Below are 46488 nucleotides of genomic sequence, written 5' to 3'. Positions count from 1 at the left end.
CCTTTCAGCACCACCCGAACTGGCTAACTCATTGAATCTCAAGGAGTTTCGCGTTCCGATGTCGCTGGAAGTGGGGCGCATTATAAGGGGATTCGAAACCGCGTCAACCTTTGATTTCATATATTTGAAATATTCAGGCCGTGGGTGGGAAAGACGCCGTACATGAATGAACCATGACGCTATATAGAAGAAGGAGGCCCCGTGGCCTCCTTCGTCGTTTACAGCATGCTTACAAACTAGGGAACGCGAACTGCGATGCTTCATGGCTGGCACGTTGCGGCCAGCGTTGAGTAATGGCCTTGCGCCGGGTGTAGAACCTCACGCCGTCCGGCCCGTAGGCATGCAGGTCACCAAACAGCGAACGCTTCCAACCGCCGAAGCTGTGGTAGGCCACAGGGACCGGCAGCGGAACGTTCACCCCCACCATGCCTACTTCGATCTCATCGCAGAACAACCGCGCCGCTTCACCGTCACGGGTAAAGATGCAGGTACCGTTGCCATACTCGTGATCATTGATCAGTTGCATGGCCTGTTCAAGGCTGTCGACCCGTACTACACACAACACCGGCCCGAAAATCTCTTCCTTGTAGATGCGCATTTGCGGGGTCACCTTGTCGAACAAGGTGCCGCCGACGAAATAGCCTTCTTCATTACCCGATACGCGCAAGCCGCGACCGTCGACAACGAGCCTGGCCCCCGCCGCTACGCCTTCCTCGATGTAGCCAACCACTTTGTCGCGAGCAGCCGCCGTGACCAGCGGCCCCATGTCCAGGCCGCACGATGTGCCCGCACCGATCTTCAGTGCCTTGATTTGCGGCTCAAGCTTGGCAATAAGCGCATCGGCCACCTGGTCACCCACGCATACCGCGACCGAAATGGCCATGCAACGCTCACCGCACGAACCATAGGCAGCCCCCATCAGCGCACTGACGGCGTTGTCCAGATCGGCATCGGGCATCAGAACTGCGTGGTTTTTCGCGCCGCCCAGTGCCTGGACGCGCTTGCCACGTTTGGTACCCTCAGCGTAGATGTACTCGGCGATCGGCGTGGAACCCACGAAACTCAGCGCCTTGACCTCCGGTGCCTCGATCAGGGCATCCACCGCTTCCTTGTCACCGTGCACCACATTGAGGATGCCCTTGGGCAGGCCCGCTTCCAGCAACAGCTGGGCGATGAACAGCGTCGAGCTGGGGTCGCGCTCCGACGGCTTGAGAATGAATGCGTTGCCGCATGCGATTGCCAGTGGATACATCCACAGCGGCACCATCGCCGGGAAGTTGAAGGGCGTGATACCCGCCACTATGCCCAGCGGTTGGAAGTCGGACCAGGCGTCGATATTGGGTCCTACGTTTCGGCTGTACTCGCCCTTGAGCAATTCAGGTGCAGCACAGGCGAACTCGACGTTCTCGATACCGCGCTTCAACTCACCGGCGGCATCTTCCAGGGTCTTGCCGTGCTCCTCGCTGATCATCTGTGCGATTCGCGCTTCGTTCTGCTCGAGCAGCTGCTTGAAACGGAACATGACTTGCGCGCGCTTGGCCGGCGGGGTGTTGCGCCAGGCCGGGAACGCGGCTTTGGCGGCATCGATGGCTTGCTGCACGGTCGCACGACTGGCCAGTTCGACCTTGCGAATGGCCTGGCCAGTGGAAGGGTTGAACACATCGGCGGTGCGCTCGCCCTTGGTAACCAGGTCACCGTTGATCAGGTGCTGAACAATGCTCATGTAACACTCCAGAAAAAAAGAGGCGTGACAGGCGTGCCTGCGGCAAACGCCTGCCTTGAACGCAGGAAATCAGTCGATCAGGTTCAGGGTCTCGCCCACGGCATCGAACAGACGGTCCAGCTCTTCGGGCTTGGTATTGAAGGTTGGGCCGAACTGCAAGGTGTCGCCACCGAACCGCACATAGAAGCCCGCTTTCCACAGTTTCATGGCCGCTTCATAAGGGCGAACGATGGCATCTCCGTCCCGGGCGGCGATCTGGATGGCGCCTGCCAGGCCATAGTTGCGGATATCGACGATATTCTTGGTGCCTTTGACGCCGTGCAGCAGCTTCTCGAAATGCGGTGCCAGGTCGGCAGCAGACTGCACGAGGTTTTCTTTTTGCAGCAGATCCAGTGCGGCAAGACCTGCCGCGCAGGCGACCGGGTGTGCGGAGTAGGTATAGCCATGGGGGAATTCCACGGCATAGTCCGGCGTCGGCTGGTTCATGAAGGTGTGATAGATCTCGCTGCTGGCGACCACGGCCCCCATGGGGATCGCCCCGTTGGTCACCTGCTTGGCGATGCACATCAGGTCAGGCGTAACGCCGAAGGCCTCGGCGCCGGTCATCGCGCCCATGCGGCCAAAGCCGGTGATCACTTCGTCGAAGATCAGCAGGATATTGTGCTGGGTGCAGATTTCACGCAAACGCTTGAGGTAACCCTTGGGCGGCGGCAGCACGCCGGCCGAACCCGCCAGCGGCTCGACGATCACCGCTGCAATATTGGACGCGTCGTGCAGCTCGATCAGCTTGAGCATCTCGTCAGCCAGCGCGATACCGCCTTCTTCCGGCAGACCCTTGGTGAACGCGTTGGCCGGCAATACGGTGTGGGGCAGATGATCGACGTCCAGCAACTGCCCGAACATCTTGCGGTTGCCGTTGACACCGCCCAGGCTGGTACCCGCGATGTTCACCCCGTGGTAGCCACGGGCGCGGCCAATGATCTTGGTCTTGGTGGCCTGGCCTTTCAAGCGCCAATAGGCGCGCACCATCTTCAGCGCCGTATCGGCACATTCGGAGCCTGAGTTGGTGTAGAACACATGATTCAGGTCACCCGGGGTCAGTTCGGCAATCTTTTCAGCCAGCTGGAAGGACAGCGGGTGCCCGAACTGAAACCCCGGCGAATAGTCCAGGGTGCCGATCTGACGCGACACCGCCTCGGTGATTTCCTTGCGGGTATGGCCCGCGCCACATGTCCACAAACCTGACAGGGCATCGAAAATCCTGCGCCCCTTGTCGTCCACCAAATGGTTGCCATCGGCCGCCACGATCAGCCGAGGATCGCGCTGGAAATTGCGGTTGGCGGTATAGGGCATCCAGTGCGCATCCAGCTTGAGCTGGCTGGCGATACCGGCAGGCGCGGTTTGGAGCATGTTCATCGGCGGTTCCTCGAGAGACGATTAGGCAACGATGGATGTTGTTGCAGCTAACTTGGCACGGCGATAAAGTCTGAAAAAGCCTGCATTTCTAACCTTTACACAGGCCACGACTAAACTGATGAGCCGACGCCCCGATCCGCTTGCCCAAGTCAGCGACTTCGATATTCGCCTGCTGAAAATCTACCGCAGCGTGGTGGAATGTGGCGGGTTTTCCGCCGCGGAAAACGTGCTGGGTATCGGGCGATCGGCTATCAGTCAGCAGATGAACGATCTTGAGCAGCGTCTGGGTTTGCGCCTGTGCCAGCGCGGGCGTGCAGGGTTCTCGTTGACCGAGGAAGGCCGAGAGGTCTATCACTCGGCGCTGCAACTGCTGAGCGCACTGGAGACCTTCCGTACCGAAGTCAACGGCCTGCACCAGCATTTGCGCGGCGAGTTGAACATCGGCCTGACCGATAACCTCGTCACCCTGCCGCACATGCGCATCACCCATGCGCTGGCTGAACTCAAGGACCGAGGTCCGGACGTGCGTATCCAGATCCGCATGATTGCACCCAGCCAGGTGGAGCACGGCGTTCTAGATGGTAGCCTGCATGTGGGCGTCGTCCCCCAGACCAGCCCGTTGTCGGGGCTGGAATATCAACCGCTGTATAGCGAACGCTCGCTGCTGTACTGCGCCGTCGGTCATCCGCTGTTCTACGCCGATGACCATCTGCTCTACGATGAGCGCCTCAATCGCCAGGAAGCCATTACCCCAACCTTCCGCTTGCCTGCCGAAGTCCAGGCCCACTACCAGGTGCTCAACTGCACGGCCAGCGCCTCTGATCGCGAAGGCATGGCGTTTCTGATCCTGACAGGGCGCTACATGGGTTACTTGCCTGATCACTACGCTGCGCTCTGGGTCCAGCAAGGAAGGCTGAGAGCGCTCAAGCCGCAGCAACGTTTCTATGACCTGAGCTTGAGCTGGGTGACGCGAAAAGGCAGAAGGCCCAACCTGGTGCTTGAGAGTTTTCTGGAAAGTCTGGCTGCGACACGTTGATGCCACTCTCTGCCGCCAATGCTTGTTACTTTGCCGTGGGAAGGTAATCTTGTCCTACAGACGCAGCCATCCCCCTGCACGGAATCGTTCATGACATTAGAAGTCCCTGCGCATCGCCTATCCGCCTCCGGCAAACCCGCAGGCCGTATCCGACAGAAAAACGAACAGGCCATCATCAAGGCCGCCGAAGACGAGTTCGCCCGTCATGGTTTCAAGGGCACCAGCATGAACACCATCGCCCTCAAGGCGGGGCTGCCCAAAGCCAACCTGCATTACTACTTCACCAACAAGCTGGGCCTGTATATTGCCGTACTCAGCAACATCATCGAGCTATGGGACAGCACCTTCAACGCCTTGAGCGTCGAGGACGACCCGGGCGAGGCGCTTAGCCGGTACATTCGCACGAAGATGGAGTTCTCCAGGCGCAACCCGCAGGCGTCCCGAATCTTCGCCATGGAAGTCATCAGCGGCGGCTCATGCCTGACCGAATACTTCAGCGCTGACTACCGCGAGTGGTTCCGGGGCCGGGCGGCAGTGTTCCAGGCCTGGATGGACGCCGGCAAGATGGACCCTGTCGACCCCGTCCACCTGATCTTCCTGCTATGGGGCAGTACCCAGCATTACGCCGACTTCGCCACGCAGATCTGCCAAGTCACTGGCCGCAGCCGGTTGACCAAGCAAGACATGGAAGATGCCAGCACCAACCTTATCCACATCATTCTCAAAGGATGCGGCATCGCGCCAGTTGCCTGACCGACATTTATGCCTTCTACCCTGCTCGACCTCTGCGAATACCGCGAGGAAATTCGCAAAAGCCGCTTCATTACCCTGGCCGGGCCCATCGACAGTGCCAGCGATGCCATGAGTTTCATCGAGCGTCACAGCGACCCCGACGCCACCCACAATTGCTGGGCATGGAAAATCGGTGCTCAATACCGCAGCAGCGACGATGGTGAACCCGGCGGCACGGCCGGGCGCCCGATCTTGTCAGCCATCGAGGCACAGGATTGCGATCAGGTAGTAGTACTGGTCATCCGCTGGTACGGTGGCATTCAGCTTGGCACCGGCGGGTTGGCCAGGGCATACGGCGGCGGTGCCAACAAATGCCTGCAGCAGGCCCCCAAGCGCCTGCTGGTACAGCGCAGCGAGTTCACTTGCAGTTGTGCGTTCAGCGAGTTGGCATTGGTGAAACTGCGGATCGCCGACGTTCAGGGTCTGGTCCTTGAAGAGCACTTCACCGCCAATGGTGTAGACCTGAGGCTTGCCTTTGAAGATGCCCACAGGCAGCCACTGCAGCAGCAATTGGCAGACCTGAGCCGCGGCCGGATTCTGTTGGAGAGTTGCTGAGTATTGCCCACAGCAACTGTGGGCCTGGCTGTGGATAAGCTTGGGGCATACGCCTAGAGCCCAATAAGCATGAGCCCTCCACAGGTTTGTTCAAAATTTGACCACGGTTACTGGATCGGCGGCTTGACCAAAGCCGGCCCGAGTTATCCCCATGCGCAGGTGGCAATAAGGCTGGACCGCTGCGGTTTGCACACATTAATTGTGGAGCAGCCTGTGGATAACCCGTGAGTGGAACGACAGGGCGCCTGTTGCACAAGGCCGCACCGAGGTTCGCTCATTTTTCGAGCAGCAACGCTCTCCCGAGCAACAACACGAATGACCTGGCACGACCCCGCGCCCTATGGATTATGCTCAGTGGCTCTGACAATCATACGGAGCACGCTCATGGCCGATTCAAAAACCGCTCTGATCATCGGGGCCTCACGTGGCCTGGGGTTAGGCTTGGTCAACCGCCTGTACGAAGACGGATGGGAGGTCACCGCCACCGTACGCACTCTGCAAACACCAGGCGCTCTGGCTGATGTTCCAGGCGTGCGTATCGAACAGCTGGAAATGAATGACCCAGCCCAACTCGACACCCTGGCCGAGCGTCTGACCGGCCAGCTATTCGACCTGGTGTTTATCAACGCAGGTGTCATGGGCCCTCTCCCACAGGATGTGGAAAACGTCACACACCAAGAAATCGGTGACCTGTTCATGACCAACGTCGTTGCACCGATTCGTGTCGCACGCCGCCTGGTTGAACATGTACGTGAACATACCGGCGTACTCGCCTTCATGAGCTCCATTCTGGGCAGTGTCGCAGTGCCTGATGGCGGGGAGATTTGCTTGTACAAAGCCAGCAAGGCGGCCCTCAACTCCATGATCAACAGTTTTGTGGTGGCCCAGCAGCGCCATGACCTGTGCGTATTGGCCATGCACCCAGGATGGGTGAAAACCGACATGGGCGGAGAAAACGCGGAGATCGACGTGTTGACCAGCACGCGTGGCATGCTCGAGCAGATCAAGGCCCAGGGTGGAACGGCGGGCCTGCGCTTCATCAACTACAAGGGCGAACCCTTGGTCTGGTGATTGGGCAGGTTGCCGCCATTGGGGCGCACGGCCGGGCCGGGCCCTGTAGAATGGCGGCAACCGTACCTGATTGAGATCACCTTATATGTATGACTGGTTGAACGCCCTGCCCAAGGCCGAACTGCACCTGCACCTTGAAGGCTCCCTGGAACCCGAGTTGCTGTTCGCCCTGGCCGAGCGCAACAAGATTGCCCTGCCTTGGGCTGATGTCGAGACGTTGCGCGGTGCGTACGCCTTCAACAACTTGCAGGAGTTTCTCGACCTGTACTACCAGGGTGCCGACGTTCTGCGCACCGAACAGGACTTCTATGACCTCACATGGGCTTACCTTCAGCGTTGCAAAGCGCAGAATGTGATTCACACCGAGCCCTTCTTCGATCCACAGACACACACCGACCGCGGCATCCCTTTCGAAGTGGTGCTCAATGGCATCAACCAGGCACTCAAGGATGGCCGTGACCAGTTGGGCATCAGCAGCGGCCTGATCCTGAGCTTCCTTCGTCACCTGAGCGAAGACGAAGCCCACAAGACGTTGGACCAGGCCCTGCCGTTTCGCGACGCATTCATTGCCGTTGGGCTGGACAGTTCCGAAATGGGCCACCCACCGAGCAAGTTCCAGCGTGTGTTCGACAGGGCACGCAGCGAAGGCTTCGTGGCCGTCGCGCATGCCGGCGAGGAAGGCCCGCCCGAGTACATCTGGGAAGCGCTGGACCTGCTCCAGATCAAGCGTATCGATCACGGTGTGCGCGCCATCGAGGACGAGCGCCTCATGCAGCGCATCATCGAGGAGCAGATCCCCTTGACCGTGTGCCCACTGTCCAACACCAAGCTGTGCGTGTTCGACCACATGAGCCAACACAACATTCTCGACATGTTGGAAAAAGGCGTGAAGGTCACCGTCAACTCGGACGACCCAGCCTATTTCGGTGGCTACGTGACGGAAAACTTCCACGCCCTGCACACTCACCTGGGTATGACCCAAGAGCAAGCTCGCCGGCTTGCCCAGAACAGCCTGGATGCGCGCCTGGTCTGACGCGTTCAGCCCACCTGCAGCGTCTCGACCCGGGCGATGCGATTGATCTGCTGGATACCCAGCGGTGATATGTGCAACGCCCGGGTATCTTCGGCCTCGCGCATCCACCCTGATTGCAGGAACAGCCGGAACAGCGCCTGGCCCAGAATGCCCCCCAGGTGCGGTTCCATGTCGTGCCACTCGGTGCAGCGGCACATCGTGCATGCTCGGGGCTGATGCGGTGCCAGCGCATCGATGTATACGCCGAGGCGAGCCAGTTGCGCTCGCCCCTCATCGCTGACCACCAACTGCCGCCCACAACCATCCAGCCATCCAGCCACTACCAGTCGATGGTAGAGTTCGCCTGCAAGCTCACCGCCCAGGTGATCGCCGCACCGCCTGGCGCGTCGCACGGACATGGGCAATGAAGGGCGCGGCGTGTGGGCATGACGGTTTCTTGCCTGTTCGAGTTGCACGCTGGCAAGGGCCTCTACAGCGGCGCCCACCTGAGGCGTTGCCAGGCGGAAATAACGCTTGCGTCCCCTGGCCTCATGCCGAAGCAAGCCCGCTGAAGAAAGCAGCGAAAGATGTGCACAGGCCGATGAGGCGCTGAGCCCGGTCATGATGGCCAACTCGTTGGCCAGGCGGGGGGTGCCATCGATCAAGGCCCATAACATGGCACTGCGCTTGGGGTCGGCCATCAGGCTGGCGATCTGGCTGATGCTGCTGGCTGCTTTCATGTCCCTGTGACTCCTGCATATTCACTGTGTAGGTGCGATGGCCGACCCTGGCCCACGAACGCCCTCGCTCGCGCCGGCCTGGCTCGTCAGTATAAGCCGCACCTGGAGCCACCCTGGCGCCACTCCCAGGCCTAGTTGTCGCAAAAATGCACTGGGTAGGGCTACCCTTTGCAGGAGACTTATTCAACGGCATGTTCGCAAAACAGCCTGTATATCGGCGGTTTGACAGGAAACATGGCCCAGCATGGAGTGAGTTAAGGCATATCACTTATTGCAAATTCGGAAGATGCCCACAGCCGTCTTCACCAAATAGCGCAGATACAATCGAAGGTTCTTCACGCCTCATACCGAGCGTTTAAATTGCAAGCGCCGCGTCAACAGCGCAACCGTGACCACCAATGCCCCACACAGGCTCATCACCAGCGCCATGGGCACCGCGCTGCCATCGTGCAGCAAACCCACCAACGCCGCGGCCCCAGCGGCAACACTGAACTGCACGCAGCCCATCATGGCCGACGCGCTGCCAGCCCGAGCGCCCTGCCCGCTCATGGCGCAAGCCGAGGCGTTGGGCAGAATGAAGCCCAGGCTCGCTATGCACACGAATAGCGGTACCAATAGCGGCCAGAGCGCTGGGGGCCTGATTGCCGCCATGCTCAGCAAAACCAGGCCTGCTACCAGGTATACCCATACCGCCCGGGTCAGCAGCCAGGCGGGCCCGCGTTTAGCCAGCAGGCGTGCGTTCACCTGAGCCATCAGGATGAACCCCGCAGCATTGACACCGAAGAACCACCCGTAATGCTCGGCAGGTACTCCGTACAACTTGATGAACACGAACGGCGAGCCTGCGATGTAGGCAAACATGCCGGCGATGGCGATACCGCCCGTCAAGGCGTGCCCCAGGAACACACGGTCGGCGAGCAGGCGCAGGTACTGACGCAAAGCCCCTGACAATGGCTGCCGGGGAATATGATCAGGCATGCTTTCAGGCAGCCCGAGGCTGACGGCGAGCAGGCAACCGGCACTGAACAGGCTCAAGGACAGGAAAATGAACTGCCACCCAGCATGGTTGACCAGCACGCCGCCGAGCATGGGCGCAAGGATCGGCGCCAAGCCCATGACCAGCACCAGCTGCGAGAACACCTTGGCCGAAGCCACCGGGTCGCACTTGTCGCTGACGATCGCCCGGGATAGCACCATACCCGCGCAGCCGCCCAGTGCCTGGACAAAGCGCGCCAGAATCAGGGTGTCCAGGTTGGGCGCATAGGCGCATCCCAGCGATGCCAGGGTAAAAAGCGCCACGCCAAACAGCAACGGCTTGCGCCGACCGAAACGGTCAGCTACCGGGCCATAGAGGAGCTGCCCGATCGACAACCCGAGAAAGTAGGCAGCCAGAGTGGTCTGGACGTGTTTTTCATCAGTGGCGAACGCCTGGGCTATCGCCGGAAAGGCAGGCAGGTAGAAGTCGATCGCCAAAGGCCCGAACGCACTGAGTGCGCCCAGGATAAGGACCATTCGCAGGTTCATCGGGAATCCATAGCAAGCTAACAAAGTTGCACATTCTACCTGCTGTGGACCCCGTGCTGCGCAAAACAATCCAACAATAGCGTTGCCAGCTTGAGCGCCTACGCAATTTCGGCCTGGTAACCCTCTTCCTGGATGGCCGCCCGTATCTGCGCTGGGTCGGCGCTGCTATCGACGCGAACCTGCTTCTTGGCCAAATCGACATCGACCTTGGCAGCGCCATCGAGCGCCTGAACAGCTTGGGTGACCGCCTTCACGCAATGGCCACAGGTCATGCCTTCTACAGTGAATACGTGCATGGAAACACCTCCTCAAGGTTTTCAGCGAGTTTCAAGCTTGCCATGGGGGCAAGGTCAAGCGGGCGTGTCTGGAGGTGGCAATTCGCGTCCACCTCGGCCAAGCTGCGACTTTGAAACAGGCAAGCAGGAGAGTGTTCATGTTCAGGACAGCAATGGGCTTCATCGGGCTGCTGGGTGCGCTCGCTGCAGTGCCGCCGGCCGCCGCCGAAGACAACTCGGCCTACAGCGTACTGATCATTTCCCGCGAACGGCTTGAAGTGGCCACCAGTTGCGAGATCGGTGTCTACCTCAACGATCAACTGGCGGGGCGACTGTTCCAGGAACAGTCCACGTCGTTCAACCTGCCTGCGGGCCCCGTCGATGTACGCCTGCGCCTGCTGCCTGGGCAGACACCCGGTTGCGCCCCGGGCCTTGAGGATCAACGTAGCACCCGGTTGAACCTGCAAGCTGGGCAGATCAACAAGTACCGCATCGCGATGGGCCACTATGGGATGGAGCTCAAGCGAACGCCGCTGGACTATTGACCTTCCCCAGGTGGCAAGGTTGATGCTGGCAGCGTGCCCAAGGAGGAAACCATGTCCACGCCCGTCACTTATCACCTGCCCGTCTCCGGCATGACCTGCGCCAGCTGCGCTGGCCGAGTGGAGCGTGCCTTGCGCAAGGTCACCGGCGCAGATCACGTCACCGTCAACCTTGCCAGTGAGCAGGCCCGTGTGCAGGCGCCGGCCGATAGCCTGGATGCACTGGTCAACGCCGTCCACGCAGCCGGTTACGCTGTACCCAGTCATACGGTGGAATTGCAGATCGCCGGCATGACCTGTGCCAGCTGCGTCGGCCGAGTCGAGCGTGCGCTGGCCAAGGTGCAGGGGGTGCTGAAGGTCAGCGTCAATCTGGCCAACGAACGTGCCCACCTGGACGTTCTCGACGGCGTGCCGGACGCGGCGCTGATCGATGCGATAGGGCAAGCCGGTTATGACGCCAGCCTGCCGCGCGCCCCCGAGAATGAACAAGCGACGATCCAGCGCCGCTTGCGCCGGGAACGGCTTGCAGTCGCTGCGGCGCTGCTGCTGGCGTCTCCCCTGGTGTTGCCTATGCTGGTACAACCGTTGGGCCTGCACTGGATGCTGCCGGCCTGGGCGCAGTTTTTGCTGGCAACGCCGGTGCAGTTCATCCTGGGTGCCCGCTTCTACGTTGCGGCCTGGAAGGCCGTGCGTGCGCGCAGCGGCAACATGGACCTGCTGGTCGCCCTCGGGACCAGTGCCGGTTACGGCTTGAGTCTTTATCAATGGGCCAACGCGCCATCGGGTACCACACCACACCTCTACTTCGAAGCCAGTGCAGTGGTCATCGCCCTGGTCATGCTGGGCAAGTACCTGGAGAGCCGTGCCAAGCGCCAGACCGCCAGCGCCATACGCGCACTGGAAGCGCTGCGTCCCGAGCGTGCGCTAAGGGTCATCGATGGCGTGGAGCAGGAGGTCGCCATCACCCAGCTGCGCGTGGGTGACCTGGTCATGGTCAAACCAGGTGAGCGTTTTCCGGTCGACGGTATCGTCGAAGACGGTCACAGCCATGCCGATGAGGCCCTGATCAGCGGCGAAAGCCTGCCAGTCGCCAAGCAACCCGGGGACAGCGTCACCGGGGGTGCGATCAACGGCGAAGGCCGGTTGCTGGTCCGCACCCAGGCGCTTGGCACCGAAACCGTCCTGGCGCGCATCATCCGCTTGGTCGAAGACGCCCAAGCCGCCAAAGCGCCCATTCAGAAACTGGTCGACCGGGTAAGCCAGGTGTTCGTGCCCGCCGTACTGATACTCGCCGCGATCACCTTGATGGGGTGGTGGCTGGCCGGTGCCCCGTTCGAAACCGCTGTGATCAACGCCGTGGCCGTTCTGGTCATCGCCTGCCCATGCGCGCTGGGGCTGGCCACGCCGGCCGCGATCATGGCGGGTACAGGCGTTGCCGCACGCCACGGCATTCTCATAAAAGATGCCGAAGCACTGGAACGCGCGCAGGCCGTCAACCGCGTCGTGTTCGACAAGACAGGCACGCTCACCTCCGGCAGCCCGAACGTGGTGCATAGCCAAGCACTGGACGGCGATACGGACAACCTTTACCGATTGGCCGGCGCGCTTCAGCGCGGCAGTGAACACCCGCTGGCCAAGGCCGTGCTGGACGCCTGCGCCGAGCGTGGCCTGCGGGTGCCCGAGGTAACTGACAGCCAATCCCTGACCGGCCGCGGCATTGCCGGGCGTGTCGATGGACGTGACCTGGCACTGGGCAATCGCCGCCTGCTGCAAGACCTTGGCCTGGCACCCGGCGAACTGGCCGCGTCGGCTGACGCCTGGGAAGCACAAGGGCGCACCTTGTCCTGGCTCGTCCAGCGCGGGACTTCGCCCAGCGTGCTTGGCTTGATCGCATTCGGTGACAGCCTCAAGCCCGGAGCCGGTCAGGCGGTCCAGACGCTGCGCAGCCAGCGCATCAGCAGCCACCTGCTCACAGGCGACAACCGGGGCAGCGCCATGGCCGTGGCGGCCGCCCTCGACATTACCGATGTCTACGCCGAGGTGCTGCCAGCGGATAAGGCCGCCACCGTGGAGACCCTCAAGCAGGGTGGTGCCGTAGCCATGGTCGGCGACGGCGTCAACGACGCACCGGCATTGGCGGCTGCAGACATTGGCATCGCCATGGGCGGTGGCACGGATGTGGCCATGCAGGCCGCCGGCATCACCCTGATGCGCGGGGATCCGCGGTTGGTGCCGGCAGCCCTCGAAATCAGCCGTAGAACCTACGCGAAGATTCGCCAGAACCTGTTCTGGGCGTTCATCTACAACCTCGTCGGCATCCCGCTGGCTGCCTTCGGTTACCTCAACCCGGTCATGGCCGGCGCGGCCATGGCGCTCTCCAGCGTCAGCGTGGTCAGCAATGCGCTGTTGCTCAAGGCCTGGAAGCCCGCCCTCGATCAGGAGGCACCATGAATATCGGCCAAGCGGCGGCCCGGACCGGGCTCAGCACCAAGATGATCCGCTATTACGAATCCATCGGCCTGCTCAAGCCTGCCCTGCGCAGCGACAGCGGTTATCGGATCTATCAGCCTGCCGACCTGCACGCCTTGGCCTTCATCAAGCGCTCGCGAGACCTGGGGTTTTCCCTCGAGGAGGTCGGCAAGCTGCTCACCTTGTGGCAGGACCGGCAGCGAGCCAGTGCTGATGTCAAAGCACTGGCCAACCAGCATATCGATGTGTTGAACAAACGTATCGACGAACTGCTTAGCCTGCGCGACACCTTGGTCGAGCTGGTTTCCAGCTGCCACGGTGATGACCGCCCGGACTGCCCGATTCTCAAGGAACTGGCCAACGAAGCGCCGGGGCGCTGCTGCCGCTGAGCATTCCCGGCACCCGTGCAACCAAGCTCATAGGGCATACCCGTCCAAACGCGACCGAATAGGCATCAATAGCGACTTCGCCCAATAATTACGGGCGTTTTCCTACATAAAATTCGGTTGCTGCCGATGCATTAGGTACCTGCCTCATGTGTCGACAACAATAATTCGGGAGCGCCGATGAGCATCAAACAGAAACTGACCTGGGCTTTTGCGATCATCGCCGCCCTGCCCATCGTGCTGGTGGCCACCCTGGTGGTACTCAACCTACGCGGCGAGGCCAGGGACGGCTTCCTCGACAGCAGCAGTCGAGAAATCCGTCAGGTCAGCAACGCGATGAACATCTTCTTCCAAGGCATCAGCCAGAACGTGGAGTACATGGCCTCGCAACCCTTGGTGGCGGCCACTGGCAACGAGCTGACCAAGTACACGAGCGCCACGCCGTCCTACGAGCTGGGCGAGCAATCGAGCAAGATTCTGGCGTTCATGACCAGCCTGGCCAATGCTCATCCTGCCTATGCCTACCTCTCCTACGGGGTCGCCGACGGGGGCTACGTCGGCTGGCCGGCAGGGCAGAAGTTCGTCAACTACGATCCGCGTACGCGCCCTTGGTACCAGCTGGCCATGGCCAACCCTGGCAAGACCCTGCGCACCGGTGCCTACTACTGGGCCGCCGACGATGCCGTACTGGTCAGCACCGTGCGTGCCGTGGCCAACCAGCTGGGCAACCCTGGCGGCGTAGTCAACGTCGACGTTTCCATCAAAGGCCTCACCGAAATCGTCAAGCAGATCAAGCTGGGCGAAAGTGGGTACCTGCTGCTGGTCGAAAATAACGGCAACGTCTTGGTAGACCCACGGGATACCGCGCACAACTTCAAACAACTGGCGAGCTTCGGCGACGGCTACGCCGAGCTTGCCAAGCACGGCAAGGGCCTGGCTGAAGTCGAGCTGGACGGTGTTCGCTACATGGCCAACATCTACCCGGACGAACAGCTGGGCTGGACGCTTATCGGGCTGATCGAGCAGCGCGAGGTGATGCAGACCACCACCCGCCTGACCTGGCTGATCGGGATCGTCGCGCTGGTACTGGCTGCCGTGTTCGCCGTCGTGGGTGCCACCTTCGCCAAACTGATCGTGCGCCCGATCAACAGCGTCACTAACGGGCTTGAGGACATCGCCCAGGGCGAAGGGGACCTGACCCGCAACCTGGAAATCCGCGGCCGTGACGAAACTGCCCAGCTGGCGAGCTGGTTCAACCAGTTCCTGGGGGCCATTCGCAGCCTTATCCAGCACATCAGCGCCGCGGCCGGCAATATCCTCAACACCTCCACCAGCTCGACACGCGTGTCCAGCGACATGGCCGAGGCCGCCGGGCGCCAGCGTGAGGCAGTCGACATGGTCTCCACCGCCTTCCATGAAATGGTCGCCACTGCCAACGAGGTCGCACGTTCCTGCAGCCAGGCGGCGCAGTCGGCCGACAGCGGCCAGCAGCAGGCGCGCGAAGGCCAGCAGCAGATCGATGCCGCCGTCAGCAGCGTCGACCGCCTGAGCCACGAGATCGAACAGTCGGCGCAGTCGATTCAGCAGCTTGAGCGCGACAGCAACGCCATCCAGTCGATCCTGGGCACCATCCGTTCCATTGCCGAGCAGACCAACCTACTGGCGCTCAACGCCGCCATCGAAGCGGCCCGTGCCGGTGAGCAAGGGCGTGGGTTCGCAGTGGTGGCAGATGAAGTGCGTGCCCTGGCCAAGCGAACCGCCGACTCCACGGCCGAAATCGACGGCCTGCTGGGCAACCTGGCCGGGCGTACGGCCGAGGTGGCGGCGCAAATGCACGCCAGCCTCGAAGTTTCGCAGCAATCGGTGAGCCGTATCGGCATGGCCCGCGACAGCTTTGGTCAAATACGCGAGTCGGTGGACGTTATCCGTGACATGAACACGCAGATCGCCACGGCAGCCGAAGAGCAGCACCAAGTAGCCGAGGACATCAACCGGCACATCAGCCAGATCCACGGCGATGCCCAGCTGGTGGCAGAACTGGCCCAGGCAGCCCGCCAGGACTCCGAAAGCCTCGCCGGCCTGTCCAACGAGCTGGACGCGCTGGTCCGCAGGTTCCGTACCTGACGGCAAAAGCCTCGCAAGTATCGGGCGTGCACGTTCACCCGGCTCGCGGGGCGCCGCACCAGGTAAGCCGCTAGAGTTTAAGCTCGCCTGGCGTGGCACCGAACAGCTGCTTGAACGCGGCGATGTAGGCGGAGGTAGAGTCGTACCCGCAGCCCAGCGCCGCGTCAGTGACCGTGTGCCCCGCCTCGAGCGCGGTCAAGGACGACAGCAGGCGCATGCGCTGGCGCCAGTTGCGAAAGCTCAACCCGGTCTCGCGCTGGAACAACCTCATCAGGGTCTTTTCCGAACACCCCAGTTCGCGCGCCCATTGCTGCAAGGTCTGCGGCTGCTCCGGTGCAGCGATCAGGCCATTGCACAGGGCAAGCAAGCCTGGATGTTGCGGCAGCGGCAACGAAAACGCCACCTCTGGCAACGCTTGCAACTGGTCAAGCAGCACGGCGACCAGACGCGCCTGTGCGCTATCGCCTTCTGGGTAATGTGCAGGGTACAGGCAGAACTGCTTGATCAGCTCACGGGCCAAGGGGGTCACTTCCAGCACACGGCAACGCTCAGCCGCCCAAGGGCAGGCATCGCGGCGTATGTAGAGGCTGCGCATTTCAGCCTGCATCGAACTGGACACCGCATGCTCGGCCTGCGCGGGTATCCACACGCCCCATTGCGGCGGGGCGAAGTAACTGCCTGCCTGGGTGTACACCCCCAATACGCCACTGATGGCATAGGAAAACTGCACCCAGTCGTGTTGATGCGACGTCGTCCACGAGCCGGCGACCAGTCGCTCGGCGCGGGCATAGAGTGGTCGAGGCAGGCAATCGAGCGTTGGAATGGGACGGGGATGTCCGATGGCAGGCATGGCGACTTCTTATCATGATGATCGGACAAGCCTAACAGCCCAGGCGCCCTCGGCGTTATCCGGCTCGATGGCCACCTTCGGTCACCCAGCCGGATCAACACCGACGCTCACCGCTCGACGATGACCGTAACGCCCTGCCCGCCTGCGGCGCAGATCGAGATCAGGCCTCGCCCTTGGGGCGCTGTCGACAGCAGCTTGGCCAAGTTGGCTAGGATGCGCCCACCCGTTGCGGCGAATGGATGGCCTGCCCCAAGTGAGCTGCCCTTCACGTTCAGCCGAGAACGGTCGATCGCCCCCAGCGGCGCATCCAGCCCAAGGCGGTCCCGGCAGTACTGGTCATCCTCCCAGGCCTTGAGGGTGCACAGTACCTGGGCCGCGAATGCCTCATGGATCTCGTAGTAATCGAAATCCTGCAGCGTCAGGTTGTTGCGGGCCAGCAATCGCGGCACCGCATACACGGGCGCCATCAGCAAGCCCTCGCGGCCGTCGACGAAATCCACCGCGGCTGTTTCGCCATCGACCAGGTAGGCGAGCACCGGCAGGCCATGTTGGTCTGCCCATTCCTGAGTCCCCAGCAACACCAGCGAGGCGCCATCGGTCAACGGCGTGGAGTTGCCTGCCGTCAAGGTGCCCTCATCGCTGCGGTCGAAGGCCGGTTTGAGCTTGGCCAGTTGCTCCCGTGTCAGGTCGGGGCGCAAGTTGTTGTCCCGGGTCAGCGACCAAAAAGGGGTCATCAGATCGTCCTGCCAACCTTCTTCGTAGGCACGTGCCAGGCATTGATGGCTACGCAGCGCCATCTCATCCTGCTCGTCCCGGCCAATGCGCCAGGTTTTGGCCATGCGTTCGCAGTGCTCGCCCATCGACAACCCGGTGCGTGGCTCGCCGTTGCGCGGCAGCGACGGCTTGAGATGGTGAGGCCGCAAGCCCAGAAAAGGCTTGAGTCGGTCACCCAGCGTCTTGCCCCGGTTGGCCTGCAACATCATTCGGCGCAGCCCTTCGCTCACGGCGATGGGTGCGTCGGAGGTCGTGTCGACGCCGCCGGCGATGCCGCAGTCGATCTGCCCGAGGGCAATTTTATTGGCCACCAGCAATGCAGCTTCAAGCCCGGTGCCGCAGGCCTGCTGAATGTCATAGGCGGGGGTCGAGGCCGACAGGCGTGAACCCAGCACGCACTCGCGCGTAAGGTTCATGTCCCGGGCATGCTTGAGTACCGCCCCTGCCACCACTTCGCCAAGGCGCAGGCCGTGCAGGCGGTAGCGCTCGATGAGCCCCTCGAGTGCGGCAGTCAGCATGTCCTGATTGCTGGCGGTGGCGTACGCACCATTGGAACGGGCGAATGGGATTCGATTGCCGCCCAAGATAGCGACCCGGCGAAGTGAGCGCATGCGCATGTTCCTCCTGAAACAATTTGATCCGTAGAGCCTAGGTGTTTTTGCTGCATTCGAACGACCTGGCCACAATCCTGGTCCACACTGTCAGACTTGCTTTCGGAGGACCCACCATGAGTGATCGCTACCTTGGTTTTGCCAACTCAAGCCTCGGCCGCAAACTTGTCGACAGCCTGGGCCTGCCTCGTCCAGCCACCCTGGAGCGCTGGGAAGCGGGCCGCATGCGGCCAGTGGACGGGCCGTTGGTCCTTGGCGGCGGCCCCTTGGCACGCCAGGTCGAAACACTCGCAGCGCGGTTGACCGACGCGGTTTACGGTTTCAACGGCCAAGGCCTCCAGTGCGAACCCTGGGTCGCCGGGTTGGGCCCCAAGATCAAGGCGCTGGTATTCGATGCCAGTCACTTGTCCGACAGCGATGCGCTCACGCAGTTGCGCGAATTCTTCCAGCCGCTGCTGCGCAACCTGGCGCCCTGCGCCCATATCGTGGTGTTGGGTCGCCCGCCTGAGGCCGTCGCTGACCCGATGGCCAGCGTCGCCCAGCGTGCGCTTGAAGGGTTCAGCCGGTCACTGGCCAAGGAGCTGCGCAACGGCGCTACTGCACAGTTGCTGTACGTGGGTGATGGCGCCGAATCTCAACTCGAAGGCGCCTTGCGCTTCTTCCTGTCACCCAAGAGCGCCTTCGTGTCGGGGCAGGTGCTCCGCCTTCAGCCCTGCCAGGCTCAGGTGGAGGACTGGACACGGCCGCTTAGCGGCAAGCGTGCGCTGATCACCGGGGCTGCCCGCGGCATCGGCGCCGCCATTGCAGAAACCCTGGCCCGCGACGGTGCCGACGTGTTGCTGCTCGATGTGCCCCAGGCCAGCGAGCCATTGCAGGCGCTCGCTGCGCGCCTGGGTGGCAAGGCGCTAGCACTGGACATTTGCGCCAGTGACGCCGCCGAACAGTTGCTGGCGGCCTTGCCCGATGGCCTCGACATCCTGGTGCACAACGCAGGCATCACCCGTGACAAGACCCTGGCGAACATGACCCCCGAATATTGGGACGCCGTGCTGGCGGTGAACCTCAAGGCTCCGCAGGTGCTGACCCAGGCCCTGCTCGATAACGGCGCGTTGCACGCGGACGCCCGCATCACCCTGCTGGCTTCGGTCAGCGGCATCGGCGGCAACCGTGGGCAATCCAACTATGCGGCCAGCAAAGCTGGGCTGATTGGCTTGGCTCAGGCCTGGGCACCGACGCTTGCCGAGCAAGGCATCAGCATCAACGCCGTGGCGCCTGGCTTCATTGAGACCCATATGACTGGCGCCATGCCCATGGGCTTGCGCGAGGCGGGGCGACGCCTGAGTTCGCTCGGCCAGGGCGGCAAGCCCCAGGATGTGGCCGAAGCCATCGCCTGGCTTAGCCAACCTGGCTCCGGTGTCGTGAGCGGCCAGGTGCTGCGGGTGTGCGGCCAAGCACTGATGGGGGCCTGAGCATGCAACGACAATGGCATGACCTGCACCAACCCGCCAGCCGCGCCAGCCTGTACCTGCGCGCAGCGGGCAAACGACGCATCACCGGTGATCAACTGCCTATGCACGGGCTGCGCTGCACCCTGGCGGTTCAGCCCAAGCAACTGCATGCCTACCGGCAGTTGTGTCGTTTCGTCGACGATGGCCGGCTGCCTGCCACGTATCCGCACATCATGGCGTTCAACCTGCAACTGCAGTTGATGACCGCCGAGCAGTTTCCCTTTCCGCTACTGGGGCTGGTCCACCTGCACAACCGCATTGACGTCATTCGCCCGCTTGGGGGCATCGAGTCGCTGCGCATGGCGGTTCACGCCGACAACCTGCAGCCCCACCCCAAAGGCGGAACGTTCGACCTGGTCACCGAGGCGGCGGACGGTATCGGCGTGCTCTGGCGGGAAACCAGCCGCATGCTCGTGCGCGGGCTGAAGCTCGACGGCGACCCCGCAGAAGCGGCAGAAGCGGCAGAAGCGGCAGAAGCGGCCGAGGATCAGGCCAGCAGCTTGCCTGAAGTCACGCGCTGGTATGCCGACAGTGATATCGGCCGCCGTTATGCCAAGGTCTGCGGCGACTACAACCCCATTCACCTCAGCGCCCCCAGCGCCCAGCTGTTCGGTTTTCCCACTGCCATCGCCCACGGCATGTGGAGCAAGGCCATGGCCATGGCCGCGCTGCACGGGCACTTGCCCCACAGTGGCTATTGGTTCGAAGTGGACTTCCACAAACCCGTGCGCTTGCCCTCGGAGGTGGTACTCAGCGCCAGCCAGGCCGGCCCTGTGGGTGAACTGCGCCTGGACGGCCAGGCGGACGTGGTACATATGCTCGGCCGCTGGGCCTGCTTGCAGGGCTGACTCGCGCGTGCTGCCCCCGTGCAGGGAAGCTTGCTTTGCAACGGCCCTGCGCGGAAGCTATGCGCCATGAGGAGAACCCGATGAACCTGCAAGAACTGACTCAACGCCTGCATCAAATCCGCGATACCAATGACTGGCAACGTTTCCACAGCCCAAAGAATTTGGCCATGGCCGCCAGCGTTGAAATGGCCGAGCTGGTTGAAATCTTCCAGTGGCTCAGCGAGGACGAGTCACGTCGCCTGCCACCCGAACAGTTGGCCCACGCCGGTCAGGAAGTAGGCGATGTCGTGCTCTACCTGTTGCTGTTGTGCAGTGAACTGGGGCTGGACATGGACCAGGTGGTGCGCGCCAAGCTGGCCGACAGTGAAAGGCGCTTCGCACGATGAACGACCGTCATTTCGATGAACTGGCCACCCGTTTTGCCGAAAAGATCTATGGCGGCGCAAAGGGTGCGATCAGGCTGGCAGTCTTGCAGGCCGACCTGGCCGAAGCCTTGCCGGATCGCCCGTTGCGCGTCCTCGATATCGGTGCTGGCCTTGGCCACATGGCGCTATGGTTGGCCCAGCGCGGGCACCAGCTTACCCTGGCCGAACCCGCCGAGCCCATGCTCGAAGGGGCACGGGCCCGCTTTGCCGCAGCGGGTCAGGCGGCAACGTTCATCCAGGCACCCTGGCAAGCGTTGCTGGGCGAGCTGACCGAGCCCTACGACGTGGTCGTGTGCCACGCGGTACTTGAATGGCTGGCTGAGCCGGAAAGTATCCTGCCAGTTCTGCATCAACTCACGGCCCCCGAAGGGTGGCTGTCGTTGGCGTTCTACAACCGCGATGCCCTGGTCTACCGCAACCTGCTCAAGGGCCACTTCCGCAAACTGCGCAGCAATCGCCTCGAAGGTGAAAAGCAGAGCCTTACCCCGCAGAAACCACTTGATCCGCGGGCGCTCAGGGCGCAACTTGAACCTCTGTGGCAGGTCGAAAGTGAAAGTGGCATACGTGTTTTCCATGACTACATGCCCAAGGAATTTCAGGACCGCGCCGAGCTGCTGGACCTGCTGGAAATGGAGCTCGCTCACCGCCGCCATCCGAGTTTCGCCGGCCTGGGCCGTTACCTGCACTGGGTCTGTCGCCCACGTTGACCTGCCGTGAGGAGCAAGCATGCCGTACCGTCTGTTGCCACTGGCCCTGCTGCCGTTGGTTCTGGCCGGATGCCAGGGCACTAATCCCTACGTCGCCAGCAGCCGCCCACTGCCACCAGCCCCGCCTCAGGCAGCGACCACGTTCGACGCAAGCGCTTACCCCGCACCGACACGGGACTACGGCCGCTACCGCAGCTGGAGCTGGCATGACGGCCACCTGCCCAGCGGTTCGGCCAATGCCGATCCTGCGCAGTTGGCCGATGCCGTCGCCGCAGCGCTTGATCAGCAGGGCTTGCGCCCCGCCCGCAGCGGCGTTGGCGACCTGCTCGTCGGCGCCGATATCCGCCTTGAGAAACGCCTGCGCCAAGTGCGCGACTACGACGGCTACGACCCCTACTACGGGCCCTACGGCAACGTAGGCTATGGCGGTTACCGCAACGGTTTTGGGGGTTATGCCAGTACCCCAGTGGTGCGCACCTATCAGGTTGAGGTCATGGTGGTGCGCATCGACCTGTACGACAGCCGCAGCGGCCAGGCCGTCTGGAGCGCCAGCGCCGAAAGCGGCAACGACCAGGGTTCACCGCGAGACCGTGAAAATGCCGTGCGCGACGCCGTGCGCAAGGCCCTCAGCGGCTATCCTCCCAGTTAACGCCTAACGGAGATTCATCATGTTTCGCCGCCTGTTACTCGTGTCGTTCGCGGCTTTGCTGGCTGCCTGCTCAAGCCATAATGTGCAGCAGGACTACGACGCGAGTCGTGATTTTGCCACCTACCGCAACTGGGCCTGGCAGGAGCCCGGCCTGCAATATCGTCCTGACGATCCACGCATCAAGAGCGACCTGACCGAGCAGCGCATCCGTCAGGCGGTCAGCGAACAGCTTGATCAGCGTGGCCTACGCCCAGCGCCCCCTGGCACGCGAGCGGACCTCAACGTGCGCACCTACCTGATAGTGGAGCAACGCCAGCAACAGGTCACCACCAACTACGGCGGCGGTTGGGGTGGCTATTGGGGAGGTTACTGGGGCGGGCCGATGTACAACGAAACCCGCAGCGTCGACTACAAAGTCGCGACCATCCAGGTCGACTTGCTTGATGGGCGCGATGGCAAGCTGGTCTGGCGCGGCAGTGCCGAGCAGATCATGAACAACTACCCGCCAAGCCCGCAGGAACGCAACGAAGCCATCCAAAAAACGGTGGCTCAGGTGCTGGGCAATTATCCACCTGGCAGCAATCGCTAGCGGGGCCTGTTCTGCCTGCCTCGCCCCGTGGCGGGGTGCAGGCAGAGGCCGACCTCCCCTCTCGACAGACGACGACTGCGACAAAACCCATTCTCCCAGCGCCTTTTCCTCGCGGCACACGGCCGTCATGCAGGTTCCGGTCTATCTTGACTAAGGAAACCTGACTGAGCGGGTAAGTGTTCATCTACCAGGAAAGGCGACCTGTCGATGCAAAGCATTGTTCTTCTTCTGTGGCTTGCCTTGTGTACCGAACAGGATGTGCGCCAGCGCCAGCTCCCGGATCTATTGACGCTGGGTGTGGCCGTAGGGGCTCTGCTATGGCTGTTCGCAACCGGCCACACTTGGCTTGGCGCCGACCCTAGCTCGGCAGGGTGGGGGCTGGCCATCGTCATGCTCCTCACCTTGCCCGGCTACATGATGGGCCACTTCGGCGCCGATGACGTCAAACTGATGGGCGCGCTGGCATTGGCTACCGGCACCGATCATGTGCTCGGCACCTTTATCGGGGCCGGGATCGCGTTGTTGATCTGGCTGACTACCCGCAGACGCTTATGGACGCTGCTCAACCCCAAGGTGAAAAAACGCCTGCAGGCCCTGACCGAAGCCATGGGCGACAAGCAGGCATTCGTCCCCTATGTGCTGGCTGGCTACCTTCTGACAGCTGTATGGATCCAATGAAGAAACCAGCGGTCCCTAATCTTGTACACACCTTGTACAACTACGAGAGGTACGGCTACTTTTAATCTGCCAGAGCGTCTAGCCCGGGAGCAGGGCCGTATATTCACAGGGAGTTGATCGTGTCCAAACCTGTAAGTGAAATGAAAGTGCTGGTAGTCGATGATCAGTCGGTCATCGTCGAACAGCTGTGCGAGTTCCTGCAAGCCAAGGGATACAGTTGCGTATCGGCACTCTCCACGGATGAGGCGGTAAAACACTATAAGGCCGACCCAGCCATCGGTCTGATCATCTGCGACCTTCACATGCCCGGACGCGATGGCATCGAACTGATGCGGGCTCTAAAGCAGATCGACGGCAATCAGCGCATGTTCGAGGCGATCATGTTGACCGGCCGTGCCGAAAAGCAGGACGTCATTCGGGCGCTGCGCGAAGGCTTTGCGGACTACTACCAGAAACCGATGGACCTTGACGAGCTGCTCGAAGGGGTACGCCGCCAGGAGCAGGTGCTGCAGGAACGTCAGCGCGGTTTCCACGACCTCAGTGGGCTCAATCAGCGCCTGCAGGATCTGGCAGAGTCCGTCGACGAATTGTATCAGGACTTGGAAAAAGCCCGCGGGCAGGGGGCTCACCGGCGCGCCGGCGACACGGAGGAAGCCGAGGCCGAGCTGCCCTCGGTGTTCGAAAAGCTCTCGCCCCGTCAATTGGAGGTGGCGCGGCTAGTGGGCAAGGGCAAGACCAATTATCAGATCGCCTGTGAATTGGGTATCACCGAAAACACAGTGAAACTGTACGTGTCCCAGGTGTTGCGCCTGACCCATATGCACAATCGCACGCAACTGGCATTGGCTCTGACACCAGGCTCCTCCCCGGTGAATCAACGCTTCACGGCGCACTGACAGGTGCCGGTGCCAAGGCACCGGCACACCGCCGTACTACTCGTTGACCTGAAACACGACCCGCGCGGTCTCACCGCTTTCGTCCAGCGCACTCAATTCGGCCTGCCCTGCCTGCGGCAGGCGCACCAGCAGGCTGTCCTGCCCCTGGGTTTCCCCCAGCGGTTGCCCATTGAGGAACCACCAACGCCGCCCACCACCGCCCAGCGCCGACACTGGCACTTGCAGCGGCTCACCACTGGTGGCGGGGCGACGCAGATGGTCACCAGAACGAATACCGACGATGGCCAGCGGCGGGGCACTGACCGGGCCTTGCGGTGGGCATGTGGGGTCCATGGCCGGTAGACGGGCAGCCCGCCGTTCAGCTCGAGGCAACCAGGGTTCCAGGGGGGCGGGCCACAGGGCCACCTCGCGCGCCTGGGCGCCTGGGCAAGAGCTGTCGACGCGCAAACCGCGGTCGTTGACCCAGATGTGTTCGCGCAAACCCAGGCCCAGCGGCTGATCGGCCGCCTGCAACGTAGGGGGAACGGTGCCGTCCAGGGTCCAGGCAAAGCGCTGGCGCCTGCAGTTGTCGTCCTGGCGGCTCATAGCTTGCCCCAAAGGCCAACAGATCGCCGCCACCCCGACATTGGCAGGCGTTCGCTGCACCGGGGCTTCGAACCCGCGCTGGCTGTCCCGGTTGCTGAGCAGGTCGTGCACTTGCAGCATCAACGGGGCGGCCGAGGCCAGACCGAACTGCCCGGCCACAGGGGTGCCGTCCGGCCGGCCAATCCATACCCCGATCAGGTAGCGAGGGCCGACGCCAATCGACCAGGCATCTCGAAAGCCGTAGCTGGTGCCGGTTTTCCAGGCCAGTTGGGGGCGACGTACCAGTTCGGCATGCCGATCGCGGTCGGGCCGAGCCTGGCCACCAAGGATGCGCCGAATGATCCACGCCGCACCCGGCGACAAGAGCCGGTGCTCCACCAAGGGTGCTTGGGGCTGCAACCGCACCTGGGCGCTTTTACCCTCCCGGGCCAAGGCCGCATAGCCGCCTACCAGGTCTTCCAGGCGGCTACCGGCACCGCCCAGGATCAGCGAAAGATTCGGCTCGGCCAGCGGCGGTAGCGTCAGCGGCAAGCCGCCCATGCGCAGCTGCGCGGCGAAGCGTTTCGGGCCATAGGCCTCGAGCAACTGCACGGCGGGCAAGTTGAGCGACAGGGCCAATGCCGAACTGGCCGACACCGGCCCGCTGAAGCCGCTGGAAAAATTGCCCGGACGGTAGTCACCGTAGCGGCGTGGCACGTCCTGCAACAGCGACTCGGAATGAATGAGCCCGTCATCCATCGCCAAGCCATACAGAAACGGCTTGAGCGTGGAGCCAGGCGAGCGCAACGCCCGCACCATGTCCACGTGCCCGAAGCGCCGGGCGTCCGTGAGGTCGATCGAGCCCAAGTAAGCGCGTACAGCCATGGTCTGCGCATCGACCACCAGGATTGCGGCAGACGTGCGCTCCGGCAGGCGCGCTCGCCATCCCAGCAGCAAGTCTTCCAGCCGGCGCTGTAACCCGGCGTCCACGGTGGTACGGATCAACGGCGGGCTACCAGGGGTGTTCAGACGGCGGGCCAGCAGTGGCGCCAATGCCGGCTCCTGGCGCGGTGCCAGCACCAGCGGTTCTTCAGCTGCTTCACGCAGGCGCTGCTCGGGCCACACTCGATACTGCGCCAACCGTTGCAGCACCTTGTTGCGCGCGCGTTCGGCGCGCTCGGGGTGGCGGTCAGGGCGCAGGCGGCTGGGCGCTTGCGGCAGCACCGCCAGAAGGGCTGCCTCCGACGGCGTCAGGTGCAAGGGCGACTTGCCCAGATAAGCCCAGCTGGCAGCGGCAACACCTTGCAAGGTGCCGCCGAACGGCGCGCGGTCCAGGTAGATTTGCAGAATGTCCCGCTTGGACAGGTGCCATTCCAGCTGCAGCGTGCGCCACAGCTGCCGCAACTTGCCCGCCACGGTGCGATCATGGGGATCGAGCAGGCGCGCTACCTGCATCGACAACGTGCTGCCGCCTGACACCACGCGGCCGCCCCGCGCGTTCAACCACGCCGCCCTGACCAAAGCCATCGGGTTCACGCCCAGGTGATGGTAGAACCAGCGGTCCTCGTACGTCAGCAACGCTTGCAGGTATAGAGGCGACACCTGCTCGGGGCTGACTGGATAGCGCCACACCCCGTCGGCATCGGCGAATCGCCACAACGGCGTGCCATCTTCGGCCAGCACGACCCGGGCCAGGTCGTCGGAGGGCATGGGCAAAGGCCAGATCCGGTCGGCCAGCCACAGCAGCCCCATCAAGGCCACCGCGCCAATCACCAGGGCACGCACTGCCTTGCCGGTTCGCGATCGCCGCCAACGGGCTAAGCTTGGCATCGGGAACCGACCTGCCCCGACAAGGGCCAAAGCACTGGAAACGGCAAGAACGCCGCCATGTTGATCAGGAAGCAACTATGCATGTAGAAGGTTTTTTCGAATGGCTGGGGCAAGCACTGGGATCGCTGATCCGCATCGTCGTCGACGCGCTGAGCGGGTTGTTCAACCTGTTGGCCAATGCGGGCGGCAACTTCGTCGATGGCCTGTCGCGCACGTTGGGCATGGACACCTCGCTGGTCAGCATCCTGGCCCTGATCGTGGGCCTGATGTTGCTGTTTTCGGCGATCCGCGCCTTCATGCGTGCCTCGATCATCCTCGGCATCATCTGGCTGGTATTGGGCCTGTGGGTAATGAGCTGGGTGATCCATTGAGTGGCCGTGCGACGAACAGGTGAAAGCCCTGCTCGTCGCACAAGGCTTGCCCCTAGCGAGGCTTGACCGTCATTTCACCCTGCCCTTCCCCCACGGCCTGCAGGTTGGGGCGGTACATCGACTCGACCTGCGGTGGCGGTACCCGGTAGGTACCTGGGGTCACCGCTCGCGCCAGGTACAGCAGGTGGGTGGTTGCGTAGCTGTCCAGCTTGAGCGCTGCGACGTAACGGTCGTCGCGATACTCCTGGTGAACCACGTTGGCATTTTGCATCGATTCGCGCCATTGCTTCACTGCGCCGCTGGCGTTATCCAGGCTGGCTGCACTTTGCGCAAGGTTCTGGTTTTCAAGCTCCAGGCCCGCTGGCAAGAGATCGACCACCAGCGCATCGGGAACGCGCTCATCGGCCTTGAGGGCAAGATGCACCAGCACCAGATCGCCGCTGCGCAGGTTCGCCAGGTCCAGCGGCTGGCCCTTCATGCCCAAGTACTCGCGGCGGATCTGCATGCCATTGCTACTGGCAGGCGGCGCCTGGCGGGGATAACCCGACAGGGTCAGTTGCTGGTAGACGGTCTGGCTGCCTTGGTTCTGCACCGTCAGCGGCGATGCCAGCAGGGGCCCTTCCAGCTTCATGCCGGCTTCGGCGTTATTGAAATCACGCAGCTCACCGGCGCTGTCCAGGCGGGCCTGCCACTTGGCTTCAGGCGTACCCAGCAGGCCACGTCCGGCCAGGAACAAGGCGTTGCGCTCTTGGGTGGACAGCCAGCGATTGGCCGCCACTTCGTCGGACAGGGCGAAGAGCCGCTGGTCCACCTGGCCACTGGCAAGTTTGTTTTCCTGCAGCAGTGCCAGGATCAACGCCTGGTCACGCAGGGGGCTGCCGTAGTCTGCCATCCAGTGCTTGCCGCGGCTGACGGCGAGCCCTGCCTGCAGGGCCTGGTCGGCACGAGGTTTGTCACCCATCTTGTCCAGCGCCACGGCCAGTTGCACCAACGGCAAACCGGAACGCGCTTCGGCGCGGCGCTCGAACAACCCGCGTAGCGCCCCCAAGGGCGCCTGCTGACTGCGCGACAGCACCAGCGCGGCGTAAGCCTGCACGGCGAACCGGGTGTGATCGGCGTCCTCGCTGTAGTCCACCTCGATCAGGTTGCGCTCCTGCAGGTAGCGCAACAACCGCTCGCTGGCTTTCTTCAGCGCCTCGGCGGGTACCCCGTAGCCTTGATCGCGGGCACGCAGAAGGAAGTCGGTGACATAGGCCGTCAGCCAGTATTCCTCTTCGCTGTCGGCACTCCACAAGCCAAAGCTGCCGTTGTAGCGCTGCATACCCAGCAGGTGCTCGATGCCCATCTCGATCTTGCGCTTGCGCACCGTGGCCGGTTCACCCTCGATGCCGAGCCGTTTGAGGGTATCGGCGTCCGCATACAACGATGGGTACAGCCCGCTGGTGGTCTGCTCGAGGCACCCATACGGGTAAGCCTTCAGCGCGCGGATCTGTTCGGCGAGGTTGAGCGGGGGGCGGCTCGACAGGGCCAGCGTGCCCTCGAGGCCGGCAGGCTCGAAGGCAGCAAGGTCCGCCTCGGGCAACGTCCAGGGCTGATCCTTCAAGGCCACGCGGAAATGCTTGAGCATGGCGGGATAGGCCGGACGCACGCCCAGTGTCCATTCGCGCTCGAACGTGGTCTGCGCCTCGCCGGCCAACTGCAGGCCGGTCACCTGCACATGCACTTTGCCCTGCCCCAGGCCACCTTGAGCCTGTACCGGAATCATCAGGGTGGACCGCTGGCCTTCGGCCAACGCCACAGACTGCATGGCATTGCCGGTCAGGCTCACTTGCCCTTCGGTGGTCACTTGCACGGTCAGCTGTTGGGCAGCTCCCGACAAGTTGGCCAGGTCCAGCGCCAAACGCGTCTGATCGCCGCCTGCCAGGAACCGCGGGGCCGAGAGTTCGGCAATCAGCGGTGCGGCCACAACGGTCTTGCCCTCTGCCATGCCAAAGTGATCCTCGGTCCAGGCCTGGGCCATGAGCCTCAACTCACCGTTGAAATCAGGGATATCGACCGTGGCCTGCCCTTCCCCCTTCTCGTTCAGGGTCACCGGCAGGCTCTGCTGGGCCACGATGGTGACGGTAGTATTAGGGCGCTTGCCCCCCTTGGCCATCGCCGCGTCACCACCGAATGCCAGGCTGGCCAGACGCCCTTGCCCGGCTTCGATCAGTTGCCCGTAGATGTCGAGCTGATCGGCACCGTAGGCCTTGCGACCAAACAGGCTTGCAAAGGGATCCGGGGTCTTGAAGTCGGTGATATTGAGGATGCCGACGTCCACCGCCGACACCAGCACACGCACCTGTGCAGGCACGCTGCCGTCGGCGTTTGCCGCCTTGATTTTCACCGTCAGTGGCTGCTTGGGACGCATTTTTTCCGGTGCCTGCAACGTCACCGCCAGCTTGCGCTCGGCACGGTCGAGCGGCAGGTGCAACAGGCCTACCGCACGCTTGGGCGTGGCATTGGCCTTGCGTTCACCTGGGCGCACCACCAAGGTGCTGAGGTAAAGGTCGTGGCGTGCCCAGGCTTTGTCCAGCGGGATATCGAAGGTCTTTCCTTCTGCAGGCACCTGGATTTCCTGCCACCACAACGGGCCGTCGCTGGACTCGATCATCAAGTAACCACTGCCGGCGGCTGGTGGCGTAACCGTGACCTTGGCCGTTGCACCGTCGGCGTAGGAGGGCTTGTCCAAGGCCAGCTTGACCTGGTCGGGGCGTACCGCTCCGCCCTCGGCATTGTCCTGGGCGCGGTAGCCTGCCCAGAAGCGCTGACTGGACACCAGGCCGGTCTGCGGGTCTTCGACCTCAACGCGATAGGGGCCCCACTCGACCGGGAAGCTCAGCTTGGCCGTGGCGTCGGCCTTGACGCTTACCGTCTCTTCCACCTGGGTCAGGAATTTTTCGTTGTAGGCGTAGCTCCAGCCATCACCTTGCGAATAATTCCAGTAGTAATCCCGTCGCTCGCGGATCAGCCTGACCTTCAGGTCGTCGGCGGCCAGTTTCTTGCCCTCGCGGTTAGCGACCAGAAACTCGAATTCCACCGGGCCTTCACTGTCGGCTTCATCACCGTCGAACAGCCCGCGCAGGCCTGGGAGGCGTTCGGCCGGCCAAACAGGTTGCTCAAGGCGACGGGTGATGGGCCTGCCACCGGACTCCTGCAGGCTCGCCTGCACGGTCAGTTGCAACGGCGAACGCGCCTCTGCCCAGCGGCTGGAAATATCCAGGACCGCCTTGCCTGCCTGGTCGAGGGTGACTTCATCAAGCTCCAGGTCCTGCTCCAGTTCGCCTTCGGTAACCGAGCCGAACTGGTAGCCCGGCAGTGCAGGTACCGCTTCACGCAGCGGGCGCACATAGGCCTGGCCACTCAGGCGATTGCCAGCGGCCGGCGCACCGTATAGATAGCGGCCAGTCACCTCGATGCGCGCGTCCTGATCAGGGGCCAGGGGCTTGCTGCTGCCTTTGAGTTCGAGGGCCAGCCGCTCAGGCAGGAAGTCCTCGACCAGGAACTCGTAGACCTGCTTGCGTCCGCCGCCCAGGTCGAGCAGCAGTTGCCAACGGCCGGTCGGCGCCTCGGTGGCCAGTTGCAACTGGTACTGGAACAGGCCGTTATCGTCTGCTTCCCAGACGAACTTGCGGCTGACTTGTTCATCCGGCCGGCGTACTTCGACGTTCACCGGTTGCGCCTTGACGGGCTTGCCGTCCTGGTCGCGCAGCAAGCCGTTCAACAGCACCGTTTCGCCTGGGCGATACAGGTCGCGCGGGCCGAAGATGAAGAGTTGCAGCGGATTGGCCTGGGGACCGGTGATGTCGAATTCCGCCAGGTCCAGCGCCGCAGTATTGAGCCGCAACAAGGTCGTGTGCACGCCTTGGGTGGCGATGAGGGTATCGGCCTTCGTTGTGATCGGCAGTTCAGCATGGCCTTTGCCATCGGTGCTGGCTTGGGCCAGCAGCTTGCCTTTCTTGTCGTGGAGCTCGATGTTGACGCCATCCATCGCCTTGCCCCCCTCCAGGGCCTGGGCGAACACATCGATGCGATCGCGGTAGCGGTGGGCCGACACGCCAATGTCGCTCAGGGTGAACAGGGTAGCTGGCTGGGAGTAATCGTAGGTACCCGAGGCGCGCATTACGGCCAGGTACACACCGGGCTCCTGCAGCGGCTTGATGCCGGCAATGGGCAACAGCACGGTTTCACGCGTGTTGCGTGCAGGGTTGAGGTCGAAGCGGCCGCTGTAGACCAGCTCGGCCATGCTCAGCGTGTCCTTGGACTGGTAGTACTCCAGGCTGCTGCTGCGCCCCCAGTTGGCCATGAACGAGGAGACCATGTCCGGTTTGACGCGAAAGAACTCCACATCCACCTTGTCCACGTTCAATGCGATGACCGGCAGTCCCTCTGCCAGCCGCGTCGGCAACAGCGAACCCCGGCTGGCGAAGCCAACGGTGGGTTGCAGGTCGCGTGTCTCAAGGCGAGTGATCGACTCTTCCTGCAAGGCCTTGCCATTGACAGCCAGCAGGCCTTTGTCCACGGTCAGCACCAGCTTGCGCTGCGGTTCCAGGTGACGCAGGCGCAGCTCCATCTGGCTGTCGGACAGCTCCCAGGCACCGTCCAGCTTGCCCTTGACCGTGTCCACCAGGTGCACCTTGTTGGCGAAGTCCTGGTCGGCATCCAGCGGCGCCGAGAAACTGACCGACAGCGTGGCCGCGCCATCGAGCTGTACTTCCGACACATCCAGTACCGTCAGCTCACGACCCTCGTAGCGCTTGGCAAGCACGGCGGGGTCTTCGCGCTGCGCTGTCTTGGCGGTAGCGCTGGCGGTTGGCTTCTGGGTAGGGGCCGAGGCGTCGGGCGTTGAGGCGTCACAGGCGCTGAGCAAGGCCAGCGCGCAGGCCAGCAACAATCCTTTGTTGAACATGGAGTAGACACTCGAAGGCAGGGTGTAGATGAAGGCAGCAACTATAGCGCAAGGCCGAGTGCTGCACCCAGCGTTGTGCGCCAGATGAGACCTTGATCGCACACAATGGTTGCGTGGCCGTTACACTGTCGCCCTTGGCTTGCATTGCCGCCTTGCGCGCGTCCGTTCGAGCGTTTGCAGCCCTCGTTTTCGCTGGAATGAACATGCCCCGATTCTTCGCCGACTGGCACCACCGCCCCACCCACTTCAAGGTGTGGGGGCTGGCCGCGCCCATGATCCTGTCCAATGTCTCGGTGCCACTGGTTGCGCTGGTCGACAGCACCGTCATTGGCCACCTGCCCCATGCCCATCAACTCGGCGCAGTGGCCGTGGGCGCTACGCTGTTTACCTTCATGGTCGGCTTGATGGGCTTCCTGCGCATGGGCTCGACAGGCTTCGCCGCCCAGGCCGCCGGCCGAGGGGATGGCGCCGCCCTGCGCCAGGTGTTGGTTCAGGGCCTGATGCTGGCAGTGGGGTTCGCATTGCTCATCGGCCTGCTGGCCCTGCCCTTCAGCCAGTTGGCACTGCACGCCATGCAGCCCAGCGCGGCCCTGGGGCAGGCTACGCAAACCTTCTTCCACACCCGGTTGCTGGGCCTCCCGGCGGCACTGGCCAGCTACGCCTTGGTCGGGTGGTTTCTGGGGACACAGAATGCCCGGGCGCCGTTGGCGATCCTGCTGACCACCAACCTGCTCAATATCGTGCTGAACCTGTGGTTCGTGCTCGGCCTGGATTGGGGCGTCCTGGGCTCGGCACGCGCGTCGGTGATTGCCGAATGGTGCGCGGCCCTGCTGGGCCTGGCGCTTACCCGTCCGGCCCTGCGCGCCTATCCGGGCCACATCGCCTGGGCAGCACTCAGACGCTGGCAGGCCTGGCGCCCGCTGTTGGCGGTGAACCGCGACATCTTTTTGCGCAGCCTTGCCTTGCAGTTGGTCTTTCTACTAATCGCCGTACAGGGCGCACGCCTGGGCGAGGCCACGGTGGCGGCCAATGCACTGCTGCTCAACGGCCTGCTGCTTACGGCCTATGCCCTCGATGGCCTGGCGCACGCGGTCGAGGCGCTGTGCGGTCACGCCATTGGCGCTCGGGACCGCGACACGTTACGCCGTGCGCTGGTGGTGGCAGGTGGATGGTCGCTGATTGCGAGTTCGGTCTTTGCCGGTCTGTTCTGGGTGGGAGGACACCTGTTCATCGATCTGCAAACCGATATCGACAGTGTCAGGGCGGCGGCTTACCCGTACCTGCCCTATCTGGCGTGCCTGCCGTTGATCGCCGTGTGGAGCTATTTGCTCGATGGGCTGTTCATCGGGGCCACACGGGCTCGGGAAATGCGCAACGCCATGCTGGCATCGCTCGCGATTGCATTGCCGCTGGCCTTTGCCCTGAGCGGGCTGGGCAACCATGGCCTGTGGTTGGCGTTTCTCGTCTTCATGGGCGTGCGCGCCCTGACGTTGGCTTGGGTGGCGTGGCGCCTGCAAGGCAAGGACGCCTGGGTGGCGTGAGATCAGTGGCGTGGACCCGTGAGCATTCGAAGACAGTGCTCACTGCCGCCACGCCGCGAAGGCGTGACGGCAATGAGGCCTCACGGGCTGACGCTTCTCAGGACGAGAGGTAGGACGAACGGGTCAAGCCCAGGCGCAGCGCATCCAGGTACTGGGTACGCTCGCGCGCGGTGATCTTGGCGCTGGCCACCTTGTCGCGGTAGTGAGTCATCAGCTCCTCGGGGGACAGGTGCACGTAGCGCAGCATGTCCTCGATGGTGTCGTGGGTCTCGATACCGGCGTGGTACACGCTGCCATCGGCATTCTGGTAGATGTTGACCGAGTCGGTGTCACCGAACAGGTTGTGCATGTCGCCCAGAATCTCCTGGTAGGCACCGACCAGGAACACGCCCAGCAGGTAGTCCTCGCCCTCGTTCAGGGCGTGCACCGGCATGCTGGTCTCGATGCTCTGCTCATCGACATACTGGTTGATCTTGCCGTCGGAGTCACACGTCAGGTCTTGCAGCACGGCGCGCCGCAGGGGCTCTTCGTCCAGGCGGTGCAGCGGGATGATCGGCAGCACCTGACCGATGGCCCAGGTGTCCGGCAGGCTCTGGAATACCGAGAAGTTGCAGATGTATTTGTCCGCCAACTTGTCGTTCAGCTCGTCGAGTACCTGACGGTGCGAGCGCTGGCGAGCCTTCAGCGAGTTGTAAAGACGACGGCACACAGCGTAGTAGCACTGCTCGGCCAGGGCTTTCTCGGCCAGGCTGATCTTGCCGTCAGCATACTGGGCGGCTACATCGCCCATGTAGTGGGTGGCGCGCCAGTAGGTTTCGGTCACCATCTCGATGTCGGTGGGCCCCAGCAGATCGGCCAGCCACTGCACGGTTTCGGGCAGCGCGTCCTTGTTCTCGATGGTCGGCACCTGGTCATTGTGTCGCTCCACGTCAGTGACCTGGATGACCAGCATGGCATGGTGAGCCGTCAGCGAACGGCCGCTCTCCGAGAAGATGTGCGGGTGCGGCAAGCCCTGCGCGTCGCAGAACTCTTTGAGCATGCCTACCACCACGCCGGCATAGTCATCCATGTCGTAGTTGATCGAGCTGGCGTTGCGCGAGTGAGTGCCGTCGTAGTCAACACCCAGGCCGCCGCCCACATCGATGTGGTCCACCGGCAGGCCCAGGGCGCGCAATTCGCCGTAATAGCGGATGGCTTCCTTGAAGCCGTGCTGGTAGTCCGCCAGGTTGGCGATCTGCGAGCCCATGTGGAAGTGCAGCAGGCGGATACCCTGATCAAGGCCGGCATCGCGGAAACGCTGCACCACGGAAATCAGCTGCGCGGCAGAAAGCCCGAACTTGGACTTCTCGCCCCCGGTGTCAGCCCACTTGCTCGATGCCAGCGACGACAGGCGCACGCGCAGGCCCACCTGCGGCTTGACCTTGAGGTCGGCCGCTTCCTCGATCACCAAGGCCACTTCGGACTCTTTCTCGATGACGATGAAGACGTTGTGGCCCAGCTTCTGTCCCATCAGCGCCAGGCGGATGAACTCGCGGTCCTTGTAACCGTTGCAGACGATGGTACCGCCCTTGGGCGCCAAGGCCAGCACCGCCAGCAATTCGGGTTTGGAGCCGGCTTCCAGCCCGATGGACACGTTCTGGGTGGCGATGATGTTCTCGACCACCGCCTCCTGCTGGTTGACCTTGATCGGGTACAGGGCGGTGTACTGGCTCTGGTATTCCAGGCGCGCGATGTTGGCGTCGAAGGCGCCGGTCAGCTGGCGTACGCGGTCCTGCAGAATGTCGGGGAAGCGCACCAGCAAAGGCAGCGACAGGCCGCTCTGGCGCAGCTGGTCAACCTGCTCGTACAGGTCGATCGGCGAGCTGTCCGGGCCGTTGGGGCGCACTTCGACGCGCCCGGCTTCATTGATGGCGAAATACCCAGCGCCCCAATGGCGGATGCCATAAACACTGCGGCTGTCGGCCACGGTCCATTGGCTACCATCGTCTTTGCGTGTGCGTCGTACGGACATTCAAGTCCCCTATAAATTGAGTCAAGACACTGCCGGTCAAACCGGGGAAGCAGTGTAGAAGCCAAAAATGACGGTTCGCCCGTGCTCTGGGGTAGACCCTGGGCACTGCGACGAGTTTAGAAAGCGCAGGACGAAAACCTGCCGAGCGACTCAGCCGCCCGACTTTTTCGCCTTGAAGCCCTGCTTGCTCAGCTCGTCGAGCAGCAATTGCACATGATCACCCTGGATCTCGATGACGCCGTCCTTGAGCGCACCACCAGTACCACAGCGGCGCTTGAGGGTGGCAGCCAGTTCCTTGAGCTGATCGGGCGGCAACGGCACACCCGTGACGGTGGTCACGGTCTTGCCGCCACGGCCTTTGCTCTCGCGGCGCACGCGGGCAATACCATCACCCTCGGGGATGACCTGCTGCTTGCAGGTACAGGCATCCACGGGCTGGCCACAGTCAGGGCAATGACGACCGGTATCGGTCGAATAAACGAGACCGCCGAGGGCGGAGAGGGAAGAAGCTTTCTTGGCCACTTTTGTGCCTCGGTGCTGAGGACAAAAACTGGTCGTACCTGCGCATGAGGCCGACCGCGAAGCCCCACTCTGGCAGGGGCGGCGCTACTGCCGCAACACGTGCGGCAGCCCGAAAAGGCCGCGCAGTGTAACGATAAACGGTGCAGTTGCTAAGTACTGGATTGCGCCATTTTGCGAATGTTTTGCGACCCGCTCTGCAGCGGCTAGACGAGGCTGTTCCTGTAGCGGATCAACGCAGCCATCGAGTCAGGGCAATAAGGCCTTAGCCGACTGTCCTCCAGGGCCTGATCAATACCGATGAAACGTGCCTCGATCACTTCCTCGGGCTGCAGCCGCAGCGGCGCATCGGACACTGCCGAGTACAAGGCGCACCACAGGCGATTGTCAGGCTGATCGAAGAAGAACCGCTCGTGAAAGCGCAAGGTCACGTCGGCGACGCCCAGTTCCTCGGCCAGCTCGCGCGCAGCCGATTCGGCGTACGTTTCACCAGCGGCCACCATGCCACCGGCGGCAACGTCCCAGTAGCCGGGGTACAGCGCCTTGCTCAGGGTACGCCGGTGCACGCACAGTTCGCCGGCACCATTGAACAACAGAATGAACGTGCAGCGCCCGATCAGCCCGCGCTCGCGCAACTGCGCCCTGGGCAACGCGCCGAGCACCTGGTCGTGTTCGTCCACCCAGGTAACCCGCTCCCGGTCCGAAGCCGCCCGGTGGGCGGCTTCATCAGGGCTGAAGCTCATCTCAACCCTGCGACAGCAGCTGGCGCAGGTCGATGACCGCCGCGTTGGCGCGGGAGATGTAGTTGGCCATGACCAGCGAGTGGTTGGCCCACATGCCGAAACCACTGCCGTTGAGCACCATCGGGCTCCACAGAGGCTCTTGCGAGGCCTCCAGTTCCCGGATGATCTGACGCACACTCACGGTGGCGTTCTTCTTGGCCAACACGTCGGCAAAATCGACTTCGATCGCACGCAGCAGGTGCGACAGCGCCCAGGCCTGGCCGCGGGCTTCATAGAACACGTCGTCAATCTGCAGCCATGGGGTTTCCACCACTTCCTCATCTACCTGCGGCGCCTGGCCAGCCACCACGGACTCGGTCTTGAGGGTGGTGTTGAGCTTCACGCGGCCTACACTGGCCGAGAGCCGTTGCGACAGCGAGCCCAGGCGGGTAGCGACGTCACCCAGCCAGTTGTTCAGGTTGTCTGCACGGGTATAGAAGATCGCGCCCTTGTCGCCTGAAGCCAGGCGAGCCTGATAGCGCGCCAGCGACTTGATGCCTTCTTCGAATTCCGATTCGCTGGACGGCAGGATCCAGCTCTTGTAATCGAAGTTGAAGCGCGGCTCGGCCTTGGCCAGGTCGGCGTCTTCAGTCGATTGCGACTGGGAGCGGGCGAAGTCCTTGCGCAGCGCGCGGGAAAGGTCACGCACCTGGACCAGTACGCCGTACTCCCAGTTGGGCATGTTGTCCATCCACAGGCCTGGCGGGAGACGGTCATTGGCGATATAGCCACCTGGCTTGTTCAACAAGGTGCTCGCTACCGTCTTGAGCGTTTCGACGGTGGTGTAGCCCACTACCATCTGCTGGCCGTTACGCTCGGCTGCGCTCTGGGCGTTCTGCTGCACCGGGAACAATTCGGGTTCCTGGCTCCAGTACCAGGCAAGACCGATGCACACCAGCAGGTAGAGCCCGATCAGGGCCAACAGTGAGCGGCCCCACAGGCCACCAAAATAGCTACGGGCGGCAGCGCCGCGGCCGTCGACACGCTCGCGGGGCTCGGCTTTGGCCTCGCGGTTTTTCCAGTCCAGCATGGCTATATCCTTGATCAGTCACGACGGTTCAGGGGCTTTGACCACAGGCCTACGCCAGGGTGCCACGGCAAGCCCGCCTGACAGCACTATAAAGCAGACACCGCCTTACGCATAAGCGACCCCTGGGTCGAGAACTGAATAGTCATTCAGCCCAGTTTGTTGAAAGGGGCCACGCATACGCAGCTCAAGAGCTGCTAGCATAGAGCCATCACTGCCCCTGCATACCCCTAACGACAAGTAGCCAGGACATGAGCCAAGCAGTTGAGCCGAGCCCGCAGTGCCCCGCTGAGCATGTTGCGCGTAGTGGCCTGCGCAAGGACGATCCACACGATCAGTTGCTGCTGGCGCCCCAGCGCAGGCCGGTCTATATCCTCTTGCAGGACCACGACCGCGCCGAGCGCCTGGCCCAGCAACTGGAATTCTTCGGCCTGGGCGTACAGGCCTTGCCCACTGCCGATGCCTTTCGCGCATCGGTGGACGAATGCCCGCCTTCGGCGGTCATCATGGACGTCGACTTCAATGGGGTCGGCCAGGGCCTGACGTTGGCGGCCGAAGCCCAGGCGCGGCAGACCAAACCCCTGCCGCTGCTGTTCTTCAGCCACCACGAAACCGATACCCCGACGCGCTTGGCCGCCGTGCGGGCGGGCGGACGCGATTTCCTCACCGGGACGCTGGAGGCTTCCAGTCTGCTGGAGAAGGTCGAATTACTGACCGATGCCGCGCCGTACGATCCCCTGCGCGTGCTGATCATCGATGACTCACGCACCCAGGCCCTGTTCACGGAACGGGTGTTGGCAGGCGCCGGAATGATCACCCGCAGCTTGACCGACCCCATCGCCACCATGGCCGAACTGGCTGACTTCCAGCCTGACTTGATCATCCTTGACCTGTACATGCCGGCGTGCACCGGCCCTGAACTGGCCAAGGTGATTCGCCACAACGACCGCTACGTCAGTGTGCCGATCATCTACCTGTCGGCCGAAGATGACCTGGACAAGCAGCTTGAGGCCATGAGCGAAGGCGGTGATGACTTTCTGACCAAGCCGTTTCGCTCGCGCCACCTGATCACCACGGTGCGCAACCGCGCGGCCCGCGCTCGGCACCTGAAGGCGCGCATGGTCCGCGACAGCCTGACCGGGCTGTACAACCACACCCATATCCTGCAATTGCTCGAGGATTGCAGCTTCCGTGCCCGGCGCGAACAGCAGCCGTTGAGCTTTGCCATGCTCGACATCGACCGCTTCAAGAAAATCAACGACCGCCACGGCCACCCCATGGGCGACCGGGTAATCAAGAGCCTGGCGCTGTTTCTCAAGCAACGCCTGCGCAAGACCGATTTCATCGGACGCTACGGCGGCGAGGAGTTCGCGATCGTCATGCCCAATACCCCATTGGAGGCGGCGTACAAGGTGCTCGATGACATCCGCGGGCGTTTTGCCGAAATCCTCTACCCAGCCCAGCCCCATGACCTGCGCTGCACGTTCAGCGCGGGCGTGGTGCAACTCGATGATGGCCTCGATGCGCTGACCATGGCCAGCGCGGCCGACGAGGCGCTGTACCGGGCCAAGCATGCGGGACGCAATTGCGTGGTGCGTGTGGAGCCCTGAAAAGCCGGGCAAAGGATAAAGGCACTTTGCCATTCAACTGCGTGCCGCCGTCATCATCGCGTCACACGAACGCAATAACTTCAGGCCCCTGACTCCTCCCTCCCCCGCAGGAAGCTCGCGGCTATGCGCCTGAAGTGGCTGACCAATTTGAATACGTTGTTACTGGTGACGGTGTGCATCGCCCTGGGCGTCACGCTGTGGTGGTCGCAGCGGGCGCTGGAGCGCCCCTACCAGATGATGGAGCGCTACCTGACCCTGTCGCGCCATTTCCAGACTGAGGCGGCCGAGAACATCCAGGCCTATCTTGGCAACGGCGATGCCGTGCGCCATGCCGCGGCACTGCAGGCCACGGTTCAACTGCAAGCCTCGCTGGCCGAATGGCCCGAGGCGATGGCCAGCCAACTGCGCCCCAGCCTGGACGACCTCCAGGCCTTCAGCGCGGGTGAGTTGCTGGCCGCCGGCAAGTTGGCCGGTGACCCCCAGGCGCTGTTGCTGCAATCCGAGCGCGAGCTGGGGGCCAATCTGGAGCAACTGACCACCTATGCGCGCGACAGCACCAGCCCCGACGCTGGGCGATACCTGCTGCCGCTTGTCGAGGCGACCTTGCACCTGAGCAGGCTTGGCCTGGCGCGGGAAAAGCTGGTGGGCAGCGGCCGGCCGGAACTTGCGAACGAGCTGGAACGCGAGTTGCAATCGATTCAGGCCCAGGCGCACGTCATCGAAGGCTTGCCGCTGCTGGGCTTGACCCGTGCTGCCGAATCCGGCGCGGATGACTTTGCTGCGCTGATGGGTTTGCAGACCGATACCCGTGCCCAGCAAGAAGACGTCGCCGTAGGCCTCAAGCGCGAGTTGCAAAGCCTGGTTGGGCGCTATCCGGCCGAGCTGCAACGTACCCGTGCCCAGATCGCCCAGCGCGCCGCCCTGGCGACCCGCGCCACGCAACAACTGGAGGCAGTGCGCCAGGCCATCGCGGCCCTGGAGCCAGAGGTGCGCAGCCTGCATGGCACGATCGCGGGCGAAGTGCGCACCCTGCAAGGGGGGATGATCGTGATGATCCTGCTGATCGCCCTGCTCATCGACACCCTGCAACGTCGTCTTGCACGCACACTCACCGGCCTGGCGCCTGCGCTGTCGCGCTGGGCCGAGGGCGATTTTACCCAGCCTGTCGAAATGGGCAGGACCAACCGCGAGCTGCATGACATCCAGGCTTCGCTCAATCGCCTGCGCCAGTACCTGGTCGAACTGGTAGGCGCCCTGCGGCACAACGCCGAGCAAGTGGCCGGCAGCAGCCATGCGCTGGCCGACATGAGTGCTGCCTTGCACGATGGCGCACAACGACAGGCCGGGGATACCGGGCAGATTCGCGACGCGCTTGGAGAACTGGAAGCGACCATCCAGCAGGTGGCTGGCGACGCCAGCGCTGCAGCCCTGGCCAGCCGTGACGCAGGCCGGGCAGTGGAACAGGGCCAGGCGGTGATCGGGCAAAGCTTGTCGGGTTTACGCACGCTGGTCGACGAGGTGCAGGGCAACGCGCGCATGATTGAGCAACTGGCAGAAGAGTCGGCCACGATCGGTGGCGTGCTGACAGTGATCCGGTCCATCGCGGAACAGACCAACCTGCTGGCACTCAATGCCGCCATCGAAGCCGCCCGCGCTGGTGAAATGGGTCGCGGGTTCGCCGTGGTAGCCGACGAAGTCCGCACCCTGGCCCAACGCACCACCGGCGCTACTGGGGAAATCCAGACCCTGATCGACAGATTGCAGCAGGCAGCCAAGGGCGCCGTGGACGGTACGCGGGTACAACTGGTGCATGCCGAGGCCACTGCCAATCAGGCCCAGACCGCCGACGGCGCATTGGACGAAATCGTGTGCGCGATCCGCACCATTGCCGACACTGCCCTGCGCATTGCCGAAGTGACGGCGCAACAAAGCGCAGCGGTGAGCGAGATCCGTGACCACAGCGAGCGGATTCATCAACTGGGCGGAGATAACCTGCAACGCATCGGTGAAGGACGCGAGCAAGGCGACCACCTGCTTAGCCTTGGCAGCGCCCTGAACCAGGCGGTGGGTGCCTTCAGGGTCTGAGCGATCGGCAGAGCAGCCCACCCAAGCTCAAGACATAGCTATAGACCAGCACCGGCCAGGCGGGCGGGCCCACGCATGGTTCCCTGAGCGTCAACTCCGTTATGATGCGCGGCACGTTCGTTCTTGCGAGTTCACCATGCACCGCCTGTTTTTCCTGTTGTGCCTACTGCTGGCCAGCCCGGTGTTCGCCACGGGGTTGCTGGACAATCGCCCCAGCGCCACCCTCGGCGCCTCCTCACTGGCCGGCAATGCCGACTTCCTCCCGGTACACGAAGCCTTCAAGCTCAGCCTGATCCAGGCCGACGCGCATGCCATCAAGCTGCGCCTGGTGGCCACCGACGGCTATTACCTGTACCGCCACCGTTTCGTGTTTCGAACCGAGCCGGCCGACATTGTTCTGGGTACGCCGGTCATCCCGAAGGGCGAGGCCAAGCATGACGAATTCTTCGGCGATGTGGAGGTGTATCACGGCATCGTCGACATCGAGCTGCCACGCAATGATTCCAGGGCTTTCACCTTGCAGGTGGGCTACCAGGGCTGCGCTGACAAAGGCTTGTGCTATCCACCTGAAACCGAACGGCTGAGCATTGACGGTGATAGCGCGCCGAGCAGCCAGGCCGCGCACGTCTGGGACTGGAAAGCGCTCCTGCTGTTCTTCATCGCCGGCGTAGGCCTCACGTTCACGCCATGCGTGCTGCCCATGCTGCCCATTCTCTCGGGTGTGGTACTGCGCGGTCAGACAGGAGGGCTGCGCGGGCTGTCGCTGTCACTGGCCTATGTGCTGTCCATGGCTGCCAGCTTCGCCGCCCTCGGGGCCTTGATGGGCCTGTTCGGCGCAGGCCTCAACCTGCAGGCGCGCCTGCAGTCGGCCTGGGTACTGGTGCCTTTTGCGCTGTTCTTCGTGGCTTTCGCCCTGGCCATGTTCGGCTTGTTCGAACTCAAGCTGCCCCAGGCCCTGAGCAACCGTCTGGACGGCGTCGCCAATCGCACCCAAGGCGGCTCGCTGCTGGGCGCCGCGGCCTTGGGCGTGTTGTCCAGCCTGTTGGTTTCACCCTGCGTTTCGGCGCCGCTGGCCGGTGCTCTGCTGTATATCAGTGCCAGTGGAGACGCCCTGGGCGGTGCGCTCAAACTGTTCGCGCTGGGCCTGGGCATGGGTGCCCCGCTGCTGCTGGTCGCAACCGGTGGCGCCGCCTGGCTGCCGAAAAGCGGCCCATGGCTCAACAGTGTCAAGAACGCCATCGGCGTCCTGTTGCTGGGGCTGGCCATCGGTTTGCTCAGCAGGGTCTTGCCAGGGCCCGTCACCTTGGGGCTGATCGGGTTGCTCGCGGCCGGGGTGGCCGTGTTCCTGGGGACACTGGAATTCGTCGTCAAGACGTCTCGCCAACGCCTGGCCCAACTGCTTGGCCTGGCGCTGCTGGTCTACGCCCTGGCCTGCGGGTATGGCGCCCTCAGCGGCCAGGGTGATCCGCTGCGGCCGTTGCCTCCGGTTGGTGAGAGCATGGCTGGTCAGGCTGCGTCCCCTGCCCAGGCGTGGCAAACACTGACCACCGCCGAGGCGCTCGATGCTGCACTGGCCGATGCCAAGGCCGCAGGCCAGCCGGTACTGCTGGACTGGTACGCAGACTGGTGCATCAGTTGCAAAGTCATCGAGCACGAGGTGTTGAATGCACCTCAGGTACTGCCGCAACTGGCGGGCTTCAAACTGTTGCGCCTGGACCTGACGCGCAGCGATGCGGCCCAGCGAGCCCTGCTGGACCGCTATCGGTTGTTCGGCCCGCCAGCGTTGATGTTCTTTGCCGCCAACGGCAGCGAACTGACCGCTGATCGGGTGATAGGCGAGATAAATGCCGAGAACTTTGCGTCCATTTTGTCCCGCGTTCGCGACACGTCAGGCCTGTAACGGCCCGCTGGCATAGGAACATATCGGCGATCAGTGACCGGATCCTGCTATTCGGTCACATACTTCGCGCGAATCTCGGTCATCGTGCTGGCTATTGCCGGGAACTGGACACTTGCCGTCGCTTTAGGCACACTCGCCGCGCTGTGTCGAATTGCCCTACAAATCCAAGGAACTCGCAGATGGCAACGCTACTGGTGCTTCACGGCCCCAATCTGAACCTGCTCGGTACGCGCGAGCCCGGCCACTATGGCGCCGTGACCCTGGCCCAGATCAACCAGGACCTGGAGCAACGTGCTCGCGCCGCGGGCCACCATTTGCAGTATTTGCAGAGCAATGCCGAATACGAGTTGATCGATCGCATTCATGCGGCACGCAACGAGGGTGTGGATTTCATCCTGATCAATCCGGCTGCATTCACCCACACAAGCGTTGCACTACGTGACGCATTGCTCGCGGTGAGCATCCCATTCATCGAAGTGCACCTGTCCAACGTGCACAAACGCGAACCGTTCCGTCATCACTCCTACTTTTCCGATGTAGCCGTAGGGGTGATCTGTGGTCTGGGCGCCAGCGGTTATCGCCTGGCCCTGGAGTCCGCGCTGGAACAGCTGGCTGCCAACGCACAGCCCAAATGATGAAAGCCCTGGCCTCGGTGGCCAGGGTCAAGAGAAGCGTGTCGACACGCTTTAACAATTTCGCCCCCTGACCGAACCTTTGGGAGTTGATGATTAATGGATATCCGTAAAGTCAAGAAACTGATCGAGCTGCTGGAAGAGTCTGGCATCGACGAGCTGGAGATCAAGGAAGGCGAAGAGTCGGTTCGCATCAGCCGTCACAGCAAGACCCCAGCTGCCCAGCAGTTCTACGCACCTGCCCCGATGGCTGCGCCTGCCGCTGCCCCGGTCGCCGCTGCCGCCCCTGCTGTCGAAGCTGCCGCCGCTGCCCCGGCCCTCAAGGGCACCGTCATCCGCTCGCCAATGGTAGGCACCTTCTACCGCAAACCTTCGCCGACCTCGCCGAACTTCGCTGAAGTGGGCCAGAGCGTGAAGAAAGGCGACACCCTGTGCATCGTCGAAGCCATGAAGATGATGAACCACATCGAAGCCGATGTCGGCGGTGTCATCGACGCCATCCTGGTAGAAGACGGCCAGCCGGTTGAGTTCGACCAGCCGCTGTTCACCATCGTTTGAATCGCGGAGAGCCAACGATGTCTGGGAAGCTCGAAAAAGTCCTGATCGCCAACCGCGGGGAAATTGCCCTGCGGATCCTGCGTGCCTGCAAAGAGCTGGGTATCAAGACCGTCGCCGTGCACTCCACCGCTGACCGTGAACTGATGCACCTGGGCCTGGCAGACGAGTCGGTCTGCATCGGCCCTGCATCGTCCAAGGATTCGTACCTGCACATCCCGGCGATCATCGCCGCTGCCGAAGTCACCGGCGCGACCGCGATTCACCCCGGTTACGGCTTCCTGGCGGAAAACGCCGATTTTGCCGAGCAGGTTGAGAAGTCCGGCTTTGCCTTCATTGGCCCCAAAGCCGACACCATTCGCCTGATGGGTGACAAGGTGTCGGCCAAGGACGCGATGATCAAGTCGGGTGTACCGACCGTGCCGGGCTCCGACGGCCCGCTGCCGGAAGACGAAGAAGTCGCGCTGGCCATCGCCCGCGACGTCGGCTACCCGGTGATCATCAAGGCCGCCGGTGGCGGTGGTGGTCGCGGCATGCGCGTGGTGCACAAGGAAGAGGATTTGATCGCCTCGGCCAAGCTCACCCGTACCGAAGCCGGTGCAGCCTTCGGCAACCCGATGGTGTACCTGGAAAAGTTCCTGACCAACCCACGTCACGTGGAAGTACAGGTCTTGTCCGACGGCCAGGGCAATGCGATCCACCTCGGTGACCGTGACTGCTCGCTGCAACGCCGCCACCAGAAGGTGCTGGAAGAGGCTCCGGCCCCAGGCATCGACGAGAAAGCGCGCCAGGAAGTGTTCAAGCGCTGCGTGGACGCGTGCATCGAGATCGGCTACCGCGGTGCGGGAACGTTCGAGTTCCTGTACGAAGATGGCCGCTTCTACTTCATCGAGATGAACACCCGTGTGCAGGTTGAGCACCCGGTGTCGGAGATGGTCACAGGCATCGACATCGTCAAGGAGATGCTGAGCATCGCCGCTGGCAACAAGCTGTCGTTCCGCCAGGAGGACGTGGTGGTCCACGGCCACTCGCTGGAGTGCCGTATCAACGCCGAAGACCCGAAGAAGTTCATCCCAAGCCCCGGCAAGGTGAAGCACTTCCACGCACCAGGCGGCAACGGCGTGCGCGTCGATTCGCACCTGTACAGCGGTTATTCGGTTCCGCCGAACTATGACTCGCTGATCGGCAAGCTGATCACCTGGGGCAAGGACCGTGACGAAGCCATGGCCCGCATGCGCAATGCCCTGGACGAGATCGTCGTCGATGGCATCAAGACCAACATCCCGCTGCACCGTGATCTGGTGCGTGATGAAGGCTTCTGCAAAGGCGGCGTCAACATTCACTACCTCGAGCACAAACTGGCCAACCAGGATTGATCGCGTAGTGTGACGTACAAGAACCCCGGACTGGCTCCGGGGTTTTTTATTGCCTGTTAGGCTTCATTAATGGCTGATACGGCCCTTCAGGGTGCTTGCGGCCAAACACTGTGCAAATGGCGATCACCCAGCAAACGGTGTCTACCGACCTAGCAGAGCAATCTGCGTATTCCCGCCGCCCTCTCTAACTTGCATGACGTGATGATCTGGCTTGCCGCAAAGAGCAAGCACCGATGCCGCTTGAGTATGAAGCGTGCCCTGCAACGAAAATTCCTACTGAGCATTGGGAACTTCCTGGCAAGACGAAAACAGTACCTTCGAATATAAATTGAGTGCAGGAAAGCGACTCGATGAGTACCTGGTTAATGCGGCGTTGAGACGGCAGGCCTACTCGGTACTGCTTGCGAAAAACCGACTTGCGATTCCGTTTGGCAGGCTGCCATGAAGAATCACTCGAGCAAAGCCTGCCACTTGCCCAATGCCTTCAAACACACCTGCACCGTTTAATTCGCCAGAGGCCCTCATGTTCGATCTGAA

38 protein-coding genes and 1 pseudogene are annotated in these 46488 nt (G+C 62.8%); 26 read left to right on the top strand and 13 right to left on the bottom strand.

The window, feature by feature from the left end:
- Window positions 1-229: 229 nt before the first annotated feature.
- Window positions 230-1723 (bottom strand): CoA-acylating methylmalonate-semialdehyde dehydrogenase, encoded by a 1494-nt coding sequence (locus B2Y33_RS00190; RefSeq protein WP_027915193.1) that lies wholly within the window; start codon window positions 1721-1723, stop codon window positions 230-232.
- Window positions 1724-1792: 69 nt separating this feature from the next.
- Window positions 1793-3139 carry an aspartate aminotransferase family protein gene (locus B2Y33_RS00185; protein ID WP_027915192.1) on the bottom strand — a complete coding sequence of 449 codons (1347 nt, stop codon included), beginning with the start codon at window positions 3137-3139 and terminating at the stop codon, window positions 1793-1795.
- A 115-nt stretch (window positions 3140-3254) separates the two neighbouring features.
- Between B2Y33_RS00185 and B2Y33_RS00180 the strand changes: the two genes are divergently transcribed.
- The 5 genes from B2Y33_RS00180 (at window position 3255) to B2Y33_RS00160 (ending at window position 7626) form a co-directional block, all read left to right on the top strand.
- Window positions 3255-4175: a LysR family transcriptional regulator gene (locus B2Y33_RS00180; RefSeq protein ID WP_277424935.1), complete on the top strand. Its 921-nt coding sequence runs from the start codon at window positions 3255-3257 to the stop codon at window positions 4173-4175.
- Between the two features lie 90 nt (window positions 4176-4265).
- The gene (locus B2Y33_RS00175) at window positions 4266-4928 is read left to right on the top strand and encodes a TetR/AcrR family transcriptional regulator (protein WP_023535181.1); all 663 of its coding nucleotides are present in this window, start codon (window positions 4266-4268) and stop codon (window positions 4926-4928) included.
- A gap of 9 nt (window positions 4929-4937) precedes the next feature.
- Entirely contained in the window at window positions 4938-5522 is a 585-nt protein-coding gene (locus tag B2Y33_RS00170) for an IMPACT family protein (RefSeq protein WP_027915190.1), read from the top strand.
- A gap of 384 nt (window positions 5523-5906) precedes the next feature.
- Window positions 5907-6593, top strand: coding sequence for an SDR family oxidoreductase (locus tag B2Y33_RS00165; protein ID WP_027915189.1), 687 nt, complete (start codon window positions 5907-5909; stop codon window positions 6591-6593).
- Between the two features lie 85 nt (window positions 6594-6678).
- On the top strand, window positions 6679-7626 hold the full coding sequence (locus tag B2Y33_RS00160) for an adenosine deaminase (RefSeq protein ID WP_049695395.1): 948 nt from the start codon (window positions 6679-6681) through the stop codon (window positions 7624-7626).
- Between the two features lie 5 nt (window positions 7627-7631).
- On the opposite strand, the gene B2Y33_RS00155 is transcribed toward B2Y33_RS00160, so the two are convergent.
- From B2Y33_RS00155 to B2Y33_RS00145, 3 genes are all read right to left on the bottom strand, one after another.
- Window positions 7632-8345 carry an ArsR/SmtB family transcription factor gene (locus B2Y33_RS00155; RefSeq protein ID WP_027915187.1) on the bottom strand — a complete coding sequence of 238 codons (714 nt, stop codon included), beginning with the start codon at window positions 8343-8345 and terminating at the stop codon, window positions 7632-7634.
- Window positions 8346-8687: 342 nt separating this feature from the next.
- Window positions 8688-9869: a multidrug effflux MFS transporter gene (locus B2Y33_RS00150; protein ID WP_027915186.1), complete on the bottom strand. Its 1182-nt coding sequence runs from the start codon at window positions 9867-9869 to the stop codon at window positions 8688-8690.
- 98 nt (window positions 9870-9967) lie between these two features.
- Entirely contained in the window at window positions 9968-10165 is a 198-nt protein-coding gene (locus B2Y33_RS00145; protein ID WP_049695393.1) for a heavy-metal-associated domain-containing protein, read from the bottom strand.
- Window positions 10166-10302: 137 nt separating this feature from the next.
- Between B2Y33_RS00145 and B2Y33_RS00140 the strand changes: the two genes are divergently transcribed.
- From B2Y33_RS00140 to B2Y33_RS23100, 5 genes and pseudogenes are all read left to right on the top strand, one after another.
- Window positions 10303-10689, top strand: a complete 387-nt coding sequence (locus tag B2Y33_RS00140) for a hypothetical protein (RefSeq protein WP_027915184.1) — start codon at window positions 10303-10305, stop codon at window positions 10687-10689.
- 51 nt (window positions 10690-10740) lie between these two features.
- Window positions 10741-13137, top strand: a complete 2397-nt coding sequence (locus tag B2Y33_RS00135; protein ID WP_027915183.1) for a heavy metal translocating P-type ATPase — start codon at window positions 10741-10743, stop codon at window positions 13135-13137.
- Window positions 13134-13544, top strand: coding sequence for a Cu(I)-responsive transcriptional regulator (cueR, locus tag B2Y33_RS00130; protein ID WP_027915182.1), 411 nt, complete (start codon window positions 13134-13136; stop codon window positions 13542-13544). The genes B2Y33_RS00135 and cueR overlap by 4 nt, the downstream gene beginning before the upstream one ends.
- Before the next feature lie 177 nt (window positions 13545-13721).
- Window positions 13722-14807, top strand: a pseudogene (locus B2Y33_RS23105) (cache domain-containing sensor histidine kinase); the annotation flags it as partial.
- Between the two features lie 90 nt (window positions 14808-14897).
- Window positions 14898-15665 carry a methyl-accepting chemotaxis protein gene (locus tag B2Y33_RS23100; protein ID WP_371259677.1) on the top strand — a complete coding sequence of 256 codons (768 nt, stop codon included), beginning with the start codon at window positions 14898-14900 and terminating at the stop codon, window positions 15663-15665.
- Window positions 15666-15735: 70 nt separating this feature from the next.
- On the opposite strand, the gene B2Y33_RS00120 is transcribed toward B2Y33_RS23100, so the two are convergent.
- Both B2Y33_RS00120 and B2Y33_RS00115 read right to left on the bottom strand, forming a co-directional pair.
- Window positions 15736-16515: an AraC family transcriptional regulator gene (locus B2Y33_RS00120; protein ID WP_027915180.1), complete on the bottom strand. Its 780-nt coding sequence runs from the start codon at window positions 16513-16515 to the stop codon at window positions 15736-15738.
- Window positions 16516-16622: 107 nt separating this feature from the next.
- Complete coding sequence (locus B2Y33_RS00115; protein WP_027915179.1) at window positions 16623-17900, bottom strand: acetyl-CoA C-acetyltransferase; 1278 nt, start codon at window positions 17898-17900, stop codon at window positions 16623-16625.
- Between the two features lie 116 nt (window positions 17901-18016).
- Here B2Y33_RS00115 and B2Y33_RS00110 point away from each other — a divergent pair, with 116 nt between their 5' ends.
- The 8 genes from B2Y33_RS00110 (at window position 18017) to B2Y33_RS00075 (ending at window position 24200) form a co-directional block, all read left to right on the top strand.
- Window positions 18017-19369: a 3-oxoacyl-ACP reductase gene (locus tag B2Y33_RS00110; protein WP_132579150.1), complete on the top strand. Its 1353-nt coding sequence runs from the start codon at window positions 18017-18019 to the stop codon at window positions 19367-19369.
- A gap of 2 nt (window positions 19370-19371) precedes the next feature.
- Window positions 19372-20256 carry a MaoC family dehydratase gene (locus B2Y33_RS00105; protein ID WP_206405800.1) on the top strand — a complete coding sequence of 295 codons (885 nt, stop codon included), beginning with the start codon at window positions 19372-19374 and terminating at the stop codon, window positions 20254-20256.
- Window positions 20257-20336: 80 nt separating this feature from the next.
- Window positions 20337-20642: a MazG-like family protein gene (locus B2Y33_RS00100; RefSeq protein WP_023535180.1), complete on the top strand. Its 306-nt coding sequence runs from the start codon at window positions 20337-20339 to the stop codon at window positions 20640-20642.
- Entirely contained in the window at window positions 20639-21388 is a 750-nt protein-coding gene (locus B2Y33_RS00095) for a methyltransferase domain-containing protein (protein WP_027915176.1), read from the top strand. Before B2Y33_RS00100 ends, B2Y33_RS00095 begins: the two co-directional genes overlap by 4 nt.
- A gap of 19 nt (window positions 21389-21407) precedes the next feature.
- Window positions 21408-22037, top strand: coding sequence for a DUF4136 domain-containing protein (locus B2Y33_RS00090; protein ID WP_027915175.1), 630 nt, complete (start codon window positions 21408-21410; stop codon window positions 22035-22037).
- A gap of 19 nt (window positions 22038-22056) precedes the next feature.
- Window positions 22057-22626: a DUF4136 domain-containing protein gene (locus B2Y33_RS00085; protein WP_027915174.1), complete on the top strand. Its 570-nt coding sequence runs from the start codon at window positions 22057-22059 to the stop codon at window positions 22624-22626.
- A gap of 207 nt (window positions 22627-22833) precedes the next feature.
- Window positions 22834-23304: an A24 family peptidase gene (locus B2Y33_RS00080; RefSeq protein ID WP_027915173.1), complete on the top strand. Its 471-nt coding sequence runs from the start codon at window positions 22834-22836 to the stop codon at window positions 23302-23304.
- 140 nt (window positions 23305-23444) lie between these two features.
- Complete coding sequence (locus tag B2Y33_RS00075) at window positions 23445-24200, top strand: response regulator transcription factor (RefSeq protein ID WP_080992809.1); 756 nt, start codon at window positions 23445-23447, stop codon at window positions 24198-24200.
- A 36-nt stretch (window positions 24201-24236) separates the two neighbouring features.
- Here B2Y33_RS00075 and pbpC read toward each other — a convergent pair whose 3' ends face one another.
- The gene (gene pbpC, locus B2Y33_RS00070; protein ID WP_049695389.1) at window positions 24237-26594 is read right to left on the bottom strand and encodes a peptidoglycan glycosyltransferase PbpC; all 2358 of its coding nucleotides are present in this window, start codon (window positions 26592-26594) and stop codon (window positions 24237-24239) included.
- Between the two features lie 77 nt (window positions 26595-26671).
- Between pbpC and B2Y33_RS00065 the strand changes: the two genes are divergently transcribed.
- On the top strand, window positions 26672-26965 hold the full coding sequence (locus B2Y33_RS00065) for a hypothetical protein (protein WP_023535173.1): 294 nt from the start codon (window positions 26672-26674) through the stop codon (window positions 26963-26965).
- A gap of 52 nt (window positions 26966-27017) precedes the next feature.
- Here the strand turns inward: B2Y33_RS00065 and B2Y33_RS00060 are convergent, their stop codons facing one another.
- Window positions 27018-31913 (bottom strand): alpha-2-macroglobulin family protein, encoded by a 4896-nt coding sequence (locus B2Y33_RS00060; protein WP_206405801.1) that lies wholly within the window; start codon window positions 31911-31913, stop codon window positions 27018-27020.
- Between the two features lie 203 nt (window positions 31914-32116).
- On the opposite strand from B2Y33_RS00060, the gene B2Y33_RS00055 reads away from it, so the two are divergent.
- On the top strand, window positions 32117-33454 hold the full coding sequence (locus B2Y33_RS00055; protein ID WP_027915169.1) for an MATE family efflux transporter: 1338 nt from the start codon (window positions 32117-32119) through the stop codon (window positions 33452-33454).
- 97 nt (window positions 33455-33551) lie between these two features.
- Here B2Y33_RS00055 and speA read toward each other — a convergent pair whose 3' ends face one another.
- The 4 genes from speA to B2Y33_RS00035 form a co-directional block, all read right to left on the bottom strand.
- A complete protein-coding gene (gene speA / locus B2Y33_RS00050; RefSeq protein WP_023535169.1) occupies window positions 33552-35465 on the bottom strand; it encodes an arginine decarboxylase in 1914 nt (637 codons plus the stop codon).
- Between the two features lie 150 nt (window positions 35466-35615).
- Window positions 35616-35987, bottom strand: a complete 372-nt coding sequence (locus B2Y33_RS00045) for a translation initiation factor Sui1 (RefSeq protein ID WP_206405802.1) — start codon at window positions 35985-35987, stop codon at window positions 35616-35618.
- A 203-nt stretch (window positions 35988-36190) separates the two neighbouring features.
- Window positions 36191-36727, bottom strand: a complete 537-nt coding sequence (locus B2Y33_RS00040; RefSeq protein WP_027915167.1) for an NUDIX hydrolase — start codon at window positions 36725-36727, stop codon at window positions 36191-36193.
- A 1-nt stretch (window position 36728) separates the two neighbouring features.
- Window positions 36729-37796, bottom strand: coding sequence for a DUF2333 family protein (locus B2Y33_RS00035; RefSeq protein WP_027915166.1), 1068 nt, complete (start codon window positions 37794-37796; stop codon window positions 36729-36731).
- Between the two features lie 248 nt (window positions 37797-38044).
- On the opposite strand from B2Y33_RS00035, the gene B2Y33_RS00030 reads away from it, so the two are divergent.
- The 6 genes from B2Y33_RS00030 to accC all read left to right on the top strand — a co-directional run bounded on the left by B2Y33_RS00030 (window position 38045) and on the right by accC (window position 45951).
- Complete coding sequence (locus B2Y33_RS00030) at window positions 38045-39403, top strand: diguanylate cyclase (protein ID WP_027915165.1); 1359 nt, start codon at window positions 38045-38047, stop codon at window positions 39401-39403.
- A gap of 123 nt (window positions 39404-39526) precedes the next feature.
- Window positions 39527-41488: a methyl-accepting chemotaxis protein gene (locus B2Y33_RS00025; protein WP_206405803.1), complete on the top strand. Its 1962-nt coding sequence runs from the start codon at window positions 39527-39529 to the stop codon at window positions 41486-41488.
- 136 nt (window positions 41489-41624) lie between these two features.
- A complete protein-coding gene (locus tag B2Y33_RS00020; RefSeq protein ID WP_206405804.1) occupies window positions 41625-43388 on the top strand; it encodes a protein-disulfide reductase DsbD in 1764 nt (587 codons plus the stop codon).
- A 179-nt stretch (window positions 43389-43567) separates the two neighbouring features.
- Window positions 43568-44023, top strand: a complete 456-nt coding sequence (gene aroQ / locus B2Y33_RS00015) for a type II 3-dehydroquinate dehydratase (protein WP_003255330.1) — start codon at window positions 43568-43570, stop codon at window positions 44021-44023.
- 96 nt (window positions 44024-44119) lie between these two features.
- On the top strand, window positions 44120-44578 hold the full coding sequence (accB, locus tag B2Y33_RS00010) for an acetyl-CoA carboxylase biotin carboxyl carrier protein (protein WP_023535179.1): 459 nt from the start codon (window positions 44120-44122) through the stop codon (window positions 44576-44578).
- 17 nt (window positions 44579-44595) lie between these two features.
- The gene (accC, locus tag B2Y33_RS00005; RefSeq protein WP_027915162.1) at window positions 44596-45951 is read left to right on the top strand and encodes an acetyl-CoA carboxylase biotin carboxylase subunit; all 1356 of its coding nucleotides are present in this window, start codon (window positions 44596-44598) and stop codon (window positions 45949-45951) included.
- Window positions 45952-46488 lie beyond the last annotated feature (537 nt).

Source organism: Pseudomonas sp. UBA5666 (assembly GCF_002420785.1).
GTDB lineage: Bacteria > Pseudomonadota > Gammaproteobacteria > Pseudomonadales > Pseudomonadaceae > Aquipseudomonas > Aquipseudomonas fulva.
Note: the sequence above shows the minus strand (reverse complement) of the source record. Positions and strands in the feature narration are given on the sequence as shown.

Excerpts from the sequence above, each read along its gene's own strand:
- B2Y33_RS00090 (WP_027915175.1), top strand. The coding sequence starts at position 21,408 with ATGCCGTACCGTCTGTTGCCACTGGCCCTGCTGCCGTTGGTTCTGGCC.
- B2Y33_RS00025 (WP_206405803.1), top strand. The coding sequence starts at position 39,527 with ATGCGCCTGAAGTGGCTGACCAATTTGAATACGTTGTTACTGGTGACG.
- B2Y33_RS00190 (WP_027915193.1), bottom strand. The coding sequence starts at position 1,723 with ATGAGCATTGTTCAGCACCTGATCAACGGTGACCTGGTTACCAAGGGC.
- B2Y33_RS00065 (WP_023535173.1), top strand. The coding sequence starts at position 26,672 with ATGCATGTAGAAGGTTTTTTCGAATGGCTGGGGCAAGCACTGGGATCG.
- B2Y33_RS00030 (WP_027915165.1), top strand. The coding sequence starts at position 38,045 with ATGAGCCAAGCAGTTGAGCCGAGCCCGCAGTGCCCCGCTGAGCATGTT.
- speA (WP_023535169.1), bottom strand. The coding sequence starts at position 35,465 with ATGTCCGTACGACGCACACGCAAAGACGATGGTAGCCAATGGACCGTG.
- B2Y33_RS00110 (WP_132579150.1), top strand. The coding sequence starts at position 18,017 with ATGAGTGATCGCTACCTTGGTTTTGCCAACTCAAGCCTCGGCCGCAAA.
- B2Y33_RS00075 (WP_080992809.1), top strand. The coding sequence starts at position 23,445 with ATGAAAGTGCTGGTAGTCGATGATCAGTCGGTCATCGTCGAACAGCTG.
- B2Y33_RS00185 (WP_027915192.1), bottom strand. The coding sequence starts at position 3,139 with ATGAACATGCTCCAAACCGCGCCTGCCGGTATCGCCAGCCAGCTCAAG.
- B2Y33_RS00060 (WP_206405801.1), bottom strand. The coding sequence starts at position 31,913 with ATGTTCAACAAAGGATTGTTGCTGGCCTGCGCGCTGGCCTTGCTCAGC.
- B2Y33_RS00040 (WP_027915167.1), bottom strand. The coding sequence starts at position 36,727 with ATGAGCTTCAGCCCTGATGAAGCCGCCCACCGGGCGGCTTCGGACCGG.
- B2Y33_RS00155 (WP_027915187.1), bottom strand. The coding sequence starts at position 8,345 with ATGAAAGCAGCCAGCAGCATCAGCCAGATCGCCAGCCTGATGGCCGAC.
- B2Y33_RS00135 (WP_027915183.1), top strand. The coding sequence starts at position 10,741 with ATGTCCACGCCCGTCACTTATCACCTGCCCGTCTCCGGCATGACCTGC.
- aroQ (WP_003255330.1), top strand. The coding sequence starts at position 43,568 with ATGGCAACGCTACTGGTGCTTCACGGCCCCAATCTGAACCTGCTCGGT.
- B2Y33_RS00100 (WP_023535180.1), top strand. The coding sequence starts at position 20,337 with ATGAACCTGCAAGAACTGACTCAACGCCTGCATCAAATCCGCGATACC.
- B2Y33_RS00020 (WP_206405804.1), top strand. The coding sequence starts at position 41,625 with ATGCACCGCCTGTTTTTCCTGTTGTGCCTACTGCTGGCCAGCCCGGTG.
- B2Y33_RS00170 (WP_027915190.1), top strand. The coding sequence starts at position 4,938 with ATGCCTTCTACCCTGCTCGACCTCTGCGAATACCGCGAGGAAATTCGC.
- B2Y33_RS00105 (WP_206405800.1), top strand. The coding sequence starts at position 19,372 with ATGCAACGACAATGGCATGACCTGCACCAACCCGCCAGCCGCGCCAGC.
- B2Y33_RS00035 (WP_027915166.1), bottom strand. The coding sequence starts at position 37,796 with ATGCTGGACTGGAAAAACCGCGAGGCCAAAGCCGAGCCCCGCGAGCGT.
- B2Y33_RS00150 (WP_027915186.1), bottom strand. The coding sequence starts at position 9,869 with ATGAACCTGCGAATGGTCCTTATCCTGGGCGCACTCAGTGCGTTCGGG.
- B2Y33_RS00115 (WP_027915179.1), bottom strand. The coding sequence starts at position 17,900 with ATGCGCTCACTTCGCCGGGTCGCTATCTTGGGCGGCAATCGAATCCCA.
- cueR (WP_027915182.1), top strand. The coding sequence starts at position 13,134 with ATGAATATCGGCCAAGCGGCGGCCCGGACCGGGCTCAGCACCAAGATG.
- accC (WP_027915162.1), top strand. The coding sequence starts at position 44,596 with ATGTCTGGGAAGCTCGAAAAAGTCCTGATCGCCAACCGCGGGGAAATT.
- B2Y33_RS23100 (WP_371259677.1), top strand. The coding sequence starts at position 14,898 with ATGGCCGAGGCCGCCGGGCGCCAGCGTGAGGCAGTCGACATGGTCTCC.
- B2Y33_RS00055 (WP_027915169.1), top strand. The coding sequence starts at position 32,117 with ATGCCCCGATTCTTCGCCGACTGGCACCACCGCCCCACCCACTTCAAG.
- B2Y33_RS00165 (WP_027915189.1), top strand. The coding sequence starts at position 5,907 with ATGGCCGATTCAAAAACCGCTCTGATCATCGGGGCCTCACGTGGCCTG.
- B2Y33_RS00145 (WP_049695393.1), bottom strand. The coding sequence starts at position 10,165 with ATGCACGTATTCACTGTAGAAGGCATGACCTGTGGCCATTGCGTGAAG.
- pbpC (WP_049695389.1), bottom strand. The coding sequence starts at position 26,594 with ATGCCAAGCTTAGCCCGTTGGCGGCGATCGCGAACCGGCAAGGCAGTG.
- B2Y33_RS00085 (WP_027915174.1), top strand. The coding sequence starts at position 22,057 with ATGTTTCGCCGCCTGTTACTCGTGTCGTTCGCGGCTTTGCTGGCTGCC.
- B2Y33_RS00160 (WP_049695395.1), top strand. The coding sequence starts at position 6,679 with ATGTATGACTGGTTGAACGCCCTGCCCAAGGCCGAACTGCACCTGCAC.
- B2Y33_RS00140 (WP_027915184.1), top strand. The coding sequence starts at position 10,303 with ATGTTCAGGACAGCAATGGGCTTCATCGGGCTGCTGGGTGCGCTCGCT.
- B2Y33_RS00175 (WP_023535181.1), top strand. The coding sequence starts at position 4,266 with ATGACATTAGAAGTCCCTGCGCATCGCCTATCCGCCTCCGGCAAACCC.
- B2Y33_RS00120 (WP_027915180.1), bottom strand. The coding sequence starts at position 16,515 with ATGCCTGCCATCGGACATCCCCGTCCCATTCCAACGCTCGATTGCCTG.
- accB (WP_023535179.1), top strand. The coding sequence starts at position 44,120 with ATGGATATCCGTAAAGTCAAGAAACTGATCGAGCTGCTGGAAGAGTCT.
- B2Y33_RS00095 (WP_027915176.1), top strand. The coding sequence starts at position 20,639 with ATGAACGACCGTCATTTCGATGAACTGGCCACCCGTTTTGCCGAAAAG.
- B2Y33_RS00080 (WP_027915173.1), top strand. The coding sequence starts at position 22,834 with ATGCAAAGCATTGTTCTTCTTCTGTGGCTTGCCTTGTGTACCGAACAG.